Here is a 40,520-nt window from a genome sequence, read left to right on the forward strand (position 1 = left end):
TGGACTGGTAGGAGCTGGGGAAGGTCGCCCAGCCGAGCAGCGACTGGCCGAGCTTGGCGGTGTAGAGGTTGAGGGCGCCCGCCTTGCCCTTGCGCAGCGCGCTCTTCATCGACCGCTCGGCGGAGGAGCCCGGGGTGATGCCGTTGTACCAGGTGGCGTTGTCGGTGTAGTCCGTGCCGGCCAGCTGGAACTGGAACTGGCTGGGGGTGTTGCCCGCACCCTGACCGCCGTACGCGGCGTTCAGGACGGCGATCTGCTTGGTGATCGTGGCGGCCGACAGCTTGCCGGTGGTCCCGGAGTGGACGACGTGCACGTACACCGGGACGGTCGTGGTGGCCGCCAGCGTGCCGGGGGCGAGCAGGGCGTTGCCCCCCGGGGAGAGCGCCAGCTGGGTGACCCGGGCCTGGAGTTCGGCGTCCATGGCCTTGGCCTGGGCGTCGCTGACGGCGTTGGGCTCCTGGCCGGCGGAACCGCCGGCGGGCTTGCGCGCGGCGGCGTCCTGGCTCGCGTCACCGGTGCACTCGGCGGCGGCGACCGGGGCCCCGGGGGCCGCGGTGGCGGTGGAGAACGTGGAGGGGGCGGCGAACTGGGTGAGTCCGAGGGCCGCGGTGAGGGCGGCCGCACCGAGGAACCTTGCGGCGGCACGCGAGGGCACGCGAGCAGAACGACGCATCTGCGCTCCTGAGGGGGAGTTGTGGGGGACGGCGGTTGAGGGGGGCCGCCGAGCTCAGGCTACGCAGAGTCGCGTGTACGCGTCAGGCTCGTTCCGGCCTGGAACTTCTGACGACATATCAGACATAATCCGGAAGTTTGAGCGGTCCGACCCGGCCGCACATCGAGCATTTCCCGTCGCGCGCATGCGCACAGTACCGGCCCCGGTCTGTCCGAAAGTTGACGCCCCGTCGGCTCCGTGGAGCGGCGACGGCCCTCGCCGAGACTACGACGCCACGAAGACGATCTCCCGGAGGGCGCGCGCACCGGCCCGGTCGAGTACCACCGCCGAGGCGCAGCCGGCCGGCGGCTCCCCCGTCCCCGCCAGCCGTCGGCGCAGCCGCCGGCCGGCCTCCCGGTGCCGTGCGAAGGCGTACGCGGAGACCGCCTGGCCCCGGGCCTGCTGCCCCTCGCGGGCCTCCTCTGCGCTGGCGTCCAGCAGGATCAGGTGCACCCGCCTCCCCTGCCGCGCGGCCTCCCGGACCAGCCACTGCCGGACGTGCGGCACCGCCCCGCAGTCGTGCACCGCGAGCGGGCCACCCGCCAGCACCGCGCGCCGCAGCCGACGGTAGTGGGCCACCCGGACCACCGGCCGGTAGACCGCGTAGGGCAGCCACCCGGGCACCCGGGCCGCGTACTCCTCGCGGACCTGCTGCGAGTCGACCAGCAGGGTGCGGACGCAGCGGCGCATCAGCGTGCTCTTCCCGCTGCCGGGCAGCCCGGAGACCACCAGCAGGTCCCCCGCCGGGTAGTGCAGCACGGCCGGCCGGGACCGGCCCTGCCGGAGGTCCTGCAGCCCGCGGGGGCGCAGCACCGTCCCGGCGGGCTCCGGCGACACCCCTCGACAGGCCGTCCGCGGCGCCGGCACCCTGGCGCCGGACTCGCCCCCGGCCTCGGGCGGCGCGACCGCGGCGACGGGCCCGGCCGGCGCCCCCGCGGTCGCGCCCGCCGGCGCCCCGGGCCCGGACTCGCCGCCGGTCCCGTTCCCCGACCGACTCACCGGCTCCGCCCCGGGCCCGGCCGCGGGCCCGGAATCGGCCGGTCCGGACAGGTCCGGCATCCCCAAGACCCTGACGTCCGCCATCGGCTCTCCCCCTGACTCCCCGCCGGCCCGAACGCTGCCCGGCTCCGTCTCCCGAAGAGCCTTCCCCCTTCAAGAGAAAGTAAAGACTAGTGGTCAGCCCCGGTCCGGGCCGAGTCCTTTACCGCTCCAGGAACGTCACAGAAGCGCACCGGGCACGTCACAGCGCCCCGGCCGGGCACGGCTGGGCGCAGGCCCGGGGAGGCCCGGCGGCCCCCCGGGACGCGTGGCGGCGGCTCCCCCGGCGCCGGGGCGCGCGTCCGGTGGAGCCGCCGGGCCGCGGCCGGACTCAGCCCAGCTGCGGGGCGATCCGGGAGGCGATCAGCTCCAGGTGGTCCAGGTCGTCCAGGTCCAGGATCTGCAGGTAGACCCGCCGGCTGCCGACGGCGGCGAACCGGCCGAGCCGCTCCACCACCTCGTCGGGCGTGCCGGCCAGGCCGTTGGCCTTCAGCTCGTCCACGTCACGGCCGATCGCCGCGGCCCGGCGGGCCACCTCGGCGTCGTCCCGCCCGACGCAGGCGACCAGGGCGTTGGAGTACACCAGGTCGTCGGCCTGCCGCCCGGCCCGCTCGACGGCCGCGCGGACCCGGCCGAACTGGGCGGCGCTCTCCTCGACCGAGACGAACGGCAGGTTGAACTCGTCCGCGAAGCGGGCGGCCAGCGCCGGCGTGCGGGTCGGGCCCTTGCCGCCGACCAGGACCGGGATCTTCTGCTGGACCGGCTTCGGCAGCGCGGGCGAGTCGGTCAGCCGGTAGTACTCCCCGGCGAAGTCGAAGGTCTCCCCGAGCTTGGTGTTCCACAGCCCGGTGACGATCGCCAGCTGCTCCTCCAGCCGCCCGAACTTCTCCTTCGGGAAGGGGATGCCGTACGCGCTGTGCTCCTCCTCGTACCAGCCGGCGCCGAGGCCGAACTCGACCCGGCCGCCGCTCATCGCGTCGACCTGGGCGACCTGGATGGCGAGCACGCCGGGCAGCCGGAAGGTGGCGGCGGTCATCAGGGTGCCGAGGCGGATGGTGCTGGTGTCCCGGGCCAGGCCGGCCAGGGTGATCCAGGCGTCGGTCGGGCCGGGCAGGCCGCTGACGTCGCCCATCTTCAGGTAGTGGTCGGAGCGGAAGAAGGCGCTGAAGGCACCCAGCTCCTCGGCGGTCCGGGCCACCCGGAGCAGGGTGTCGTAGTCGGCGCCCTGCTGGGGTTCGGTGAAGATTCGAAGATCCATACCGGCCATTCTGGTACAGACCACCCCGTGCTCATACCCGTTTCACCGATTCCGGCGGCGGTCGGGCCGGTGAACGGCCGGCGACCGGAGCGGCGCCGGGGCCGGGACGGCGGGAGTCCGGCCCGGGGACCGGGCGCCGACGGGCGCGGTGACCGGCCGGGCCCCGACGGGCTCGGACGGCCGGGCCGCGGGGTGGCCAAGGTCTCAACACGGAACCGCAACGAGGGGCCGTTCCCGCCGCCCCGCTCGCCTACCGTGGACGGATGTTCGCCACGCCCGACGGATCCCACCGGGGTTCCCCCGACGACTCCGACCCCTCCCACCGGCCGGCCGGCTGTCCGCTGCCCGGGATCGTCGCCGCCTTCACCCCCCGGCTCGCCGAGTTCGCCTTCGAGCCGGGCTTCGTGGCGGCGGTCGACCAGCACACCGCCGAGCTGCGCGAGCTGCTGTACGCGCAGGGGCCGGAGCTTTCGCCCCGGCCCCTCGACCGCGAGGAGCTGTCGGACTACGCGCTGGGCTTCCTCGACGCGCTCACCGAGATCGGCTGGCGCGAACCGGTCGGGTACGACTTCGCCGTGTACCGGCTGACCGCGATCTGCTGGCTGGTCCGGGAGCAGGGTCTGCTGCCCGCCTGAGTCCGGCACGCGCGGTGACCCGCCCGCCGGGCCCGGTCACCGCGCGGCGACCGGGCCCGGCGGACCGGCGCTCAGCCCGACTGCCCGCCCGGCCGGCCCGGGTCGATGCCCGGAGCCGGCGGTCCGGCCGGGGTGGCCGGGCGGACCGGCTGGTTGGCCAGCGCGTCCTCCCGGCCCGCCTGGTACGCGTTGCCGCGCAGCTTGGCGGTCTCCTTCTCGGCACCGTCCAGCCACCGCTCCCAGCGCTGGCGCATCGGAATGATCAGACCGCCGCCCACGCCGACCACCAGGATCCCGGCGACCGAGGCGAGCACCGCGATCAGCAGCGGGCCGGTGATGGCGGTGGCGATGCCCGCCTGGCCGAGCGCCGCGATCACACCGAGGGCGACGATGAAGGCCCAGGCGACGGTGGCCACCGTCCGCCCGTAGGCGGCGCCGGCGAGCGCGTTGCGGACGATGTCGCGGACGGCGTTGGCGATGGCCATCGCCACCACCACGATGACCACGGCCACGATGCCCTTGGGCAGCCAGCCGACGATGCCGTTGATCATCACGCTGATCGGGTTGGGGCCGAAGACGCCGAAGGCGAGCTGGAGCGCCATGAGCAGGATCGCGTAGTAGACGATCTTGCAGACGATCCCGGTCATGTCGTACTTGGAGCCGCTCAGGTACCGGGCGATCCCGCCGCGCTCCGCCACCTTCTCCGACCCGATCCGGCGCAGCCCCCGGTCCAGCAGTTTCGCGATGGCCTTGGCCACGAACCAGCCGATGACCAGGATCACCAGAAAGGCGATGAACTGCGGAATAAACTTGGCGACTTTCGACCAGGCTTCGGTGAATCCCGATCCGAAGTCGACAGATAGTGCGAGCTGCTGAGCCACGAAGTCCTCCACTCGGCGACGCTGCGCCCTGAGCGGCGCGCGGAACACCCCCACCCTTCGTGGATAGCAGCTCCACCGGCCGCCCGCGCGCGCCCGGCACCGGCGCTGAGCCGCCCGGGTGAACCCGACGGCCCCACCCGGCGCGTACAGTTGCGGTCCACGAAACGGACGGCGAAAGCGGTACAGGGTGGGCGGCAACGGTACGGGCGGACACCGGGCGCTGGTCTGGCAGGAGCGGCCCGAGCAGCCGGGCGCCGCGGTGCTGGTGCTGCACGGCGGCGAGGAACACAATCTCTCCCGGCCCGGCCGGATCAACCCGCCCGGCCTGCGGATGGCCGGCTTCGTCCGCGCGCTGCGCCGCGAGACGGCCGGCGCGGGCGTGGCGATCGGCACCGTCCGTTACCGCCACCGGGGCTGGAACGGCGAGCGCGCCGACGCCGCCCGCGACACCCGCGCCGCCCTCGACGACCTCGCCGAGGAGCTGGGCAAGGTCCCCACCGTCCTGATCGGCCACTCGATGGGCGGCCGCGCCGCCCTGCGCACCGGCGGTCACCCCCAGGTCAGCGGCATCGTCGCCCTCGCCCCCTGGTGCCCCGCCGAGGACCCCTGCGAGCAGCTCGCCGGCCGAGACGTCCTGATGCTGCACGGCGACCGCGACCGGGTCACCTCCCCCGCCGACACGCTCGCGTTCGCCGCCCGCAGCCGCGCCGCCGGGGCCCGGGTCTGCGGCTACACCGTCCTCGGCAGCGGCCACGCCCTGCTCCAGCGGGCCGGCGACTGGCACCGCGCCGCCGCCCGTCTCTCCGCCGGACTGCTCCGCCTGCGCGACCTGCCGCCGGAGGTCACGGCCGCCCTGGCCCTGCCCGCCGACGCCACCACCGCCCTCGGCCTCCCGCTCCCCGCCCAGCCCCGCGCCGCGGCCCCCCGCCACCCGGCCCAGCCCCTCCCCACGGACGCCTGAGGCCCGCCCCGGCCCACCCGCTCCCCGGTCCGGACGAAGCCGCCCGGCCCCGCCGGGGCGCCGAGTGACCGGAGCACCACTCGGTCCCGTACCGTCCGCGACCCTGCGCGACTGCGCCGTGATGATCACCGTCGCCGGCGGCTTCCGCGGCAGCGGCTTCCTCGTGGCCCCCGGCCTGGCCGTCACCGCCGCGCACGTCCTCCGCGGGAACGGCCGCCCGGGCTCCGCGACCGGCCCGGTGGCCGTCCGGCACGCGTCCGGGGAGTCCCCGGTCACCACGGAGGACACCCGCGTCGACCCGGCCTCCGGGAGGGCGCAGCTCGTCGAGGCCGACCACGGCCGGACCTCGGACCCCCTCGCGGTCCTGTCCGTCTCCGGGCCGGTCCTGGAACTGATCCGGGAGCGGCTCGGCGGCCAGTGGAGCACCGGCTTCACCGAAGTCCCCCCGGCCGGGGCGGATCCGCGCACGGGCGGCACGACCCACACCTTCACCGGCAGCACCCTGCTCCTGGGCCGGGCCCTGGCCGGCTCCGCGGGGGGAGACCGGCCCGGCCCGTGGTGACGGGCCCCGGCCGCTGCGCGACCGGTCAGCCCTCGGCGGTCAGGCCAGCCGCTCGATCAGTTCGGCGGCGAGCGGAGCGGCGGAGGCGGGGTTCTGGCCGGTGACCAGGTTGCGGTCGACGACCACGTGCGGGGCCCACGGCTCGCCCTCCTGGACCAGGACGCCGGCCTCGGTGAGGCGGTCCTGGAGCAGCCACTTCGCCCGGTCCGCGAAACCGGCCTGGGTCTCCTCGGCGTTGGTGAACGCGGCGACCCGGTAACCGGCGAAGGCGTTGGCGCCGCCCGCCGTCGTGGCGGCCAGCAGGGCGGCCGGGCCGTGGCAGACCACGCCCAGCGGCTTGCCCGAGGCGAGGGCGTCGGCAAGCAGCCGGCCGGAGACCGGGTCGACCGCGAGGTCCTCCATCGGCCCGTGGCCACCCGGGTAGAACACGGCGTCGTAGTCGTCCGCACGTACGTCCTCCAGCCGGACCGGACGCTGCAGCCCGGTGAACGCGGCGAGGGTCGCGGCGACGTGGTCGGCGCCCTCCTGGCCACCGTTGACCTCGGGGGCCAGGCTGCCCCGGTCCACGGTCGGGACGACCCCGCCCGGGGTGGCGACGGTCACCTCGTGGCCCGCCGCCCGGAACGCCTCGTACGGGGCGGCGGCCTCCTCCGCCCAGTAGCCGGTGGGGTGCTTGGTGCCGTCGGCCAGCGTCCAGTGGTCGGCGCCGGTCATCACGAAGAGGATCTTCGACATCGGGTTGCTCCGAAGGGGTTCAGAGGGAAGGGGTTCAGGGGGGAGCGGACCCGGGTGGGACGGGGTGACGCTCCGCGGTTCCCGACGCGCCGGGCCCGGGCCGCCCGTGCGGCGACGGGCCGTCAGCACGGTGACGAGATCGACAGTAGGGCGGCGTCGCGCGCGGGACCAATGGAGAATCCGATGTCCGGTATCGGGATCCCGATGGCCGCCGGGGGCCCGACCGGACCGGTGACCCCCGGGTGGCGGTCCCCGGACTGGCCCGATGCCCAGCTCCATGATCAACTCCCGCGCGGCCGACAGAGCGGCCGCGCCGGCCGTGGCGGCCTGCTCGGCGCGTCCGCGACGGCGTGCGACGCCCTCGACACACCGGCCTCACCTCCGGGGACCGTCGCGGCCCTCGCCGTGACCCCGGCCGTACCCGCTCCGCCGACGGCCCGCGCGACGGCCCCCGCCACAGAGCCCCCGGCGACTTCCCCGACGCCCCGCCCCACGGAGCCCGGGAGCACCCCGACCCCGAGTACCCCGGCCGGAGGCACCCCGCCGAAGAAGCCCGCCTCCCCCTCCGTCCCGGCCACGCCCACCCGGCCGAGCGCCCCGCGCACGACCCCGCCGGCGGCGGACGCGGGCGGGGGCGCCGACTCGCCCGGGCGGCACGACGGCAGCGCCTACGACAACCTCTCGCCCGAGGGCAAGGCGGCCCACGACACCCAGAACTGCGCGCAGATCCCCGGGAAGAGGAAGGGCAGCTGCAACGAACCGCACCGCAGGTGCAAGGAGCACGGCGCCACCGCGACCTCCGCCGCCGGTGCGGCACTCACCTGCCGGACGGCCTCCTGGGACGGCCGTCTGCGCTGCCTGGCCGCCGGGGAGTGATCCCGCGACCGTGGCCCCCGGCCGGGCGAGGACCGCGCCGGGGGCCCCGGACCGGCATCCGTCAGCCCGTGCAGGTGGTGGCGGGCTTCTCGTCCAGGAAGCCGTACTTGAGGAGGGAGGACACGTAGTACGGGTCCGTGCCCAGCTCCGCGGGCTTCAGGGCGGCGTCCTCCTTCAGCCACTGCTGGACACCGCCGCCGGGCTGGGCGAAGGCGGCCGCGATGTGCCCCTGAAGGACCTTGAACTCCTTCACCACCACGTAGCAGTGGTAACTGTCCTGGGGCACGCCCTGCGCGTCCGGGATCGGGTTGAGGCTGTCCGGCGGGATCGCCCGCGCGGAGTACGCGGTGCCGGCCGTGGACAGGTAGCGCCCGCCGGCGGATCCGAAGCGGTCGAGCTTCGTGTCCTTCGGCACCGTCGCCACGGCCTGGTCGACCGTGCCGTTGACCTCGCGGAACCCGTCCGCCGCCGGGTACTTCCAGTCCAGGCCGTCGCGGTACCAGGAGAGGAACTGCTGGGGCGTCAGCCCGCCGAAGCGGTAGTAGCCGTTGAGCAACTTGCCGACCGGTCCGGTCGGCAGGGTCCGGGGGCCCAACTCCTTGAACCCGCAGTAGAACTTCTTCTTGTCGTCGTCGGTGGGCCGGTACTGCTCCCTCGGACAGTCCGTGGGCTCCGCCTCCACGGAGGCCACCGCGGCGGCGGCGCTCTGGGTGGCGGCCGTACCCGTCACCAGCAGGGCTGCGGCCATGGAGAGGGCGGCAAGGGTTCGAGAACGCATGGAGCGATGCCTCCGGGTGGTGGTCAGAGACCAGGGTCGGCGCGGGAGCGCGGAACGGCTCTGTCAGCACCGGAAGTTACACATCACCACGACATCACTTCGTGGGCGAAACGCTCCGGCGCCCACCCTTCACCCGTTCGGCAGCTCGGGCCGACGGGACCGGCGCGAGCACGTGCGGAGGCCGTCCGGGCCGGGCCGGGCCGGCGGTCGACCGGGCGGGCGGGCGACGAGCCCCCGGGCCGGGCCGCCGGTCGACCGGGCGGGCGGGCGTGGCGGCCGGCGCGCCGATCTCGACGGTGCCCCCGCTGTTCGTCCTCGCCCTGCCGGGCAGACACATCGTGGGGCCGCACCGCTCAGCCGTCCCGCTCGCGCCCGCTCACGCCGTTCTCACCGATGGGAGCACCCGCCATGGCAGATCCCCACCCGTCCGACCCCCACCCGCCCGCCGCCGTCCCCCGGTTCCCGGCCGGCTTCCTCTGGGGCGCGGCCACCTCCGCCTACCAGGTGGAGGGCGCCGCCGCCGAGGACGGCCGCACCCCGTCGATCTGGGACACCTTCTGCCGCGTCCCGGGCAGGGTCCACCGGGGCCAGACCGGCGACGTCGCGACCGACCACTACCACCGCTACCGCGACGACGTCCGGCTGATGGCCGAGCTCGGTCTCACCGCCTACCGGTTCTCGGTCTCCTGGCCGCGCGTCCGACCCACCGGGCGCGGCCCCGCCTCACAGCGCGGTCTGGACTTCTACCGCCGCCTCGCCGACGAACTGCTCACCGCCGGGATCACACCGGTCGCCACGCTCTACCATTGGGACCTGCCGGAGGAGTTGGAGGCGGCCGGCGGCTGGCCGGAGCGCGCCACCGCCGAGCGGTTCGCCGAGTACGCCGCGCTGGTCGGCGAGGCCGTCGGCGACCGGGTCCACCGGTGGACGACCCTCAACGAGCCCTGGTGCAGCGCCTTCCTGGGATACGGCTCCGGCGTCCACGCCCCCGGCCGCACCGACCCGGTGGCCGCCCTGCGCGCCGCCCACCACCTCAACCTGGGCCACGGCCTGGCCGTCCAGGCCCTGCGCGCCGCTCTGCCGGCCGGGGCCCTGCTGTCGGTGGCGCTCAATCTGCACGCGGTGCGCCCGCTCACCCCGTCCGCGCCGGACCGGGACGCGGCACGCCGGATCGACGCCGTCGGCAACCGCGTCTTCCTCGGGCCGATGCTGGAGGGCGCGTACCCCAAGGACCTGCTGGACGACACCGCCGGTCTCACCGACTGGTCCTTCGTCCGGCCCGGCGACCCGGCGACGGTCCACCAGCCGTTGGACTGGCTGGGCGTCAACTACTACACGCCCACCGTGGTCTCCGCGACCACCGAGGGGACGGAACCCGCGCGCCAGGACGGCCACGGCGGCGGCCAGGTCTCCCCCTGGCCGGGCGCGGACCGGGTGGGCTTCCACCGGGCACCTGGCGACGTCACCGCGATGGACTGGGCGGTCGACCCGTCCGGCCTGCACGAGCTGCTGACCGGGATGGCCCGGCGGTACCCGGGGCTGCCGCTCGCGGTCACCGAGAACGGCGCGGCCTACGAGGACGAGGTCGGCGCGGACGGCGCGGTCGACGATCCCCACCGCGCCGCCTACGTGCGCGCCCACCTGGCGGCGGTGCACCGGGCCGTCACCGACGGCGCGGACGTGCGCGGCTACTTCCTGTGGTCCCTGCTGGACAACTTCGAGTGGGCGTACGGGTACGAGAAGCGGTTCGGGCTGGTCCACGTCGACCCCCGGACCCTGGCCAGGACCCCGAAGTCCAGCGCCCACTGGTACGGGCGGGTCGCCCGCAGCGGCGAACTGCTCCCCCTCGACGGGGCGTAGCCGGTGCCCGGCCTCCGGGGCCGCGACGGCCGGGCCCGGGCCGGCCGGGGTCCTCTCACGGACGGGCGGGCACCAGGGCGGTGAGGACCCGCCGGGTCTTGCTCTCGGGGTTCCCTGAGAGCAGGACCCCCCGGTCCCGCACGGCCGATTCGAGCTTCCGCTGCTTGCGCGCGACCCGTTCCGCGAACGCGTCGGGTTCCTCGTCCTCCTTGGGCTTGACCCGGATCGAGACTTCGAGGAAGTCCAGACCGCCAACCGCCCACCGCTCCAGGTCGGCCTCCACGTCGTCGAGCGGCACGTCCTCGCCCTTGGTGGAGGCGATCGGGCCCAGTGCGACGAGTCCGTCGATCCGCACCTCGGGTGCGCACCCGCGGAGGAACTCCCGCTGCCGGACGCCGAGCGGTGCGGCGGTGTCCGCCCCGGGCGCCACCGCGTCCAGCAGCGCCGCCTGCGGGTGCGTGCCCGTCGCGGACGCCGCGAGCGTCCGGCGACTCCCCGCCAGGTCCTCCTCGATCCGGTACTCGAACGACTCCTCCTCGAACGGGCAGGTGAACGGCCCGACCAGCTGTTCCCCGGTGCACGGGCGCAGCTTGACGGTCAGCTCGTCCGGGGTGTCGCCGCTCCGGAGGCGCACGATCACCCCGCCGTCCAGCAGGGGCAGTCGTCCGTCGGCGACGCCGTCGCGGTCCTCGGCGAACCAGATGAGTCGCTTCCGCGTACCGCCCCGGGGTTCACCCAGGGCCGCCAGGGCCTCCTGGACGTCGCCGTCGACATTGACCTTGATCTCGACCGGAAGGATCATCACCTTGCTCCCGTCACGCACCGTCACACGTCGCCGGGAGAGGCCGGTGCCGGGCCGGGGTCGGGCTGTTCACGGGACACACCCGGAGGCTCGGTGACGATTCCCCCGCGCTCACGCAGCCGCACGGTTCCAGGATATCCGCGCCGCCCTGGACCGCAGTTCGGCGGGCCCGGGGGCCCTGCGTCGCGGGCCGCCGCTGCTGCCGCCCCGGGCCCGGCGCTGGTGCAGGCGGGTGGCGCGCGGCCGTCCGGCGTGAGGGCGGCGGCGATCGGGGGCAGGCGTCCCTCATGGTGCAGATCGGATACACGATGATGACCGAGCAGCGAGCCCCCCGTGACCTGGTCGCGGACGTGGTGCGCGCCGAGCAGGCCGGGTTCGACTTCTCGGTGATCTCGGACCACTACTTCCCCTGGCTGGACGAGCAGGGCCACGCGCCCTACGCCTGGGCGGTGCTCGGAGCCGCCGCGCAGGCCACCTCCCGGATCCCGCTGATGACCTACGTGACCTGCCCGACGTTCCGCTACCACCCGGCGGTGGTGGCCCAGAAGGCCGCCACCCTGCAGCTGCTGTCCGAGGGCCGCTTCCGGCTCGGCCTGGGCAGCGGGGAGAACCTCAACGAGCACGTGGTCGGCCAGGGCTGGCCGAGCGCCACGGTGCGCCACGCGATGCTCGCGGAGGCGGTGGAGATCATCCGGGCGCTCTTCGACGGCGGGTACGTGACCCGGCACGGCCAGTACTTCGACGTCGAGGGCGCGCGACTGTGGGACCTTCCGGACGTGCCGCCGCCGATCGGGGTGGCGGTGTCCGGGCCCGCCTCCGGGAAGCTGGCCGGCCGGCTGGCCGACCTGGTGATCGCCGTCGAGCCCGACCCGGCCCTGATCGCCGGGTTCGCGCGGCACGGCGGGGCCGGCAAGCCCGCGGTGGGCCAGTTGCCGGTCTGCTGGGACCGGGACCGGGACGCCGCCGTACGACGGGCGCACGAGCAGTTCCGTTGGTTCGGCGGCGGTTGGAAGGTCAACGCGGAACTGCCGGGCACCGCGGGTTTCTCGGCCGCGAGCCGGTTCGTCCGGCCCGAGGACGTCGCCGAGGCCGTTCCCTGCGGCGACCGGGTCGAGGACTTCGTGGAGGCGGTGCGCCCGTTCGTGACCGCCGGGTTCGGGGAGGTCGCCCTCGTCCAGGTCGGCGGCGAGAGCCAACCGGCTTTCCTCGACTGGGCCGAGGGCACGCTGCTGCCGGCGTTGCGCGCCGCGTTCTGAGCGCGGCGGCCCGGGGGGCGCCCGGCGGGTCGCGGGGCCGGGGGCCACGGCGCCGGAGGCTTCCGGGGCCGGGGGCTGCCGGCTCCCCGGCTACGGAACGTCGAACTCGGCCCAGACCACCTTGCCGGGGCGGCCGGCGAGCGGCGCGTGCCCCCACCGGCCGACGAGCAGCGCGACGGCGTGCAGGCCGTGACCGCCGAGCTGTCCGGGCGCGTGCGGCACGCGCGGCCGGGGCGGCGCGTCGGAACCGTCCAGCACCTCGATGCGGAGGATGTGCGCGGTGGCGGACAGGACCAGCTGGTCCGGCCCCCCGGCGTACCGGCAGGCGTTGGTGACCAGCTCGGAGACGACGAGCAGCACGTCGTCGGCCCGCGCCTGCTGATCGGGGTCGGCGGTCGGCAGCCAGCCCCAGTCCTCCAGGGCCGACCGGGCGTGGTCCCGGCAGCGCCCGACCACCCCCGGACCGCCGCCCGGGGTCAGCCTGCGGGTCTGCCCCGTGGCCGGAAGCCCGGACAGGACCGGCCGGCTCATCGTCCGGTACTCACTGATGCTCATCTGTCCTCACTCCGACGCGACCCTTGCGACCCTTGCGACCCCCTGCGGCACCCTGCGACCGGAGGGACCGGGTGACGCGCCCGGCCCGCCGACCACGGCCCGCCACCCGCGGGGGTCTTGTGCCCCGAGGTGCTCCGGAAACACCGCCCGGTGACCGGCCGGGCGCGTCGCGGGACCCGTCGCGGGGCCGTCGCGGGGCCGTCGCGGGGCCCGCCGCCCGGCACGTCCGGCACGGCCGGCGGTGCAGCCGGGGACGGGGCGAAAACGGTCGCCGCCACCGAAACACCTCCGAATCGTGGAGGAAAAGTGAAGATCGAGTGGTCATCTGGCAAAGGTAGGTCTGTTCGGGTCGAGGCCGGGCACGTGAGTCCCGTCGTCACCCGCGAATGATCATCAGCAGAGGAGAGAGAGCATGCCGACCGTCGTGTCCCGCCCTTCGACCACTGCCCGCACCCACCGCCCTTCGGCCCCCGGCGCGGTCGGACCTGTCTCGACCGGTGACGAGGTGACCTGCCCGGCCGACCTCGCCCGGGTCGCCGAGCAACTGGGAATCGCCGCCACCCTGCCCTCGGCCACGTGCCCGGCCGACGCGCGCGAGCTGTCCAGGGCGCTGGTGAAGTTCGCGGCGAGCCGGTTCACCCACCGCAAGGAGCCGATCGAGGACATCGTCCAGGTCGGCACGATCGGCCTCATCAAGGCCATCGACCGCTTCGACCCGTCCTTCGAGGTCGAGTTCTCCACGTTCGCGCTGCCCACCATCAGCGGGGAGATCAAGCGGTTCTTCCGTGACACCGGCTGGATGGTGCACGTGCCGCGCCGCCTCCAGGAGCTTCGCCTGGTGCTGGCCAAGACCAGCGACGCCATGGAGCAGGTGCTGGACCGCGTCCCCACCCCCGGCGAGCTGGCCGCGCACCTGGACCTCACCGAGGACGAGGTGCGCGAGGGCCTGATCGCCTCCCAGGCGCAGAGCGCCGGCTCCCTCGACGCCCCCGCGCCCGGCAACGGCGGGGCGGACGGGGGCGACGCGCTGGGCGACCGGATCGCGCAGGAGGAGAGCGCCTACGAGACCGTGCTCTGCCTGGAGACCCTCAAGCCGCTCATCGCCGCCCTGCCCGAGCGCGACCGCACCATCCTGTCGCTGCGGTTCGGGGCCGAGCTGACCCAGCTGGAGATAGGCCGGCGGCTGGGCATCTCGCAGATGCACGTGTCCCGGCTGCTCACCCGCATCCTGTCCGGTCTGCGCGCCGAGCTGCTGGCCGAGGCCTGACGGCGCCGGGGCGGCCCACCGTCCCCCCGGGCGTGAAACCGCGATCCGCGGGCAGGCGCCCACCATGAGTGGCGAACAGATGGAGAGGGAACGGAAGTACGACGGCGGACGGCCGCTCCGGCGGTTCGAGGACCTGCCGGGCGTCGCCCGGGTCGTGCCCGGCGAACCGCACGACCTGGACGCCGTCTACTACGACACCCCGGACCTGCGGCTGCTGCGCCGGCGCATCACCCTGCGCCGGCGCACCGGCGGCAAGGACGCCGGCTGGCACCTCAAGCTGCCCCGTGACGGGGACACCCGCGAGGAGATCGCGGAACCGCTCGACGCCGGTGCACCCGGCCAGGTGCCGTCGGCACTGACGCCGAGGCTGGCGGTGTTCGTGCGGGGCGGCGCGCTCGCACCCGTCGCGCACCTGCACACCCGCCGGCGCCGCGAGCTCCTGCTCGACACGGCGGGGACCACGCTCGCCGAGATCGCCGAGGACCGCGTCACCGGCCAGGTCTTCGACCGGCCGCGGACGCCGCGCGGGGCCGGCTCCGCGCCCGGTGCCGGCCGGGCCGTCGGCACCCCCACCCAGCTGACCGCCTGGACCGAGACCGAGGTCGAGCTGGCGGAGGGCGGCACCGCACTCCTCGACGACGTCGAGGCCGCGTTCACGGCGGCGGGCGGGAGCCGCTCCCGCTACCCGTCCAAGCTCGCCCGGGCACTGGACGAAACCCGGCAGCAGGCCCCGGACCGGGTGCCACTGCGCCCCGGAACGCCCGGCGCGGTGGTGGGCGCCGCCCTCCGCGAGCAGGTCGGGACACTGATCGCGCTGGACCCGCGGGTGCGCCTGGAAGAACCGGACGCGGTGCACCGCATGCGGGTCGCGGCCCGGCGGCTCCGCAGCCTCCTCAAGGCCCACCGCCGGCTGTTCGACCGCGGGCGCGTCGAGGAACTGGCCGCCGAGCTGCGGTGGCTCGGACGGTCGCTGGGCCTGGCGCGGGATCAGGAGGTGCTCGGCGAGCAGCTGGTCGCCGCAGTGGACGAGCTGCCCCCGGAGGTGCCGCGCGGCGACCTGCGCGCCCGGCTCGCGGCGCGGTACGCCGACCGGTACCAGGAGGCCTGGGAGCACGCGGTGACCGATCTCACCACCCCGCGCTACTTCGCCCTCCTCGACGCGCTGGAGGCCTTCGCCGACGATCCGCCCCTCACCGGGAAGGGCCGCGGCGGCGACGCCGCCGGGCAGCTGTCCCGCGCACTGCGCCGGGAACAGCGCCGGACGGTGGAGCGGCTCGACGCCGCGCTCGCGACCGCCCCCGGGCCCGAGCGCGACGGCGCGTTGCACCATGCGCGCAAGGCGGCCAAGCGGGCCCGCTACACGGCGGACAGCGTCCGCCCGGTCTCCGCCGGGCGCGCCGAGAGGTTCTCCCGGCGGATGAAGGCCCTGCAGCGGAACCTCGGGGACCACCAGGACACCGTGATCGCCCGCGGGGCCCTCCTGGACGCGGGGACCGGGCCCTCGGACGGTGACGCTCACGCGTTCGCCTACGGGGTGCTGTACGGACTCCGGCGGGACGCCGCCCGGGCGGCCGAGGAGCGCCTGCCCGACCTGTACCGCCGGGCCCGCGGGCGCAAGCTCACCGACCTCGGCTAGCCGGCGGCGGGCAGCTCGTCGATCACGGTTCTCCGGCGCGTGACCGCCCCCGGACGGCCCCGGTCGGACGTGGGCCCGGTCACTTTCCGTCGGTGCTACGGAAGTCGCCCTCGGCCGAACGGGTGCGGTACGGTCCGGAACGGTACGGACAGGTGCCTGACACGGCTTCGGCGCGGCCCTTTGGTCGGACGTGCGGCCGGATCGGGTGTTGACTGCGACGGGCCGTGCGGCCTGTCGCCCTACAGAGGAAGGCGACGTCCTCGATGGCTGGCACGACGAAGCCCCAGGCTCAGCACGCGGCCGACGGCGGCACGGCGCAGGTCGGTGAACCGGATCTGCGGCGCCTCCTGGCCGGGCTGACGGCCGTGCGCGACGGAGACTTCGGCACCCGCCTTCCCGACGACGCCGACGGCCTGTTGGGCGAGATCGCCACCGTGTTCAACGGCATGGTCGACCAGCTCTCCCTCTTCACCTCCGAGGTGACCCGGGTCGCCCGCGAGGTCGGCACCGAGGGCCGGCTCGGCGGCCAGGCCGAGGTGCCCGCCGTGTCGGGGACGTGGAAGGACCTGACCGACTCGGTCAACGCGATGGCCGGCAACCTCACCAGCCAGGTCCGCGACATCGCCCAGATCGCCACCGCCGTCGCCAAGGGCGACCTCTCGCAGAAGATCACCGTCACCGCGCGCGGCGAGATCCTCGAACTCAAGAACACCGTCAACACGATGGTCGACCAGCTGTCCTCCTTCGCCGACGAGGTGACCCGGGTCGCCCGCGAGGTCGGCACCGAGGGCATCCTGGGCGGCCAGGCCGACGTCAAGGGCGTGTCGGGCACCTGGCGCGACCTGACCGACTCGGTCAACTTCATGGCGGGCAACCTCACCGCCCAGGTCCGTTCCATCGCCCAGGTGGCCACCGCCGTCGCGGAGGGCGACCTCTCGCAGAAGATCACCGTCACCGCGCGCGGCGAGATCCTCGAACTCAAGACCACCATCAACACGATGGTCGACCAGCTGAGCGCCTTCGCCGCCGAGGTCACCCGGGTCGCCCGCGAGGTCGGCACCGAGGGCAACCTCGGCGGCCAGGCCACCGTCCGGGGTGCCTCCGGCACCTGGAAGGACCTCACCGACAACGTCAACGTGATGGCCTCCAACCTGACCGGACAGGTCCGCTCCATCGCCCAGGTGGCCACCGCCGTCGCCAAGGGCGACCTCTCGCAGAAGATCAACGTGGAGGCCAAGGGCGAGGTCGCGGCGCTCGCCGGCGTCATCAACACGATGGTCGACACGCTCTCGGCCTTCGCGGACGAGGTGACCCGGGTGGCCCGCGAGGTCGGCACCGAGGGGACGCTCGGCGGGCAGGCACGGGTCCCGAACGTGGCCGGCACGTGGAAGGACCTCACCGACAACGTCAACTTCATGGCGCACAACCTCACCAGCCAGGTCCGCAACATCGCCCAGGTGACCACCGCCGTCGCCCAGGGCGACCTCACCCGCAAGATCGACGTCGACGCACGCGGCGAGATCCTGGAGCTCAAGACCACCATCAACACGATGGTCGACCAGCTGAGCGCCTTCGCCGCCGAGGTCACCCGGGTCGCCCGCGAGGTCGGCTCCGAGGGCCGGCTCGGCGGCCAGGCCGAGGTGGAGGGCGTCTCCGGCACCTGGAAGCGGCTCACCGAGAACGTCAACGAGCTGGCCGGCAACCTCACCCGGCAGGTCCGCGCCATCGCCGAGGTGACCGGCGCCGTCGCCGAGGGCGACCTCACCCGCTCGATCACCGTGGACGCCTCCGGCGAGGTCGCCGACCTCAAGGACAACATCAACTTCATGGTGGAGTCGCTCCGCGAGACCACCCGGGCCAACGACGAACAGGACTGGCTCAAGTCCAACCTGGCCCGGATCTCGGCCCTGATGCAGGGCCGCCGCGACCTCGCCGTCGTCGCCGAACTGATCATGGACGAGCTGACGCCCCTGGTGTCCGCCCAGTACGGCGCCTTCTACCTCGCGGAGGACAGCGGGGACACGACCGTCCTCAACCTGATCGGCTCCTACGCCTTCCCCGCCGGCTCGACCCCCACCCGCTTCAGGCTCGGCGAGTCCTTCGTCGGCCAGGCCGCGCGCAGCCGGCGCACGATCGCCGTCGACTCCCTGCCCGCGGGCTACGTGACCATCTCCTCCGGCCTGGGCCGGGCCGAGCCCGCCTCCCTGATCGTGCTGCCCATCGTGGTCGAGGGCCAGGTCCTGGGCGTCATCGAGCTCGCCGCCGTCCGCGACTTCACCTCGGTGCACCGCGCCTTCCTCGACCAGCTGATGGAGACCATCGGCGCCAACGTCAACACGATCGTCGCCAACTCCCGCACCGACGAACTGCTCGGGGAGTCCCAGCGGCTGACCGCCGAACTCCAGGTCCGGTCGGAGGAGCTCCAGGCCCGTCAGGAGGAACTGCAGTCCTCCAACGCGGAACTGGAGGAGAAGGCCGCGCTCCTCGCCGCACAGAACCGGGACATCGAGACCAAGAACCTGGAGATCGAACAGGCCCGGCAGGAGCTGGAGGACCGCGCGCACCAGCTGTCGCTGGCCTCCAGCTACAAGTCGGAGTTCCTGGCCAACATGAGCCACGAGCTGCGCACCCCGCTCAACAGCCTGCTCATCCTCGCCCAGTTGCTCGCCCAGAACCCGACCAGGAACCTGACGGCCAAGCAGGTCGAGTACGCGGGCATCATCCACTCCGCGGGCTCCGACCTGCTCCAGCTGATCAACGACATCCTCGACCTCTCCAAGGTCGAGGCGGGGAAGATGGACATCACCCCCGAGCGGATCCCGCTGCGCAAGCTGCTCGACTACGTCGAGGCCACCTTCCGGCCGCTGACGAGCCAGAAGAGCCTGCGGTTCACGGTCGAGACCGCGCCGACGATGCCGGCGGAGCTGCTCACCGACGACTACCGGCTCCGCCAGGTGCTGCGCAACCTGCTCTCCAACGCGGTCAAGTTCACCGAGAAGGGCGGCGTGGAACTGCGGATCGAGGTCGCGGACCACGCGCACGTACCGGAGGTCGCCCGCCGCGACGACGGCCCGGTGATCGCCTTCCACGTCGTGGACACCGGGATCGGCATCGAACCCCAGCACCTGGAGAGCGTCTTCGGGGCCTTCCAGCAGGCGGACGGCACCACCAGCCGCAAGTACGGCGGCACCGGGCTGGGTCTGTCGATCAGCCGCGAGATCGCCTTCCTCCTCGGAGGTGCGATCACCGCGGACAGCGTGCCCGGCCGGGGCAGCACCTTCACGCTCTACCTGCCCGCCTCCCGGACCGACTTCGTCGAACTGAACGCCCAGAACTCGCGGACGGCGCTGGAGAGCGGTACCGGCGAGGCCGCCGGCGCAGCGGACCGGGTCGAGACCCCGGCACCCGCCGCGCCGCCGGAGACGGTTCAGCCCAAGCGGCTGCTCGTCATCGAGGAGCGTCCGCGCGGCCTGCTGTCACTGGTCGCGGAGAGCGCCGTCGCCGACCTCACCGGCCCCTCCGGCCTCGGCGACCCGCGCACGACCGTGGAGGTCACCACCACGGTGAGCGCCCACGAGGCGGCGGCGACACTGGCCTCGACCCCGTGCCACTGCGTGGTCCTGGAACTCGACCTGCCCGGTGGCGCGGCCCTGGACTTCCTGGAGGAGATGGCGCGGGACGCCGCCCTGCACGGCGTGCCGGTCCTCGCGCACAACAACCGGCGGCTGGGCGCCGAGCAGGAGCGTCTCCTGCAACAGCGGGCCACCCTGCAGCCGCTCGAACTCCTCTCCAGCCTGGACGAGTTGCGCGAGCGCATCGCCCTGCACCTGAGCGCGGACCAGCCCGGTGACGTGCTGCCGCTGGTACGGAGCGGGGATCCCGCCGTCGCGCTCGCCCAGGACGTCGACGGCTCCCTCGCGGGGCGGACGGTGCTGGTCGTCGACGACGACGACCGCAACCTCTACGCGCTGACCGGGATCCTGGAGCTGCACGGCATGCGGGTGCTGCAGGCCGAGAACGGACGCGCGGCGATCGAGGCCCTCACCGCGCACCGCGGCATCGACCTGATCCTGATGGACGTGATGATGCCGGAGATGGACGGCTACGCCGCAACGGCCGCGATCCGGGCGATGCCCGAGCACGCGGACCTGCCGATCATCGCCGTCACCGCCAAGGCCATGGTCGGAGACCGGGAGAAGAGCCTCGCCTCCGGCGCCACCGACTACGTGACCAAGCCGGTCGACGCGCTCGACCTGATCGCCCGCGTCGAGCGGTGGCTGCGGCCGTAGCCGCCCGCCGTGCCGGTGGGACGCACCGCGACGCCGAACGACCACGCCAGCGGAGGAGACACCATGCACGACCCCCGACAGCCCCGGGACGCCGAAGAGCAGCCGCTCCCGCAGGCCGGGCGCGGTCCGGCCGCGGTGTCCGGGGCGGCAGCGGCGCCCGGGCAGGCAGCGGCGTCGGGCCAGGTCGCGCGGGCGGTCGCCGTGCCGCCCTCCGTCGTGTCGCCGCGTGAACCGGCGGACGGGCCCGCCGGCAGGACGTCCCTGCCGGCGGCCGGCAGCACGGTGGGCCGGCTGACGTCGACCGTCGACCGGCTGCGCCGCGAACTCACCCGGGCCCACGCCCAGGCGGACGGCCGGGCGCTGGTCGAACTCGCCAAGGGGATCCTGGTGGAGCGCCTGGGCGTCTCCCCCGCCGAGGCCGGCCGCCAGCTCGACACGCTGGCCGACCGTTCCACGCTGTCCGTCCTGGACCTGGCGGCCGACCTCGTCAACCAGGCCTCGCACGACCGGATCGCCGACGTCGCCCGCGAGTTCATGGCCTCCGCGGGCGAGCCGTCCCTCGGCGTCCGGCTGCGCAGCGCCGAGACGGGGATGCTGGGCGCCTCCGACGTCCAGGCCGTGGCGCAGTCGGTGCTGGAGCACGCGCTCCGGCCGCTCGGCGCGCAGGCGGTGGCGATCTGGGCGGCCAACTCCGACCAGTCCCTGACGCTGGCGGGCAGCGCCGGATTCGCCGACGAGGAGGCGGCGCGCTGGCGCCACGTCCCGCCGGGCGTCCCCGTTCCCGCGCGCCGCGCACTGACCGAACGGGCCTCCGCGGCCTACGAGTCGCTCGCCGCGGCGGGGCTCCCCTCCATCGGACAGCGGGAGTTCGGCGGCGGCCGGCTGGCCGTGCCCGCCGGGGCGGGCGGCCGGATCACCGGCGTCCTGGAGGTCTGCTGGAGCGGCGACCTGCCGGCGCCGTCGCAGTCGCTGCAACGGCAGTTCGAGGCCCTGGCCGAACTCTGTGCCACCGCCCTGGAGTCGCACCCGGCCACCGGGAACGGCGACGGCGTCGACCCGCAGACGGCCGACCTGCTGGAACTCGTCCAGGGCCTGCACGACCCCTGCCTGGTCGTGCACCCGGACCTCGACGCGGCGGGCCGGACGACCGACTACCTCATCAAGCACCTCAATCCGAGCTTCGAGGACTTCGCCGGCCGCCCGCGCAGCGCCATCCTCGGCGCCCGGCTGCTGGAGGCCTACCCGCTGGCCGCCGAACCGGGCGGCCTCTTCGAGAAGATCGAGTACGTCCTGGCGACCGGCGAGTCGTTCCGCTCGCCGGGGATGAACCTCTCCGCCCTGGTCGACGGCGTCCCGCTCACCACCCGGGCCAGCGTGAGCATCACCCGCTGCGGGGCCGGCGCGGTCGTCATCTGGCGGACCGAGGACGGCGCCGCCCGCGTCGCCAGCCTGCTGCAGCACGCCCAACGCCTCGGCCGCATCGGCGGGTTCGAGGAGAACCTGCACACCGGCGAGATCGCCTGGAACGAGACCCTGTTCGACCTCCACGGCCTGCCGCCGCACGCCGACCCCATCCCGCTGGACCACCTGGCGGCCCACGCGCACCCCGACGACGAGCACACCATCGGCCGGTTCCTGCGCACCCTGCTGCACCACCGGCGCCCCGCCTCCACCGCCTTCCGCCTCCAGCGGGCCGACGGCATCGCCCGGCACATCCGGGTCGTCGCCGAGCCCGTCCTCGACGCCGACTCCCGCATCACCACCGTGCGCGGCGCCTACCAGGACGTCTCCGCCCAGCACTGGACCGAGGTCGCGCTCGCCGCCACCCGCGACCAGCTCGCCCACACCGAGCAGCAGGCCGCCGAACGCAACCGGCTCGCCCTGCAGTTGCAGCACGCCATCATGCCGCCGAGCCGCGGCCCCCTGGAGCTGCACGACCTGCGGGTGGGCGTGCGCTACCGGCCCGCCGAGAAGGACCACCTGGTCGGCGGCGACTGGTACGACGCCCTGGACCTGCCGACCGGCCAGGTCCTCCTGTGCGTGGGCGACGTCGCCGGGCACGGCATCGAGGCCGCCACCGGCATGGTCGCCCTGCGCAACGCCCTGCGCGGCCTGGCCGCCACCGGCGCCGGACCGGGCCAGCTGCTGGGCTGGCTCAACACGGTGACCCACCACCTGACCGACAACGTCACCGCGACGACCGTCTGCGCCCTGTACGACCCCCGGACCAGGACCCTCCGCTGGGCCCGGGCGGGCCATCTGCCCCCCATCCTGCTGCGCGACGGCCGGGCCACCGAGCTCCCCACCGTCTCGGGGATCCTGCTGGGCGCCATCGACCAGGCCGACTACGAGGAGGGCGAGATCCGGCTCCGCGCCGGGGACACCCTGATGATGTACACCGACGGCCTGATCGAACGCCGGGACCGTTCCCTGGAGGAGTCGCTCGACGACCTGCTGTCCATCGCCGGGAAGTCGGGCGGGCAGCCGGAGCTCGAACGCCGGCTCGACCACCTCCTGAGGTACAGCAGTTCCGACACCGACGACGACACCTGTCTGATCGGGGTCACGGTCTGCTGAGCCGGTCCCGTCCGGTGCGGCCCTGAGCGGCGCCGCCTCGAACGGTGCCGACCTGTTCGTCACGGCCGGCAGGTGTGAGGTCCGCGGTCCGGGGCAGCCGAGGGTCGAGAACGCGTCGGCCGGGAACAGCTCGGCGGGCACCGGGAGAAAGGGAACCGACATGAGCAGCATCGACATCTGGGAGTTCCGCTCGACCTCCGGCCACGTCGCCGGCACCGACCTGGTGGGCTTCCACGTGGAGGCGACGGACGGAGCGATCGGCAAGGTCGACCGGCACTCCCCGGAGGCCGGCTCCGAATACCTCGTCGTCGACACCGGTCCGTGGATCTTCGGCAAGCACGTCCTGCTGCCGGTCGGCACCATCGTCCGGGTCGACCAGGAGGACGAGAAGATCTACGTGGACCGGACGAAGGCCGAGATCAAGGACGGCCCGGAGTTCGACCGGGAGAAGCACGAGGACGCCGACCTCGGGTACCGCGAGGCGTACGGCAGCTACTACGGCCCGTTCTACAGTCGCCCCATCATCTGACCTCCGGTACGCGGACGGGCGGTGGCCACCGATCAGGGTGGCCACCGCCCGTCCGCGTACCGCCGCTCCGCCGTACCGCCGGTCCGGCGGGTCAGCCCGGCGCCGCCGGCACGGCCACCGGCGACGAGCCGCCGGGCACCAGCAGGTGCGGCGCCCCGCCGCCGTCCGCCGGGACGGCCCAGACGTCGGTGCCCTTCCCGTCCCGGCCCGGCAGCGCGTAGCCGAGCGTCTCCCCGTCGAGCCAGGCCGCCTGGTCGTCCACGCTGCGCGACTCGGCCAGCGGGTGCTCGCGCATCCCGTCGAGTTCCAGGACATGGAGCCGCCAGAGCGCGGCCGGGTCGGCCGAGACCTTCTTCTTGAAGGCGATCCGGGTGCCGTCCGGCGACAGCGACGGGCACTCGACGTTCTCCCGCAGCGTCCGGGCCGTCCACGCCCGGAGGTCGCCCTCGACCAGGTGGGTCCGTCCGCCGGTCGAGACGGTGGCGTAGAAGCGGTTGTCGTCGGCGGCGAAGGTGACGCCCCAGTAGTTGACGTCGGCGGCGTGGTGGCGGGTACCGCCGACGGTCAGCGGGACGGACTCGATCGACTTGACCAGGTAGCCGGTGCGCAGGTCCAGGATCGACGTCCGGGTGGAGAAGGTGCCCGCCGCGTACGAGTCCCCCACGGCGAAGGTGGTCCAGGAGAGCAGCTGCCCGGAGGCCGACACCCGGGCCCGGTTCGGGATGCCGGGCACCGTCACCGTCTGGAGCTCGGTGAACCGCCGGTCGTACACCACCGCCTGGGTCCGCGCCGGGACACCGGGCAGCGCCCGCAGGCACAGTGCCCGGTCCCCCGCGGCGTAGAACCGGGCGCAGGACGGCCCGTCCGGCGCCCCCTGGCTGCGGGCGACCCGGCCGGTGGCGGTGTCCCGGTAGTAGAGTCCGGGTTCGTTCAGGCTGAACGAGCTCTCGGCCGCGACGAGTTGGGGCCCGCCGCCACGCTGCCTGGCATGCAGGACGTACCCGAGCGAGCCGCCCAGCAGCACCAGGACGGCGAGGACCAGCACCGTCGAACGCGCTTTCACGCGACCTCCCTTCCCGGCAGGATCCGCCAGGCGGCGGCGAGTGCGGCGGCCAGCGCGAGTGCGCTCACCGCCAGGGCCGGACGCGGACCCCACCACGTCCAGGCCGCGCCGAACCCGGCCGCGCCGACCAGCCGGGCCAGCGCCTGGCCGGTCTGCAGGACGGCGAGCCCTCCGGCCCGTCCCTCCGGCGGCAGCACCGGCCCGGCGAGCGCCATCAGGACGCCGTCCGTGGCCGCGTAGAAGACGCCCAGGAGCACCAGGGTGAGCACCGCGGCCGGCCACCCCGGCGCCAGCATCAGGGTGAGGTAGGCCGCGAGCAGGGCGCCGTGCCCGCAGAGGAACGGGACGCGCCGGCCGGTCCGGTCGGCGATCCGGCCCGCCGGTACGGCCAGCAGCAGGTAGCACGCCGCCGCGCCGAGCGGCAGCAGCGGGAAGAGCACGGGCGGCAGGTCCAGGCCCCGCTGGAGCAGCAGGTAGACGAAGGAGTCGCCGATGGTCGCGGCCCCCAGCAGCGCGGCGGCCGTGACCACCCGCCGGAACACCGGATCGCGCAGTGCCCCGCCCCTCCTCCGGGCGGGCTTCGTCCGGGCGGGCTTCGTCCGGGCAGGCTTCGGGACGACCGCAGGCACCGCAGGCACCGCCGCCCCGGCCGGGACGAACAGCACCAGCACCAGCACGCCGAGCAGTCCGACGGCGAAGCTGACCACGAACACCGCGTCGTACGCGTCCGCCGTCGCCCACAGCACCACGAACGCGACGAGCGGTCCGAGCATCGCCCCGGTGGTGTCCATCGCCCGGTGCACGCCGAACGCCCGGCCGAGGGCCTCCGGCGGTGCGCTGAGCGAGATCAGCGCGTCCCGCGGGGCCGTCCGGACTCCCTTGCCGAGCCGGTCGGCGGTCAGCGCGGCGGCGATCCCGCCCGCCGCACCACCGGCCAGCAGCAGCCCGAGCCGGGAGAGTGCGGAGAGCAGGTAGCCGACCCCGGCGACGGTCCGGTGCCGGCCGCCGCCCCGGTCCGCGAGCCTGCCGCCGAGCAACCGGACCAGCGCCGTGGCCCCGTTGAACAACCCGTCGAGGAAACCGAACTGGAGTGGTGAGAGGCCGAGCCCCAGCACCAGGTAGAGCGGCAGCACGGCGGTGACCATCTCCGAGGAGACGTCCGTGACCAGGCTGACCGCTCCGAGCGCGATGACCGTGCCGGGGACGCGCCGCCCCACCCCCGCGGGGCGGGGCGGCGCGTCCGGACGGCGGCCGGTGGTGGCCAGGTACATCATCAGTGGCAGCTGTACTTCGGGCTGCTGTCCTTGACCTGGCCGTCGGTTCCGACGTAGCTCCAGCCGTACCCGGAGTCGGTGAAGTCCAGCTTCAGCACGCCGTAGTCACCGCTGATCCGCTTCTGGCTGTTCGGCTGGACCTGCTCGATCGGGTACGGTTCGGCACCGCCCATCCCGCCGACGATCTCGACGATCCCGTCCGCGGTGGCCTTCCCGTCCGGGTCCTGCGGGGCGAACCGCTCGTAGTGGTGGTCGTGCCCGTTCAGCACCAGGTCGGCCCTGGCGCCGTAGAGGATCTTCCACACGGGCCGGGAGACCGGGTCGTTGCCGTGCCCGCCCGAGGAGTACAGCGGGTGGTGGAAGTAGGCGGCGACGCACTTCTTCGCGTTGGCCGCCAGGTCCGCCTTCAGCCAGTCGATCTGGGCACTCTGGTCGAAGGCGTTGGAGTCCAGCGCGACGAAGTGCCAGTTGCCCTCGTCGAAGCTGTACCAGCTCTTCCCCTGCGGGTAGGCGATGCTGCCGAAGTAGGACTTGTACCCGGCGAGCGAACCGGCCGGGTCGTAGGTCTCGTGGTTGCCCGGCACCGGGCGGGTCTTCGCCTTGAAGGCCCCCCAGGTCTTGTCGTAGTAGTTCCGGAAGTCCGACAGCCGGGCGTCGTCGTACTGGTTGTCACCCATCGTCAGGTAGAACTTCGGGTTGATCTGCTGGGCGAGCGCGGCCGTCTTCGGGTGCGCGCAGCCGCTGTCCGAGGCGGTGCACTGCGCGGCGATGTCACCCGCCGCGACCACGGTGAACGCCCCGCCCGGCGGCGGCCCGCCGTCCAGCACCCCGTAGACCTCCATCTCGAACAGCGAGTACCCGTAGGACGTCCCGCGCGCCGTTCCGTGGACCCGGACGTAGCGGCCCTTGGCCGCCAGCCCCGTCCACTCGTCCGTCCCGCCGTTGCCGGCCTTCTCCTCGGCCACCGTCGTCCAGGTCACCCCGTCCGACGACACCTCCAGCCGGTACGCCTTCGCGTACGCGGCCTCCCAACTCAGCTTCACGCGGCCGACGCCGGCGTTCCCGCCGAGGTCCACCTGCAGCCACTGCGGGTCCTTCCCCTCCACGCTCGCCCACCGCGTGGTGGCACTCCCGTCGAACGCCTTCCCCGCCGCGTACGACGACCCCTCCGTGGACGAGGCCGTCGCGGGCTTCCCCTGCGAGATCAGCGGATCGGCCGCCGCTCCCGCCCGCCCGGACCAGCCGAGCAACAGGCCGCCGAGCAACGTGAGCACGGCGGCGAACACTCCGACACGAACAGGCCTTGCCGAGACACCCAGACGCATCCCTGGACTCCCTGACCTTGAGAAACGGTGAGAGCTGGACACCGGCGCGCACCACACACGACGCCACCGGCCAAGCGGCAACCGCACCACCGCGGCGGCCGGGACAGAGCTCTCACTGAGCGCGTCACGCCCCGTCCGGCAGGGGCGCCGCGCCAAGCCGCCAGCCGACAGCGTAGTAGAAAGTAAAGTTTCCTACCAATAGTCGAGCAGCACCGAACTTCCGTACGATTCAGCAGCGTTGGCACCCCGCCGGCTCGCCCGACCCCTCCTGCCCCTCCGGTCCCACGGGTCCGTCGGTGACCGCCACCCCCACCCGGCCGGCCACCCCGCCGGTCGGCGGGTGACGGCGGGCCGGTCGGCGGGCTATTCCGGCCGGACCTCGCCCGCCTGGAGCCCCTTCTCGCCCTCGACCGCCACGAACGTCACCTGCTGGCCCTCGAACAGGGACTTGAAGCCCTCCGCCTGGATCGCCCGGAAGTGAACGAACAGGTCCGGTCCGGACTCCGGAGTGATGAAGCCGTAGCCCTTCTCGTCGTTGAACCACTTCACCGTGCCGTTCTGCCGCTCTGCCACAGCCACTCCACTCCACTCAGAAGATCCACCGAACCCGACACGGCGATCATGGCAGAGCCCGGGTTCACCGCGAGGCTGCGACGCAGGGCCGGCAACCCCTTCGGCGGGCGGCTGCCCGGGCCGGTGGCGCGCCGACGGCCGGCCACCCCGGGGGCCGGCCGGCGTCCGGACGCCGCCGTCAGTCGCGCAGGTGCCACCGGACCGGCAGCTGCTTGAGACCGTTCTGGAAGTTCGACACCAGACGGGCCGGCGCCGCACCGGGGACCAGCGCCAGGCCGGGCAGTTCGGTGAGGACCCGACGGAGCAGCGCCGTCATCTGCAGGCGCGCCAGCTGCGCGCCGACGCAGAAGTGCGGGCCGTGACCGAAGCTGACGTGGTCGTTCGGGGTGCGGGTGACGTCGAAGCGGTCCGGGTCCGGGAAGACCGCCTCGTCGCGGTTGGCGGACGCGTGGTAGACCACCACCTTGTCGCCGCGGCGGATCCGCCGGCCGCCCATCCCGACGTCCCGGGTGGCGGTGCGCCGGAAGTCCACCACGGGCGGCCAGTAGCGCAGCATCTCCTCGACCGCCGAGGCGGTCAACTCCGGTCGGCTCACCAGCAGTCGGTACTGCTCGGGGTGGCTGAGCAGCGCGTGCACACCGCCCGGCAGCCCGTTGCGCACCGTCTCGTTGCCGGCCACCGCGAACAGGAAGAACATGGTCTCGAACTCCGCGACGCCGAGCCCGCCCTCCCGCATCCGGGCCAACAGGCTTCCCGGACGCGGCCGTTCGGCGAGGGCGTGGGCGTAGGCGAACATGTCGGCGAGGGCGGCACGCGAACGCGGGTCGACCGGGCGCCCGTCCGGGGCGGTCCGGCCGACGGGGCGGTGGGCGAGCGCCGCCCGGCCGAGGTCGGTGAGCGTCTCCGGGTCGACCGTACGGGAGTCGGCGTAGTCGGCGTCCTGGTAGCCGATCACCCGGTTCGCCCAGTCCTGCAACAGCTGCCGGTCCTGCTCCGGGACACCCATGACCCGGGCCAGCGTCCGCACCGGCAGGTCGGCCGCGAGCCGGACGAAGTCCGTCCCGCCCCGGGCGCGCACCTGCCGGACGGCGTCCGCGGCGTGCCGCTCGATGTCGGCGGCCAGCTCGCGGAGGGTACGCGGGGTGAACGCTCCCGCGACGATGCGGCGCAGCCGGGAGTGGTCGGGCGGGTCCTGGTTGAGCATCATCGTCCGGGCGAAGTCGAGGTCCGCCGCCGTACCCGGATCCCGGATCTGCGTCGCGCCCAGGTGCGAGGAGAACACGTCCGGGCTGCGGAGCACGTGCTTCACGTCCGCGTGCCGCAGCACCGCCCAGTACCCGGGGCCCGACGGCCACGCTCCCACCGCCGGCTCCTCGACCCACCACACGGACCCCTGCGCGCGCAGCTCCCGGAAGAGCTCGTACGGCACGCCGTCGGCGTAGGTCCCGGGGAGGAAGATCCGGTTCACGTGTGCCTGGTCGGGGGTCACACCGACCGACCGTACGGCAGCCCCGGCCCGCCCGCCAGGACGCCGTGCGCGCCCGGTCCGGCGGGCCCCCGGTCCGCCGGGCGGAGGCGTCCGGGGCTCCCGCCGGCCCCCGGTGGCGGCGCGCCGCGCGCCCGGAAATTCGCTGGCACCCGGCACGGCGGCGCCGCCAGGGTGGGTGCCATGGCAGAACCCCCGTACCGGATCCGCGCCGCCCACACGGCGTCCACCGTCACCGTCTACCAGGCGTACCCGCCGGAGATCGGCCTCCCGGCGGCCCGCGACGGCCGCTTCCCCGCCCAGTGGAAACGGGACCGCATGACGTGGGTCAAGCCCTCCTTCCTCTGGATGATGTACCGCTCGGGGTGGGGGACGAAGGAGGGCCAGGAGACCGTCCTCGCCGTCGAGATCGGCCGCGAGGGGTTCGAGTGGGCGCTGGAGCACGCCTGCCCGACGCACTACGAACGCGGGCTGCACCCGGACCGCGCCACCTGGAAGAGCCTGCTGCGGCGTGTGCCCGCCCGGGTCCAGTGGGATCCCGAACGTGATCTGGACCTGCAACCGCTGCCGTACCGTTCGCTCCAGCTCGGCCTCGCCGGGATCGCCGCCCACCGGTACGCGGAGGAGTGGACGGTCGCCGTCACCGACGTGACGGCGCTCGCCCACCGGATCCGGCAGTGCGTACGCGACGGCGATCCGGAGGGCGCTCGCCGGCTCCTGCCGGTGGAACGCCCCTACCCCGTCCCCGCCGGGGCCCTGGCCCACCTGCACCGGTGACCCCGGCAACCGGGAGGGCCGCGCCCGACCCGCCGTCATGACGGCGGGTGGAACGGCGGCATACGATCGGCGAATGTCGCAACGCAACGCATCCTCGCCCCCGGTCACGGCACCGGTCACGGCACCGGCGGCCCGCTCGGCGCGCCGGCCCAGGGGCTCCGTGCTGTCCGTCGGCTCGGTGGGCTCGGTCCTCTCGATCGGCTCGGTCGGGTCCGTGCTGTCGATCGGCTCGGTCGGCAGCGTGCTGTCCGTCGGTTCGGCCGGCTCGGCACTGTCCGCGCTCTCGGCCGGGTCGTGGCTGAGCCTCGGCTCGCTGCTGTCGGCCGGCTCCCGCTGGTCGGTGCTGTCCTGGCGCTCCCGGCGCGGGCTGATGGCCTCCGGCGCGCTGGCGGTCTGCGCGGTCACCGCCGGGGCGGCCGTGGCCGTCGGCGGCCGGCCGCGGCGGCGTGCCCGCTAGCCGGGCGGCCGGGCGGGGAGTGAGGCCGTCGTGATCCGCCGGATCGTTCGCAATCCCGGGGCCTGGTACGTGGCCGCCCTGTCCGCCATGTGCCCCGTCCTGGTGCTGCTGCCGCCCGATCGGGTGCTGGCGCTGCGGGAATGGGCGTCGACCAATCTGGCGAACCTGCACCCCTGGCCGTCCGGCCATCCGGTCGAGTCGCTGGTGGTGTCGGCGTTCGTGCCGCAGGACAGCCCCTGGGTGTGGCCGGTGTTCGCGCTGTCCGTGTGCACGGTCGTCTCGGCGCTCGGCGCCCGCCGCGCGGTGGTGTCGCTGGCGCTCGCGCAGGTCGGTGCGACCCTGCCGACGGAGGCGCTGGTCTGGTGGCGCATCGACCACGGCGCGCTGCCCGCCTCCGAGGCCCACACGCTGGACACCGGCCCGTCCTACGTCGTGGTAGCGGCGATGACGGTGGCTGTCCTCCGGGCCCGTCCGGTGTGGTGGCGGGCGGTGTGGCTGGTGATGCTGCTCGTGGCCGCCCCCGCCCTGCTCGACGGGCTCGGCGAGGGAGCGGTGGCGGCCGTCGGCCACGTGCTCGCCTTCGCCGCCGGACTCGTGATAGCGGCCGTGCACCGGTTCCGCCACTCGCCTCCGGCCCGCCCCGCACCGGAGGCCGTCTCCTCTCCCCCGGCCCCGGCCCGCACCTGACCGCGCGCCCCGGTCCGACCGTTCCGGGGCCGTACCGCACGCCCCCGCGGTGCGGCCCGACGCGGTACGGCGCGGGCCGGGGCGGTACGGCGCGGGGCGGTCGGACCGGCAGCGGGAACCGGCAGGCGGCTCCCGCTGCCGTTGCGGGCCGACCGCGCGGGGCGCAGCATCCTGACCATGACGACCGAGGAAGACCGGATCAGGGCGCTGGTGCAGGACTGGGCCTCGGCGGTCCACCGGGGCGATCTCCCGGGCGTCCTCGCGGACCACGCCCGGGACATCGTGATGTTCGACGTGCCGCCGCCGTACGAGGTTGTCCGGGGCATCGACGCGTACCGCGACACCTGGCCGCCGTTCTTCGAGTGGCAGGCCCAGGGAGCCGCGTTCGAGATCGAGGCGCTCGACGTCACGGCCGGCGCGGACGTCGCCTTCGCCCACGCCCTGCTGCGCTGCGGCACACCGGCGGACCTCGCCGAACGGCCCGCGCAGCACCTGCGGCTCACCCTGGGCCTGCGCAAGGAGGACGGCCGCTGGGTCGTCGCGCACGAACACCACTCCTTCCCGGACGCCACCGGAGCGGAGTAGCGCCGCCCCTGCGCGTCGTCCCGGCGCGCCGCCAGGTCCGCCAGGTCCGGCAGGTACTCGGCGGCCGACTCGGGCACGACAGCCACCCCCGGCCGGACGCCCCTGGTCTGCGGGGAGGGGCGGAGGGGCGGCGGCGCGGACCGTGTCCGAATGTGACAGGGAACCGTCATTGCCGCCACCGGCCGCACCGGGCGAGGATGAACGCATGCCCACTCCGCACCGTGTCGTCATCGCGGTCTTCCCCGACGTCGACCTCCTCGACGTCACCGGCCCGGCCGAGGTCTTCGCGCTGGCCAACCGGGAGACCGCGGGCCGCGCCGGCTACCGGGTCCGCCTCGCCGGGCCGACCGTCGGTGCGGTGCGCACGTCGGCGGGAGTGCGGCTGCTCACCGACGTGGCCTTCGAGGACGTCGGCGGGCAGGTGGACACCCTGCTGGTGCCGGGCGCGGTCGACATGACCGACGACGGCCCGCGCGCCCGGATCGACGACGCCGTCGTGTCCTGGGTCAGGGAGACCGCCCCGCACGCCCGGCGGGTGGCGTCGGTCTGCGTGGGCGCGCACCTGCTGGCGGCGGCCGGCCTGCTGGACGGGAGGACCGCCACCACCCACTGGTCGACCGCCGACCAGCTCGCCGCCGACCACCCGGACGTCACGGTCGACCCGGACCCGATCTTCGTCCGCACCGACCGCGGCCGGCTGTGGACCGGGGCCGGGATCAGCGCCTGCCTGGACCTCTCGCTGGCCCTGGTGGCCGAGGACCTGGGCGAGCAGGCCGCCCTGGCGGTGGCCCGGCAGCTGGTGGTGTACCTGAAGCGGCAGGGCGGGCAGAGCCAGTTCTCCGTCCCGCTCAGCCGCCCTCCCGCCGGCCGGCGGGACATCGACGAGCTGTGCCTCTGGATCGCCGACCATCTCGACGAGGAGCTGTCCGCGCCGGCGCTGGCCGCCCGGATGTGCCTCAGCGAGCGGCACTTCGCCCGCGTCTTCAAACAGGAGACGGGCACCACTCCGGGCGCGTACGTCGAAGCGGCCCGCGTCGAGGCGGCCCGGCGCGCGCTGGAGGCCACCGACGATCCGCTCGACCTGGTCGCGTCCGCGTCCGGGCTCGGCTCCGCCGAGACGCTGCACCGGGCGTTCCGGCGGCAGCTCGCCACCACCCCGGCGGCCTACCGCCGCAGCTTCCGCACCCGGACGGTCTGACCACCGGCCCGTCCGACCACCACGCCGACCACCACGCCGACCACCGCCCCGTCCGCCCCCGCGCCGGCCTGACGCGCGGCGGGCCGGCCCGCCATGCCCCCGCCCCCTCCGGGAAGGCCCGTCTCCGGGCCCGCCCCCACCCGGCCTGCCCCTTCCCCGGGCGCACCCGCGCCCGGCCCCTCGTATCCACTCGTCCGACGAAAGGCCCCACCATGACGACCGGCACCCCCGTCACGACCCCCTCCACGACCCTGCGCGACGTGATCGGCCTGGACAACCGGCCGCCGCGGCTGGGCGAATCGGCCCTGATCATGATCGATTTCCAGAACACCTACCGCACCGGCGTCATGGCGCTGGAGGGTGCCGAGGAGGCCCTCGCAGCCGCCGCCCGCCTGCTGGAGCGCGCCCGCGCCGCCGGCACACCGGTCGTCCACATCGTCAACGACGGCGGCGAGGGCACCCCCTACGACATCCGCGCCGACATCGGCTCCCTCAGCGACGAGGTCGCCCCGGTCGACGGCGAGCCGGTCGTGGTCAAGCAGTTCCCCGACGCGTTCCACGCCACCACGCTGGAGGAGACCCTCACCGACCTGGGCTTCGCCCCGGGCGGCGGGAAGGACCTCGTCCTGGCCGGGTTCATGACCCACATGTGCGTCACCTTCACCGCCCAGGGCGCCTTCCACCGCGGCTACCGGCCCACCGTCGTCGCCGCGGCCACCGCCACCCGCGCGCTGACCGGTCCGGACGGCACCGTGCTGCCGGCCGCGGCGCTCCGGTCCGCCGCCCTGACCACCGTCACCGACCTGTTCGGACTCAGCGTCCCCACCGCCGAGGACCTCCCCGCCTGACCCCGCCCGGACCCGGACGCGGCCGTGCGGGAGGCCCGCCCGCCCGCATGGCCGCGTTCATGTCACATTTCCGGCCACAATGGGCACTCCACTCCATCAGCACACCACAGACACAGGATCTCCGCGTAGGGTGAGGCCGTTCCACCGCCCGGTTTCCCGACCAACGAGCCGTATCGAGCGTGCTCTTCGACAGGACTGGAGTGAATTGACCATGCACGAGCGTCAATTGTGGAAGCGTCTGGCGACCTCGCCCCTCCGCAGGATCGCCCGCCGGGGACTCGGCGCCACCCTGGGCGCCCTCGCGCTCATGGCCGCCTTCGTCCTCGCCGGCACCACCACCGGGGTGTCGAGCGCGGCGGCCCAGACGTCGGCGGCCTCCGGCAGGTGGGCCTGCTCCGGCGAGGCCATCACCCCCGGATGGGTCGTCACCGCGTGGGAGCGCGGCGGCTGCAGCGGCCGCGGCTCCTGGTACCAGGAACCCGCCAAGGACGGGATCTGGACCTGTTCGGGCTCGCCGGTCGTCACCGGGTACGTCACCACCGACCACACGCAGAGCGGCTGCAACGGCATCGGGAACTGGCGCCACAACCTCGTCCGCGAGGGGATCTGGACCTGCGGCGGCTCGCCGGTCGTCACCGGGTACGTGATCACCGACCACATCCGCAACGGCTGCGCCGGCGTGGGCTCCTGGCGCCACAACCTCGCCAAGGACGGGATCTGGACGTGCGGCGGCTCGCCGGTCGTCGCCGGGTACGTCAGCACCGACTACATCCAGAACGGCTGCTCCGGCGCCGGATCGTGGCGCCACAACATCGCGCGCGTCGGCCTGTGGACCTGCCCGGGCTCGCCCATCCCGCCCGGCTTCCGCTCCACCTCCTACCAGGCGTCCGGCTGCGGCGGCCTCGGCGCGTGGGTCCTCGCGCGCGCCTGACCCGATCGAAGGCCCGGAGGCACCGCACCCACGGCGGTGCCTCCGTCCCGTTCGCACGGATCCGGCCGCCCACCGGACCGGCTTGACCGTCGAACAGGCGCTGCTGCGATAGTGGGCGCGTGCGTGTCGATCTCCTCGGACCTCTGGTGCTGGACCTCGGCGCCGGCCCGACACCGGTCGGCGGTCCCCGGCTACGGGCACTCCTGGCACGGCTCGCGCTGGACGCCGGGCGCGGCGTCCGGCCGGAGACCCTCGTCGAATCCCTGTGGGCCGGGGAGCCGCCCGCGGACCGGGCGAACGCGCTGCAGTCGCTGGTGTCCCGGTTGCGTCGCGTCCTGGGTGATCCCGCGCTGCTCACCGCGGGGCCGGCCGGCTACCGGCTCACCGTCGAACCGGACGCGGTGGACGCCGTCCGGTTCGAGCGGCTGGCGCGTTCCGGGCGGCAGTCACTCGCCCAGGACCGGCCCGCCGAGGCCGTCGCGACGCTGCGGGAGGCCCTGGGGCTGTGGAGCGGCCCGGCCCTCGCGGACGTCCGCGAGGCACCGTTCGGCGACACCGAGGCCGCACGGCTGGAACGGGTGCGGCTGGCCGCCACGGAGGACCGGATCGAGGCCGAACTCGCGCTCGGCCCCGGCCCCGACCTGGTCGCCGAGCTGGAGTCGCTGACGGCGGGCCACCCGCTCCACGAACGGCTGCACGCCCAGCTGATCCGCGCGCTCGCCGCCGCAGGCCGACCCGCCGAAGCCCTGGCCGCCTACCAGCGGCTGCGCGACCGGCTCGCCGACACCTTCGGCAGCGACCCCGGGCCCCGGCTCCAGGCGGCCCACCTCGCCGTGCTGCGCGGCGAGGTCCCCCCGCAGCGACAGCACCCGGACGCGCACCGGCCGTTCCGCCGATCGCGGGTCCACGGGAACCTGGACGCTCCGCTGACCAGCTTCATCGGCCGTCAGGAGGACGTCCGCCGGGTCGTCGACCTGCTCGACCGGACCAGGCTGGTCACCCTGGTCGGTCCCGGGGGCTCCGGCAAGACCCGGCTCGCCGGCGCCGCCGGACACCGGCTCACGCCGTCCTGCGGCGTGTGGTTCGTCGCCCTGGCGCCGGTCGGCCCCGACGGGGTGGCGCGCGCCGCACTCGACACCCTCCGGGCGCGCGACGTCGACCCGCCCGAACGCCCTCCGGCCCCGGACCGGCCGGCCGGGGCGTCCCCGGACACCGGTCCGGGCTCGCCCGGGGAGATCCTGGACCGCCTGGCCGAGGCCGTGGCGGACGACGACCTGGTCCTCGTCCTCGACAACTGCGAGCACGTGATCGAGACCGCGGCCGCGCTGGCCGGCTCCCTGCTCGGCCGCTGCCCCCGGCTGCGGATCCTGGCCACCAGCCGCGAACCGCTGCGGATCGACGGCGAGACCCTCCACCCGGTGCTCCCTCTGGACCTGCCCGAACCGGGTGCGCCGGCCCCGCAGGCCCGGGCCTGTGCGGCGATCCGGTTGTTCCAGGACCGGGCCGACGCGGTCCGCCCCGGCTTCACCGTGGACGACGACCTGCCCGCGGTGATCGAGATCTGCCGCCGCCTGGACGGCCTGCCGCTGGCGATCGAGCTGGCGGCGGCCCGGCTGCGGACCCTGCCGATCGAGGTCGTCACGGCCCGCCTGGACGACCGGTTCCGGCTGCTCACCGGGGGCAGCCGCACCGCGCTGCCCCGCCACCGGACCCTGCGCGCCGTGGTGGCCTGGAGCTGGGACCTGCTGGCCGACGACGAGCGGGCGCTCCTGGAGCGGCTCGCGGTGGTCCCCGGCAGCTTCGCCGAGGACGCGGCGCGGGCGGTCTTCGGGTCCGACCCCCATCGGGCGGACGACGTCGAGGAGTTGCTGTCGGGTCTCGCCGACAAGTCGCTGCTCCACCCGGTCTGGTCCGCCGACACCGGCGAGCTGCGCCACCGGATGCCGGAGACCGTCCGGGAGTACGGTCTGGAACAGCTCGCCGGGCGCGGGGAGACCGGCGCCGTCCGCGCACGCCTCACCGGATTCCTCCTCGACCTGGTCGAACGGGCCGAGCCCCGGCTGCGCACCCGCGACCAACTGCGCCTGCTGGCACGGCTGTCGGCCGAGCGGGACAACCTGTTCACCGCCGTGCGCCGGACGGTCGAGGCCGGGGACGCCGCCACGGCCGTCCGGTTCGGCGCCGCACTGTGCTGGTACTGGACCATGCGGGGCAACCCGCCCGAGTCGTCGGACCTGCTCGGCCAGGTGCTCGCGATGCCCGGGCCGGCCGATCCGGTGGCCAGGGCACTGGTGGTCGTGACGCACACGCTGGGCACCGAGGCCGTCGGCCCGCCCCACGAGGCCGAGGCCGCCTTCCACCGGATGGTGCGCGCGGTGGAGGGCATCGACCCCGGTGTCCATCCCCTGCTGGAGATGGCCCGGTCGGCCGTCGCCGCCGCCCGGCCGGCACCGCCCCCGGGCCCGGCGGGCGGCCCGGACGCAGCGGACGCAGGGTGCTCCTCCCGTCCGCCGACGGAGGGGGGCGGGGCTGGAGGGGACCCATGGAGCCGGGCGTTCGGGCTGATGGTCCGGGGCCTGCTGGCCATGCGCACCGGCGACCTCGCCGGCGCGACGGAGCTGCTTGCCCGCGCACGGACCGGTTTCGAGGAGCTCGGGGAACGGTGGGGCGCGGCGACCACGCTGAGCACCCTGGGGTCGATCCGGCAGCGGTCCGGCGACCCGTCCGGCGCACTGGCCCTGAACGAGGAGGCGGCCCGGTACTTCCAGGAGCTCGACATCCGGGAGTACTCGATCGAGAACGACGTGCAGACCGGGCTGGCGATCGCCCAGGCCGGGGACGTGGAGGGCGGGCGGCGACTCCTGGAGGGCCTGCTCGACGAGGTGACACGGGTCGGGGCGGCCGAGCCGCGGGCGCACGTCCGGCTGGGCCTGGCCCGGCTGGAGTGGCTGGCCGGACGGCCGGGGCCGGCCCGCGAACACGCGCGGATCGCGCTGGCCGAGTCCCCCGACGGCCGGGCGGTCCCGTCGCACCTCACCGCCCTGCTGCTGGCGGTCCTCGCCCAGGTGGACACTGCGGAGGGCCGCCCGGAGGACGCCGCCCGACGGCTCGACCACCCGGCGGTGCACCTGATGCTGGCCCGGGACACCCCGGCCGCGGCCGGGATCGTGGCCGCGGTCGCCGGGATCGAGCTCGGCCGCGACCGGCCGGCGAGCGCGGCCCGGTTGCTCGGGGCCGCCGCCGTGCTGCGGGGCCCGGACGATCTGGGCGACGCCGTCGTCCGCGGGGTCGAGCGGCGGGCCGCCGCCGCGTTGGGCGACGGGTTCGCGGCGGCGCGCGCCGCGGGCGCGGCGATGCCGCGGACCGAGGCCAGGGGCCTCGCGTCGGCGGTCGTCGCCGCGCCCGGAGCCCGCCCGGGGCTGACCGGTCGGGCCGGTCAGCCCGGGCAGTCCGGTCGGCCGGATCAGCCCGTCTGAGTCACGCCCGTGACGGACGGCACCGCACCCGCCGGGGTCTCGGCCGCAGCCCCGGCCTGGGCCTGGGCCGGAACCGGCTTGCCGAACATCGTGCAGATCACCGCCGTCCGGAGCGCCCGGTCGGCCTCCAGCAGCCGCTGATCGGCACCGAACTCGAACAGGAACTCCGTCGGGACGAGCACGGTGGAGGTGCGCGCACCGGTCCCGTCGGTGAGGTTGCCGCTGCTGTACCCGGTGATCCCCCCGCCGTGGCCCCAGACCGTGCCGCACGGGGTGGCCCCCGTCTCGATGCCCAGCCCGTACCCGGCTCCCTCCGGATCCTCCGGATCCATCGGCACGGTGGTGCGCAGTTCTTCGAGCTGGGCCGCCGGCAGGAGCCTGCCGGACATCAGCGCCGTGTAGAAGCGGGACCAGTCCTGCGCCGTGGAGACCACCGCCCCGGCGGCTCCGCCCCAGCTCGGGTTGTTGCCGGAGGTGTCGACGTGGCCGTCCCGGCCCGGCCCGGCGACCACCCGGAACTCGGCGGGCACGCCGGCCGGCATGTGGGCGGCGTCCGGTTCGTACCCGCGGGCGTACCGGCCGCGCCAGCGGGAGTCCGTGGCGAGGTAGGTGTGCCACAGGCCCAGCGGCCGGGCGATCCGGTCACGGATCAGGTCGGCCGGGCTCGCGCCGGTGACCGCTTCGAGGACGGCGCCGACCGCGGCGTAGTTCGTGTTGCTGTAGGACCACTTCGCGCCGGGAGCGAACAGCGGCTCGTGCCGTACGCCCAGGGCGAGCAGTTCCGTGGAGGTCCACCGCCGCCGGTCCTGGCCGAGGATCGAGCCCAGGACGGCGCCGTCCTCGGTGTAGTCGAAGAGGCCGCTGGTGTGGTTCAGCAGCATCCGCAGCGTGATCGCCGCGCCGTTCGGGATCCGGCCCGGCAGCCACTTCTCCACCGGGTCGGTCAGGGCGAGCCTGCCCTCGGCGACCAGTTGCAGCACGATCGTGGCGATCATGGTCTTGGTGTTGGAGCCCATCCGGAACTCGTCGCCGGCCCTGAGCCGCTGGTCCCGCGCGGCCCACGGGGCCTGCTCGACGATCTCGACGGGCCGGCCGCGGCCGTCGTCCACCCGGACGATCACCCCCGGCGCTCCCGCCGCCACGAGCTGCCGCGCCAGTTCCGTCAACCGGGCCCGCTGCGACTCGGCGCCCTCCTCGACCACCACCGGTGCCGGTGCGGGAGCCGCGACCGCGGGCGCCGCCAACCCCATGGCCAGGCCCGACACCGTCACCACCGCCGGCACCGTCCGCCGCCAGCGCGACCACGCCGTTCTGCCCGCCGGGGCCGGACGCCCCGGCGAAGACGCCTGCCGGGACACCGAGTGCTGCTGGGACATGGAACCGTCCTCCTCGTTCTGGCTCTGCTGGACGGCCCCAGCCTCCGCCCGGCCGCTGGCAAGCCGCGCACAACACGCTGGCAGGCGGCCGGCCACGGGCGCACCGGTTCCCGGCACCCGGTGCCGGGCCCCGTTCCCGGGTCGCGGCGGTGACCCCGGGCGGGTTCCGGTGACCCCGGGCGGTTGTCGGGGCGGCCCGCGGCGGCGTCCCCGCAGCCCTGGCAGGTCGCAGCCGGTAGCGGTTCACTGGTAGTGAGCAGGGCAGGAGACGGAGGCCCGGCGATGGACTGTCCTCACCCGATCGGGTTCCACGCGGAGGTCCGCACGCAGTACGCCGCCGCCGGAGCGGACGTGGCCAGGCTGGTGCGAGCCGTTCCGGACGACCGGTGGAGAGCGCCGACCCCCTGCCGCGACTGGGACGTGCGCACGCTGGTGAACCACCTCGCCGCTCAGCACCTCTGGGTCTGCCAGGCGGTGGCGGGCTACACCCCGGAGCAGATCGGCCACCGTTTCGAGGGGGACGTGCTGGGCCGCAACCCCCTCGGCGTCTGGACGATGGCCGTCGACAGCGCCGTGCGCGCACTCGCCGAACCCGGCGCACCCGACCTCCTCGTGCACCTGCCGTACGGGATGCGGGACGCCGGCGGTTACGTCCGTGAGCTCACCGCCGAGACCGTCGTGCACGGCTGGGACCTGGCCCGCGCGCTGGGCGAGACCGGACGGATGCCCCGGGACGCCGCCCGGTACGCGCTCGCCGAGTTCCGGAGCTACCGCGACCCGGCGGGCACCGGCCGGTTCGACCCGCCCCGCACCGCCCCTCCTGGTGCCGACTCCCAGGAGCTGCTGCTGGCCCTCACCGGCCGCGACCCGGGCTGGTCCGCCGACCGGATGTGAGCGGACGGCGGTCGCGCGGGTCCCGGCCCTCTGCGGCGCCCAACAGGTACGACGGCCCGTTCACCCCCTCCCCACCGATCCGGCGGTCCCCTTCAGGGGCCGCCGGTCGTTCGTGCTGCCCCGCCCCGCGTGCGTGCGACGGGCTTCGGACGGCCCGGTGACCTCGTCGAAGCGCCGGAACACCCCTCTTTCCTGCCGTTCCGGTTCCTCCGCGGCCACGCAGGGTGAGGGCTGTGGTGCGGGCCACCCGGAGGCAGGTGACCCGCCACCCTTTCCACCACCCCCGGCAGAGACACCGTCACCCACCGTCGACCATGTGCGCGGCCTCACAGCCCCACCCCTGTGGCCCGGACCACTTCCCAC

General features: G+C 74.7%; 35 protein-coding genes (1 of these 35 cut by a window edge). 20 read left to right on the forward strand and 15 right to left on the reverse strand.

The window, feature by feature from the left end; all coding sequences use genetic code 11:
* From PUR56_RS29225 to PUR56_RS29235, 3 genes are all read right to left on the reverse strand, one after another.
* Positions 1-673: the 5' portion of a zinc metalloprotease gene (locus PUR56_RS29225; RefSeq protein WP_329951141.1), read on the reverse strand. Its footprint begins 341 nt before the window's first position; the window shows 673 of its 1,014 coding nt (coding positions 1-673); the start codon lies at positions 671-673; its stop codon lies off the left edge, out of view.
* A gap of 264 nt (positions 674-937) precedes the next feature.
* On the reverse strand, positions 938-1,549 hold the full coding sequence (locus PUR56_RS29230; protein WP_329951142.1) for an AAA family ATPase: 612 nt from the start codon (positions 1,547-1,549) through the stop codon (positions 938-940).
* A gap of 532 nt (positions 1,550-2,081) precedes the next feature.
* Positions 2,082-3,008, reverse strand: coding sequence for an LLM class F420-dependent oxidoreductase (locus tag PUR56_RS29235; RefSeq protein ID WP_329881770.1), 927 nt, complete (start codon positions 3,006-3,008; stop codon positions 2,082-2,084).
* 263 nt (positions 3,009-3,271) lie between these two features.
* Here PUR56_RS29235 and PUR56_RS29240 point away from each other — a divergent pair, with 263 nt between their 5' ends.
* The gene (locus tag PUR56_RS29240) at positions 3,272-3,643 is read left to right on the forward strand and encodes a DUF6401 family natural product biosynthesis protein (RefSeq protein ID WP_329951143.1); all 372 of its coding nucleotides are present in this window, start codon (positions 3,272-3,274) and stop codon (positions 3,641-3,643) included.
* A gap of 71 nt (positions 3,644-3,714) precedes the next feature.
* Here PUR56_RS29240 and PUR56_RS29245 read toward each other — a convergent pair whose 3' ends face one another.
* Entirely contained in the window at positions 3,715-4,524 is an 810-nt protein-coding gene (locus PUR56_RS29245) for a mechanosensitive ion channel family protein (RefSeq protein ID WP_329951144.1), read from the reverse strand.
* Positions 4,525-4,711: 187 nt separating this feature from the next.
* Between PUR56_RS29245 and PUR56_RS29250 the strand changes: the two genes are divergently transcribed.
* Positions 4,712-5,485: an alpha/beta hydrolase gene (locus PUR56_RS29250; protein WP_329951145.1), complete on the forward strand. Its 774-nt coding sequence runs from the start codon at positions 4,712-4,714 to the stop codon at positions 5,483-5,485.
* A gap of 64 nt (positions 5,486-5,549) precedes the next feature.
* Positions 5,550-6,047 carry a hypothetical protein gene (locus PUR56_RS29255; protein WP_329951146.1) on the forward strand — a complete coding sequence of 166 codons (498 nt, stop codon included), beginning with the start codon at positions 5,550-5,552 and terminating at the stop codon, positions 6,045-6,047.
* Positions 6,048-6,086: 39 nt separating this feature from the next.
* Here the strand turns inward: PUR56_RS29255 and PUR56_RS29260 are convergent, their stop codons facing one another.
* Positions 6,087-6,782, reverse strand: coding sequence for a type 1 glutamine amidotransferase domain-containing protein (locus tag PUR56_RS29260; RefSeq protein ID WP_329951147.1), 696 nt, complete (start codon positions 6,780-6,782; stop codon positions 6,087-6,089).
* Positions 6,783-6,965: 183 nt separating this feature from the next.
* On the opposite strand from PUR56_RS29260, the gene PUR56_RS29265 reads away from it, so the two are divergent.
* Complete coding sequence (locus PUR56_RS29265; protein WP_329951148.1) at positions 6,966-7,658, forward strand: hypothetical protein; 693 nt, start codon at positions 6,966-6,968, stop codon at positions 7,656-7,658.
* A gap of 61 nt (positions 7,659-7,719) precedes the next feature.
* Here PUR56_RS29265 and PUR56_RS29270 read toward each other — a convergent pair whose 3' ends face one another.
* Complete coding sequence (locus PUR56_RS29270; RefSeq protein WP_329951149.1) at positions 7,720-8,436, reverse strand: TNT domain-containing protein; 717 nt, start codon at positions 8,434-8,436, stop codon at positions 7,720-7,722.
* A 408-nt stretch (positions 8,437-8,844) separates the two neighbouring features.
* Here PUR56_RS29270 and PUR56_RS29275 point away from each other — a divergent pair, with 408 nt between their 5' ends.
* Entirely contained in the window at positions 8,845-10,296 is a 1,452-nt protein-coding gene (locus tag PUR56_RS29275; RefSeq protein ID WP_329951150.1) for a GH1 family beta-glucosidase, read from the forward strand.
* Positions 10,297-10,351: 55 nt separating this feature from the next.
* On the opposite strand, the gene PUR56_RS29280 is transcribed toward PUR56_RS29275, so the two are convergent.
* A complete protein-coding gene (locus PUR56_RS29280; protein ID WP_329951151.1) occupies positions 10,352-11,098 on the reverse strand; it encodes a hypothetical protein in 747 nt (248 codons plus the stop codon).
* Positions 11,099-11,385: 287 nt separating this feature from the next.
* Between PUR56_RS29280 and PUR56_RS29285 the strand changes: the two genes are divergently transcribed.
* Positions 11,386-12,354 carry an LLM class F420-dependent oxidoreductase gene (locus PUR56_RS29285; RefSeq protein ID WP_329951152.1) on the forward strand — a complete coding sequence of 323 codons (969 nt, stop codon included), beginning with the start codon at positions 11,386-11,388 and terminating at the stop codon, positions 12,352-12,354.
* Positions 12,355-12,444: 90 nt separating this feature from the next.
* On the opposite strand, the gene PUR56_RS29290 is transcribed toward PUR56_RS29285, so the two are convergent.
* Positions 12,445-12,909: an ATP-binding protein gene (locus tag PUR56_RS29290; RefSeq protein WP_329951153.1), complete on the reverse strand. Its 465-nt coding sequence runs from the start codon at positions 12,907-12,909 to the stop codon at positions 12,445-12,447.
* A 412-nt stretch (positions 12,910-13,321) separates the two neighbouring features.
* Here PUR56_RS29290 and PUR56_RS29295 point away from each other — a divergent pair, with 412 nt between their 5' ends.
* The 5 genes from PUR56_RS29295 to PUR56_RS29315 all read left to right on the forward strand — a co-directional run bounded on the left by PUR56_RS29295 (position 13,322) and on the right by PUR56_RS29315 (position 23,207).
* Complete coding sequence (locus PUR56_RS29295) at positions 13,322-14,176, forward strand: SigB/SigF/SigG family RNA polymerase sigma factor (RefSeq protein WP_329951154.1); 855 nt, start codon at positions 13,322-13,324, stop codon at positions 14,174-14,176.
* A gap of 64 nt (positions 14,177-14,240) precedes the next feature.
* Positions 14,241-15,812 carry a CYTH and CHAD domain-containing protein gene (locus PUR56_RS29300; protein WP_329951155.1) on the forward strand — a complete coding sequence of 524 codons (1,572 nt, stop codon included), beginning with the start codon at positions 14,241-14,243 and terminating at the stop codon, positions 15,810-15,812.
* Between the two features lie 263 nt (positions 15,813-16,075).
* Complete coding sequence (locus PUR56_RS29305; RefSeq protein WP_329951156.1) at positions 16,076-20,101, forward strand: HAMP domain-containing protein; 4,026 nt, start codon at positions 16,076-16,078, stop codon at positions 20,099-20,101.
* A 63-nt stretch (positions 20,102-20,164) separates the two neighbouring features.
* A complete protein-coding gene (locus tag PUR56_RS29310; protein ID WP_329951157.1) occupies positions 20,165-22,678 on the forward strand; it encodes a SpoIIE family protein phosphatase in 2,514 nt (837 codons plus the stop codon).
* A 160-nt stretch (positions 22,679-22,838) separates the two neighbouring features.
* The gene (locus PUR56_RS29315; protein WP_329951158.1) at positions 22,839-23,207 is read left to right on the forward strand and encodes a PRC-barrel domain-containing protein; all 369 of its coding nucleotides are present in this window, start codon (positions 22,839-22,841) and stop codon (positions 23,205-23,207) included.
* 91 nt (positions 23,208-23,298) lie between these two features.
* On the opposite strand, the gene PUR56_RS29320 is transcribed toward PUR56_RS29315, so the two are convergent.
* The 5 genes from PUR56_RS29320 to PUR56_RS29340 all read right to left on the reverse strand — a co-directional run bounded on the left by PUR56_RS29320 (position 23,299) and on the right by PUR56_RS29340 (position 28,931).
* A complete protein-coding gene (locus tag PUR56_RS29320) occupies positions 23,299-24,270 on the reverse strand; it encodes a TolB family protein (protein ID WP_329951159.1) in 972 nt (323 codons plus the stop codon).
* The gene (locus PUR56_RS29325; protein WP_329951176.1) at positions 24,267-25,541 is read right to left on the reverse strand and encodes an MFS transporter; all 1,275 of its coding nucleotides are present in this window, start codon (positions 25,539-25,541) and stop codon (positions 24,267-24,269) included. The genes PUR56_RS29320 and PUR56_RS29325 overlap by 4 nt, the downstream gene beginning before the upstream one ends.
* A gap of 2 nt (positions 25,542-25,543) precedes the next feature.
* Positions 25,544-26,818, reverse strand: coding sequence for a discoidin domain-containing protein (locus tag PUR56_RS29330; protein ID WP_329951160.1), 1,275 nt, complete (start codon positions 26,816-26,818; stop codon positions 25,544-25,546).
* Between the two features lie 414 nt (positions 26,819-27,232).
* A complete protein-coding gene (locus PUR56_RS29335) occupies positions 27,233-27,442 on the reverse strand; it encodes a cold-shock protein (protein WP_329951161.1) in 210 nt (69 codons plus the stop codon).
* A 178-nt stretch (positions 27,443-27,620) separates the two neighbouring features.
* Positions 27,621-28,931: a cytochrome P450 gene (locus tag PUR56_RS29340; RefSeq protein WP_329951162.1), complete on the reverse strand. Its 1,311-nt coding sequence runs from the start codon at positions 28,929-28,931 to the stop codon at positions 27,621-27,623.
* Positions 28,932-29,111: 180 nt separating this feature from the next.
* Between PUR56_RS29340 and PUR56_RS29345 the strand changes: the two genes are divergently transcribed.
* The 5 genes from PUR56_RS29345 to PUR56_RS29365 all read left to right on the forward strand — a co-directional run bounded on the left by PUR56_RS29345 (position 29,112) and on the right by PUR56_RS29365 (position 32,632).
* Positions 29,112-29,705 (forward strand): DUF4291 domain-containing protein, encoded by a 594-nt coding sequence (locus PUR56_RS29345; RefSeq protein ID WP_329951163.1) that lies wholly within the window; start codon positions 29,112-29,114, stop codon positions 29,703-29,705.
* 73 nt (positions 29,706-29,778) lie between these two features.
* On the forward strand, positions 29,779-30,162 hold the full coding sequence (locus PUR56_RS29350) for a hypothetical protein (RefSeq protein ID WP_329951164.1): 384 nt from the start codon (positions 29,779-29,781) through the stop codon (positions 30,160-30,162).
* A 30-nt stretch (positions 30,163-30,192) separates the two neighbouring features.
* Complete coding sequence (locus PUR56_RS29355) at positions 30,193-30,849, forward strand: rhomboid-like protein (RefSeq protein ID WP_329951165.1); 657 nt, start codon at positions 30,193-30,195, stop codon at positions 30,847-30,849.
* A gap of 177 nt (positions 30,850-31,026) precedes the next feature.
* Entirely contained in the window at positions 31,027-31,434 is a 408-nt protein-coding gene (locus PUR56_RS29360) for a nuclear transport factor 2 family protein (protein WP_329951166.1), read from the forward strand.
* Between the two features lie 205 nt (positions 31,435-31,639).
* Positions 31,640-32,632 carry a GlxA family transcriptional regulator gene (locus PUR56_RS29365; protein WP_329881741.1) on the forward strand — a complete coding sequence of 331 codons (993 nt, stop codon included), beginning with the start codon at positions 31,640-31,642 and terminating at the stop codon, positions 32,630-32,632.
* Here the strand turns inward: PUR56_RS29365 and PUR56_RS29370 are convergent.
* Positions 32,599-32,727: a hypothetical protein gene (locus PUR56_RS29370; RefSeq protein ID WP_329951167.1), complete on the reverse strand. Its 129-nt coding sequence runs from the start codon at positions 32,725-32,727 to the stop codon at positions 32,599-32,601. The two genes, PUR56_RS29365 and PUR56_RS29370, sit on opposite strands and share 34 nt — an antisense overlap.
* A 117-nt stretch (positions 32,728-32,844) precedes the next feature.
* Here PUR56_RS29370 and PUR56_RS29375 point away from each other — a divergent pair, with 117 nt between their 5' ends.
* The 3 genes from PUR56_RS29375 (at position 32,845) to PUR56_RS29385 (ending at position 37,887) form a co-directional block, all read left to right on the forward strand.
* Positions 32,845-33,480, forward strand: coding sequence for an isochorismatase family protein (locus PUR56_RS29375; protein WP_329951168.1), 636 nt, complete (start codon positions 32,845-32,847; stop codon positions 33,478-33,480).
* Between the two features lie 211 nt (positions 33,481-33,691).
* Positions 33,692-34,411: a hypothetical protein gene (locus PUR56_RS29380; RefSeq protein ID WP_329951169.1), complete on the forward strand. Its 720-nt coding sequence runs from the start codon at positions 33,692-33,694 to the stop codon at positions 34,409-34,411.
* A 119-nt stretch (positions 34,412-34,530) separates the two neighbouring features.
* Positions 34,531-37,887 (forward strand): BTAD domain-containing putative transcriptional regulator, encoded by a 3,357-nt coding sequence (locus tag PUR56_RS29385; protein WP_329951170.1) that lies wholly within the window; start codon positions 34,531-34,533, stop codon positions 37,885-37,887.
* Here the strand turns inward: PUR56_RS29385 and PUR56_RS29390 are convergent.
* Positions 37,875-39,263: a serine hydrolase domain-containing protein gene (locus tag PUR56_RS29390; RefSeq protein WP_329951171.1), complete on the reverse strand. Its 1,389-nt coding sequence runs from the start codon at positions 39,261-39,263 to the stop codon at positions 37,875-37,877. The genes PUR56_RS29385 and PUR56_RS29390 overlap by 13 nt on opposite strands.
* Positions 39,264-39,545: 282 nt before the next feature.
* Between PUR56_RS29390 and PUR56_RS29395 the strand changes: the two genes are divergently transcribed.
* A complete protein-coding gene (locus tag PUR56_RS29395) occupies positions 39,546-40,157 on the forward strand; it encodes a TIGR03086 family metal-binding protein (protein ID WP_329951172.1) in 612 nt (203 codons plus the stop codon).
* Positions 40,158-40,520: the final 363 nt, after the last annotated feature.

This window comes from Streptomyces sp. BE303 (assembly GCF_036290945.1).
GTDB lineage: Bacteria > Actinomycetota > Actinomycetes > Streptomycetales > Streptomycetaceae > Kitasatospora.

Coding starts and splice junctions, on each gene's coding strand:
- PUR56_RS29265 (WP_329951148.1), top strand. CDS start 6,966: ATGTCCGGTATCGGGATCCCGATGGCCGCCGGGGGCCCGACCGGACCG.
- PUR56_RS29305 (WP_329951156.1), top strand. CDS start 16,076: ATGGCTGGCACGACGAAGCCCCAGGCTCAGCACGCGGCCGACGGCGGC.
- PUR56_RS29390 (WP_329951171.1), bottom strand. CDS start 39,263: ATGTCCCAGCAGCACTCGGTGTCCCGGCAGGCGTCTTCGCCGGGGCGT.
- PUR56_RS29275 (WP_329951150.1), top strand. CDS start 8,845: ATGGCAGATCCCCACCCGTCCGACCCCCACCCGCCCGCCGCCGTCCCC.
- PUR56_RS29240 (WP_329951143.1), top strand. CDS start 3,272: ATGTTCGCCACGCCCGACGGATCCCACCGGGGTTCCCCCGACGACTCC.
- PUR56_RS29350 (WP_329951164.1), top strand. CDS start 29,779: ATGTCGCAACGCAACGCATCCTCGCCCCCGGTCACGGCACCGGTCACG.
- PUR56_RS29300 (WP_329951155.1), top strand. CDS start 14,241: ATGAGTGGCGAACAGATGGAGAGGGAACGGAAGTACGACGGCGGACGG.
- PUR56_RS29375 (WP_329951168.1), top strand. CDS start 32,845: ATGACGACCGGCACCCCCGTCACGACCCCCTCCACGACCCTGCGCGAC.
- PUR56_RS29310 (WP_329951157.1), top strand. CDS start 20,165: ATGCACGACCCCCGACAGCCCCGGGACGCCGAAGAGCAGCCGCTCCCG.
- PUR56_RS29270 (WP_329951149.1), bottom strand. CDS start 8,436: ATGCGTTCTCGAACCCTTGCCGCCCTCTCCATGGCCGCAGCCCTGCTG.
- PUR56_RS29235 (WP_329881770.1), bottom strand. CDS start 3,008: ATGGATCTTCGAATCTTCACCGAACCCCAGCAGGGCGCCGACTACGAC.
- PUR56_RS29315 (WP_329951158.1), top strand. CDS start 22,839: ATGAGCAGCATCGACATCTGGGAGTTCCGCTCGACCTCCGGCCACGTC.
- PUR56_RS29380 (WP_329951169.1), top strand. CDS start 33,692: ATGCACGAGCGTCAATTGTGGAAGCGTCTGGCGACCTCGCCCCTCCGC.
- PUR56_RS29325 (WP_329951176.1), bottom strand. CDS start 25,541: ATGTACCTGGCCACCACCGGCCGCCGTCCGGACGCGCCGCCCCGCCCC.
- PUR56_RS29345 (WP_329951163.1), top strand. CDS start 29,112: ATGGCAGAACCCCCGTACCGGATCCGCGCCGCCCACACGGCGTCCACC.
- PUR56_RS29260 (WP_329951147.1), bottom strand. CDS start 6,782: ATGTCGAAGATCCTCTTCGTGATGACCGGCGCCGACCACTGGACGCTG.
- PUR56_RS29370 (WP_329951167.1), bottom strand. CDS start 32,727: ATGGCGGGCCGGCCCGCCGCGCGTCAGGCCGGCGCGGGGGCGGACGGG.
- PUR56_RS29395 (WP_329951172.1), top strand. CDS start 39,546: ATGGACTGTCCTCACCCGATCGGGTTCCACGCGGAGGTCCGCACGCAG.
- PUR56_RS29290 (WP_329951153.1), bottom strand. CDS start 12,909: ATGAGCATCAGTGAGTACCGGACGATGAGCCGGCCGGTCCTGTCCGGG.
- PUR56_RS29360 (WP_329951166.1), top strand. CDS start 31,027: ATGACGACCGAGGAAGACCGGATCAGGGCGCTGGTGCAGGACTGGGCC.
- PUR56_RS29295 (WP_329951154.1), top strand. CDS start 13,322: ATGCCGACCGTCGTGTCCCGCCCTTCGACCACTGCCCGCACCCACCGC.
- PUR56_RS29280 (WP_329951151.1), bottom strand. CDS start 11,098: ATGATCCTTCCGGTCGAGATCAAGGTCAATGTCGACGGCGACGTCCAG.
- PUR56_RS29365 (WP_329881741.1), top strand. CDS start 31,640: ATGCCCACTCCGCACCGTGTCGTCATCGCGGTCTTCCCCGACGTCGAC.
- PUR56_RS29285 (WP_329951152.1), top strand. CDS start 11,386: ATGGTGCAGATCGGATACACGATGATGACCGAGCAGCGAGCCCCCCGT.